General features: G+C 73.6%; 46 protein-coding genes (1 of these 46 running past the window's edge). 23 read left to right on the forward strand and 23 right to left on the reverse strand.

The features are described from left to right. The first annotated feature begins 412 nt into the window (after positions 1–412). Together ACFW01_RS24170 and ptsP are read left to right on the forward strand one after the other, a co-directional pair. The gene (locus tag ACFW01_RS24170) at positions 413–862 is read left to right on the forward strand and encodes a PTS glucose transporter subunit IIA (RefSeq protein WP_125495409.1); all 450 of its coding nucleotides are present in this window, start codon (positions 413–415) and stop codon (positions 860–862) included. Between the two features lie 77 nt (positions 863–939). Next, on the forward strand, positions 940–2,610 hold the full coding sequence (ptsP, locus tag ACFW01_RS24175) for a phosphoenolpyruvate--protein phosphotransferase (protein WP_384506489.1): 1,671 nt from the start codon (positions 940–942) through the stop codon (positions 2,608–2,610). Positions 2,611–2,679: 69 nt separating this feature from the next. On the opposite strand, the gene ACFW01_RS24180 is transcribed toward ptsP, so the two are convergent. Together ACFW01_RS24180 and ACFW01_RS24185 are read right to left on the reverse strand one after the other, a co-directional pair. Then, positions 2,680–3,570, reverse strand: coding sequence for a hypothetical protein (locus ACFW01_RS24180; protein WP_234958197.1), 891 nt, complete (start codon positions 3,568–3,570; stop codon positions 2,680–2,682). A gap of 122 nt (positions 3,571–3,692) precedes the next feature. Beyond that, positions 3,693–5,669 (reverse strand): acetoacetate--CoA ligase, encoded by a 1,977-nt coding sequence (locus tag ACFW01_RS24185; RefSeq protein ID WP_234958198.1) that lies wholly within the window; start codon positions 5,667–5,669, stop codon positions 3,693–3,695. Between the two features lie 212 nt (positions 5,670–5,881). On the opposite strand from ACFW01_RS24185, the gene ACFW01_RS24190 reads away from it, so the two are divergent. Next, the gene (locus tag ACFW01_RS24190) at positions 5,882–8,260 is read left to right on the forward strand and encodes a glycoside hydrolase family 31 protein (RefSeq protein ID WP_384506493.1); all 2,379 of its coding nucleotides are present in this window, start codon (positions 5,882–5,884) and stop codon (positions 8,258–8,260) included. Here ACFW01_RS24190 and ACFW01_RS24195 read toward each other — a convergent pair. Continuing rightward, a complete protein-coding gene (locus ACFW01_RS24195) occupies positions 8,251–8,787 on the reverse strand; it encodes an NUDIX domain-containing protein (RefSeq protein WP_234958200.1) in 537 nt (178 codons plus the stop codon). The genes ACFW01_RS24190 and ACFW01_RS24195 overlap by 10 nt on opposite strands. Before the next feature lie 47 nt (positions 8,788–8,834). Then, positions 8,835–9,644, reverse strand: coding sequence for a M15 family metallopeptidase (locus ACFW01_RS24200; RefSeq protein WP_234958201.1), 810 nt, complete (start codon positions 9,642–9,644; stop codon positions 8,835–8,837). 149 nt (positions 9,645–9,793) lie between these two features. Here ACFW01_RS24200 and ACFW01_RS24205 point away from each other — a divergent pair, with 149 nt between their 5' ends. The 3 genes from ACFW01_RS24205 (at position 9,794) to glpK (ending at position 14,090) form a co-directional block, all read left to right on the forward strand. Continuing rightward, entirely contained in the window at positions 9,794–11,419 is a 1,626-nt protein-coding gene (locus tag ACFW01_RS24205; RefSeq protein WP_384506498.1) for an EAL domain-containing protein, read from the forward strand. A gap of 328 nt (positions 11,420–11,747) precedes the next feature. Next, positions 11,748–12,503, forward strand: coding sequence for an MIP/aquaporin family protein (locus ACFW01_RS24210; RefSeq protein WP_384506501.1), 756 nt, complete (start codon positions 11,748–11,750; stop codon positions 12,501–12,503). 51 nt (positions 12,504–12,554) lie between these two features. After that, entirely contained in the window at positions 12,555–14,090 is a 1,536-nt protein-coding gene (gene glpK, locus ACFW01_RS24215) for a glycerol kinase GlpK (RefSeq protein ID WP_384506504.1), read from the forward strand. Between the two features lie 16 nt (positions 14,091–14,106). Here the strand turns inward: glpK and ACFW01_RS24220 are convergent, their stop codons facing one another. Genes ACFW01_RS24220 through ACFW01_RS24235 form a run of 4 tightly spaced genes read right to left on the reverse strand, consistent with a single transcriptional unit; the run spans position 14,107 to position 18,328 of the window. Further along, on the reverse strand, positions 14,107–14,712 hold the full coding sequence (locus ACFW01_RS24220; protein WP_234958205.1) for an ATP/GTP-binding protein: 606 nt from the start codon (positions 14,710–14,712) through the stop codon (positions 14,107–14,109). Positions 14,713–14,758: 46 nt separating this feature from the next. Next, positions 14,759–15,154, reverse strand: coding sequence for a DUF742 domain-containing protein (locus ACFW01_RS24225; RefSeq protein WP_234958206.1), 396 nt, complete (start codon positions 15,152–15,154; stop codon positions 14,759–14,761). 10 nt (positions 15,155–15,164) lie between these two features. Continuing rightward, on the reverse strand, positions 15,165–15,599 hold the full coding sequence (locus ACFW01_RS24230; RefSeq protein WP_384506509.1) for a roadblock/LC7 domain-containing protein: 435 nt from the start codon (positions 15,597–15,599) through the stop codon (positions 15,165–15,167). Further along, positions 15,596–18,328: a nitrate- and nitrite sensing domain-containing protein gene (locus ACFW01_RS24235; RefSeq protein ID WP_384506512.1), complete on the reverse strand. Its 2,733-nt coding sequence runs from the start codon at positions 18,326–18,328 to the stop codon at positions 15,596–15,598. Before ACFW01_RS24235 ends, ACFW01_RS24230 begins: the two co-directional genes overlap by 4 nt. 427 nt (positions 18,329–18,755) lie before the next feature. On the opposite strand from ACFW01_RS24235, the gene ACFW01_RS24240 reads away from it, so the two are divergent. Continuing rightward, entirely contained in the window at positions 18,756–19,322 is a 567-nt protein-coding gene (locus ACFW01_RS24240) for a hypothetical protein (protein WP_384506626.1), read from the forward strand. A gap of 123 nt (positions 19,323–19,445) precedes the next feature. On the opposite strand, the gene ACFW01_RS24245 is transcribed toward ACFW01_RS24240, so the two are convergent. Beyond that, positions 19,446–20,651 (reverse strand): NAD(P)/FAD-dependent oxidoreductase, encoded by a 1,206-nt coding sequence (locus tag ACFW01_RS24245; protein ID WP_384506515.1) that lies wholly within the window; start codon positions 20,649–20,651, stop codon positions 19,446–19,448. After that, positions 20,648–20,971, reverse strand: a complete 324-nt coding sequence (locus ACFW01_RS24250) for a bifunctional 3-phenylpropionate/cinnamic acid dioxygenase ferredoxin subunit (protein ID WP_384506518.1) — start codon at positions 20,969–20,971, stop codon at positions 20,648–20,650. The genes ACFW01_RS24245 and ACFW01_RS24250 overlap by 4 nt, the downstream gene beginning before the upstream one ends. A gap of 275 nt (positions 20,972–21,246) precedes the next feature. On the opposite strand from ACFW01_RS24250, the gene ACFW01_RS24255 reads away from it, so the two are divergent. From ACFW01_RS24255 to ACFW01_RS24275, 5 genes are all read left to right on the forward strand, one after another. Beyond that, the gene (locus tag ACFW01_RS24255) at positions 21,247–21,990 is read left to right on the forward strand and encodes an IclR family transcriptional regulator (RefSeq protein ID WP_384506629.1); all 744 of its coding nucleotides are present in this window, start codon (positions 21,247–21,249) and stop codon (positions 21,988–21,990) included. Positions 21,991–22,265: 275 nt separating this feature from the next. Next, positions 22,266–23,351 (forward strand): S-(hydroxymethyl)mycothiol dehydrogenase, encoded by a 1,086-nt coding sequence (locus tag ACFW01_RS24260; protein WP_384506521.1) that lies wholly within the window; start codon positions 22,266–22,268, stop codon positions 23,349–23,351. Further along, positions 23,348–25,804, forward strand: coding sequence for an FAD-dependent oxidoreductase (locus ACFW01_RS24265; protein WP_384506524.1), 2,457 nt, complete (start codon positions 23,348–23,350; stop codon positions 25,802–25,804). Before ACFW01_RS24260 ends, ACFW01_RS24265 begins: the two co-directional genes overlap by 4 nt. Before the next feature lie 18 nt (positions 25,805–25,822). Continuing rightward, on the forward strand, positions 25,823–26,992 hold the full coding sequence (gene solA / locus ACFW01_RS24270) for an N-methyl-L-tryptophan oxidase (protein WP_384506527.1): 1,170 nt from the start codon (positions 25,823–25,825) through the stop codon (positions 26,990–26,992). Next, on the forward strand, positions 26,989–28,110 hold the full coding sequence (locus tag ACFW01_RS24275; RefSeq protein WP_384506530.1) for an aromatic ring-hydroxylating dioxygenase subunit alpha: 1,122 nt from the start codon (positions 26,989–26,991) through the stop codon (positions 28,108–28,110). Before solA ends, ACFW01_RS24275 begins: the two co-directional genes overlap by 4 nt. On the opposite strand, the gene ACFW01_RS24280 is transcribed toward ACFW01_RS24275, so the two are convergent. From ACFW01_RS24280 to ACFW01_RS24295, 4 genes are all read right to left on the reverse strand, one after another. After that, entirely contained in the window at positions 28,099–32,763 is a 4,665-nt protein-coding gene (locus ACFW01_RS24280; RefSeq protein WP_384506533.1) for a hypothetical protein, read from the reverse strand. The two genes, ACFW01_RS24275 and ACFW01_RS24280, sit on opposite strands and share 12 nt — an antisense overlap. A gap of 78 nt (positions 32,764–32,841) precedes the next feature. Continuing rightward, positions 32,842–33,723, reverse strand: a complete 882-nt coding sequence (locus tag ACFW01_RS24285; protein WP_384506536.1) for a hypothetical protein — start codon at positions 33,721–33,723, stop codon at positions 32,842–32,844. A 103-nt stretch (positions 33,724–33,826) separates the two neighbouring features. Then, positions 33,827–35,353, reverse strand: a complete 1,527-nt coding sequence (locus ACFW01_RS24290; protein WP_234958217.1) for a hypothetical protein — start codon at positions 35,351–35,353, stop codon at positions 33,827–33,829. Between the two features lie 230 nt (positions 35,354–35,583). Further along, positions 35,584–36,282, reverse strand: a complete 699-nt coding sequence (locus ACFW01_RS24295; protein WP_234958218.1) for a GntR family transcriptional regulator — start codon at positions 36,280–36,282, stop codon at positions 35,584–35,586. A gap of 119 nt (positions 36,283–36,401) precedes the next feature. Here ACFW01_RS24295 and ACFW01_RS24300 point away from each other — a divergent pair, with 119 nt between their 5' ends. The 5 genes from ACFW01_RS24300 to ACFW01_RS24320 are packed head-to-tail and all read left to right on the forward strand — an operon-like array spanning position 36,402 to position 40,862. Further along, complete coding sequence (locus ACFW01_RS24300; protein WP_234958219.1) at positions 36,402–37,721, forward strand: MFS transporter; 1,320 nt, start codon at positions 36,402–36,404, stop codon at positions 37,719–37,721. Then, a complete protein-coding gene (locus tag ACFW01_RS24305; RefSeq protein ID WP_384506540.1) occupies positions 37,718–38,551 on the forward strand; it encodes a putative hydro-lyase in 834 nt (277 codons plus the stop codon). The genes ACFW01_RS24300 and ACFW01_RS24305 overlap by 4 nt, the downstream gene beginning before the upstream one ends. A 45-nt stretch (positions 38,552–38,596) precedes the next feature. Continuing rightward, a complete protein-coding gene (locus ACFW01_RS24310; RefSeq protein ID WP_234958221.1) occupies positions 38,597–39,355 on the forward strand; it encodes a 5-oxoprolinase subunit PxpA in 759 nt (252 codons plus the stop codon). Beyond that, positions 39,352–39,996: an allophanate hydrolase subunit 1 gene (locus tag ACFW01_RS24315; RefSeq protein ID WP_234958222.1), complete on the forward strand. Its 645-nt coding sequence runs from the start codon at positions 39,352–39,354 to the stop codon at positions 39,994–39,996. The genes ACFW01_RS24310 and ACFW01_RS24315 overlap by 4 nt, the downstream gene beginning before the upstream one ends. After that, positions 39,993–40,862, forward strand: a complete 870-nt coding sequence (locus tag ACFW01_RS24320; protein ID WP_384506544.1) for a biotin-dependent carboxyltransferase family protein — start codon at positions 39,993–39,995, stop codon at positions 40,860–40,862. The genes ACFW01_RS24315 and ACFW01_RS24320 overlap by 4 nt, the downstream gene beginning before the upstream one ends. Before the next feature lie 64 nt (positions 40,863–40,926). Here ACFW01_RS24320 and ACFW01_RS24325 read toward each other — a convergent pair whose 3' ends face one another. From ACFW01_RS24325 to ACFW01_RS24345, 5 genes are all read right to left on the reverse strand, one after another. After that, positions 40,927–41,781 carry an SGNH/GDSL hydrolase family protein gene (locus tag ACFW01_RS24325; protein WP_384506547.1) on the reverse strand — a complete coding sequence of 285 codons (855 nt, stop codon included), beginning with the start codon at positions 41,779–41,781 and terminating at the stop codon, positions 40,927–40,929. After that, positions 41,778–42,935, reverse strand: a complete 1,158-nt coding sequence (locus tag ACFW01_RS24330; RefSeq protein WP_384506550.1) for a glycosyltransferase — start codon at positions 42,933–42,935, stop codon at positions 41,778–41,780. The genes ACFW01_RS24325 and ACFW01_RS24330 overlap by 4 nt, the downstream gene beginning before the upstream one ends. After that, the gene (locus ACFW01_RS24335) at positions 42,932–44,059 is read right to left on the reverse strand and encodes a glycosyltransferase family 1 protein (RefSeq protein WP_234958226.1); all 1,128 of its coding nucleotides are present in this window, start codon (positions 44,057–44,059) and stop codon (positions 42,932–42,934) included. The genes ACFW01_RS24330 and ACFW01_RS24335 overlap by 4 nt, the downstream gene beginning before the upstream one ends. 198 nt (positions 44,060–44,257) lie before the next feature. Beyond that, entirely contained in the window at positions 44,258–45,676 is a 1,419-nt protein-coding gene (locus ACFW01_RS24340; RefSeq protein ID WP_234958227.1) for a HEAT repeat domain-containing protein, read from the reverse strand. Positions 45,677–46,008: 332 nt separating this feature from the next. Further along, positions 46,009–46,401, reverse strand: a complete 393-nt coding sequence (locus tag ACFW01_RS24345) for an ankyrin repeat domain-containing protein (RefSeq protein ID WP_234958228.1) — start codon at positions 46,399–46,401, stop codon at positions 46,009–46,011. A 271-nt stretch (positions 46,402–46,672) separates the two neighbouring features. On the opposite strand from ACFW01_RS24345, the gene ACFW01_RS24350 reads away from it, so the two are divergent. Further along, positions 46,673–46,867 (forward strand): hypothetical protein, encoded by a 195-nt coding sequence (locus ACFW01_RS24350; protein WP_003977410.1) that lies wholly within the window; start codon positions 46,673–46,675, stop codon positions 46,865–46,867. A 53-nt stretch (positions 46,868–46,920) separates the two neighbouring features. Next, a complete protein-coding gene (locus ACFW01_RS24355; protein WP_234958229.1) occupies positions 46,921–48,744 on the forward strand; it encodes a hypothetical protein in 1,824 nt (607 codons plus the stop codon). 86 nt (positions 48,745–48,830) lie between these two features. Here the strand turns inward: ACFW01_RS24355 and ACFW01_RS24360 are convergent, their stop codons facing one another. Then, positions 48,831–50,333, reverse strand: a complete 1,503-nt coding sequence (locus tag ACFW01_RS24360) for a PLP-dependent aminotransferase family protein (RefSeq protein WP_125490457.1) — start codon at positions 50,331–50,333, stop codon at positions 48,831–48,833. Positions 50,334–50,434: 101 nt separating this feature from the next. On the opposite strand from ACFW01_RS24360, the gene ACFW01_RS24365 reads away from it, so the two are divergent. The 4 genes from ACFW01_RS24365 (at position 50,435) to ACFW01_RS24380 (ending at position 53,920) form a co-directional block, all read left to right on the forward strand. Next, positions 50,435–51,103, forward strand: a complete 669-nt coding sequence (locus tag ACFW01_RS24365; RefSeq protein WP_234958230.1) for a YitT family protein — start codon at positions 50,435–50,437, stop codon at positions 51,101–51,103. After that, positions 51,100–51,867, forward strand: a complete 768-nt coding sequence (locus tag ACFW01_RS24370; protein WP_234958231.1) for a glycerophosphodiester phosphodiesterase — start codon at positions 51,100–51,102, stop codon at positions 51,865–51,867. Before ACFW01_RS24365 ends, ACFW01_RS24370 begins: the two co-directional genes overlap by 4 nt. Positions 51,868–51,921: 54 nt before the next feature. Further along, positions 51,922–53,268, forward strand: a complete 1,347-nt coding sequence (locus ACFW01_RS24375; protein ID WP_384506558.1) for an MFS transporter — start codon at positions 51,922–51,924, stop codon at positions 53,266–53,268. Positions 53,269–53,545: 277 nt separating this feature from the next. After that, positions 53,546–53,920, forward strand: coding sequence for an RNA polymerase-binding protein RbpA (locus ACFW01_RS24380; protein WP_003977404.1), 375 nt, complete (start codon positions 53,546–53,548; stop codon positions 53,918–53,920). A 121-nt stretch (positions 53,921–54,041) separates the two neighbouring features. On the opposite strand, the gene fxsA is transcribed toward ACFW01_RS24380, so the two are convergent. From fxsA to ACFW01_RS24395, 3 genes are all read right to left on the reverse strand, one after another. Then, entirely contained in the window at positions 54,042–54,617 is a 576-nt protein-coding gene (fxsA, locus tag ACFW01_RS24385) for an FxsA family membrane protein (RefSeq protein ID WP_234958233.1), read from the reverse strand. A gap of 46 nt (positions 54,618–54,663) precedes the next feature. Further along, entirely contained in the window at positions 54,664–55,512 is an 849-nt protein-coding gene (locus ACFW01_RS24390) for a polyprenol monophosphomannose synthase (protein ID WP_384506561.1), read from the reverse strand. Positions 55,513–56,038: 526 nt separating this feature from the next. Further along, a protein-coding gene (locus tag ACFW01_RS24395) for an amidohydrolase (RefSeq protein WP_384506564.1) crosses the window boundary here: on the reverse strand, positions 56,039–57,017 show its 3' portion. The gene runs 626 nt beyond the window's last position; 979 of the gene's 1,605 nt are visible here — the last part of the coding sequence; its start codon lies off the right edge, out of view — the gene reads right to left on this strand; it ends in the stop codon at positions 56,039–56,041.

Genomic DNA, 57,017 nt, shown 5'->3' on the forward strand with positions numbered 1-57,017 from the left:
TTTGGCACGCTGTTGAGTTCTCAAGGAACGGACGCTTCCTTTGTACTCACCCGAGACACTGTCTCGCGGCTTTCCTCCGGGCGCTTCCCTTCGGTGTTTCCAACACTATCAGGCTTTCCCGGTGCTTTTGACCACCGTCCTGCGAGCACGCAGAAGGCGATCCAGCGATAGGATCTGATGAGTTGGTTGCTGCCGGGCGAGGACGTGTTGCTTGGCATCGCTCAGCCGCAGGCAGAGTCACAACTGTACACGGGGCCGCGGAGGGGGTGCAAATCCCTGACGAGTGTGGTCTAGACCTCTATTCGGAACACTCGTGCGGAACCGGTACTTCCTATGACATACGCTGCTGCACAGTGTGCCGTCCGGGACAGGCAGTGACGGCTCGTACAGACCCCGCCCTGGGAGGCTTCCCATGACCACCGTCTCGTCCCCGCTCGCAGGACGCGCCATCGGCCTGGCCGCTGTGCCCGATCCCGTCTTCTCCGGGGCCATGGTCGGCCCGGGTACCGCCATCGACCCCGTGCGCGAACCCTCCGAGGCGGTCGCCCCCGTCGACGGCGTCATCGTTTCCCTGCACCCGCACGCCTTCGTCGTCGTCGACGACAGCGGGCACGGAGTGCTGACCCACCTCGGCATCGACACGGTGCAGCTCAACGGCGAGGGGTTCGAGCTCCTGGTGAACAAGGGCGACACCGTGGTCCGCGGCCAGGGTGTGGTGCGCTGGGACCCGGCCGGTGTCGAGGCCGCGGGCAAGTCGCCGATCTGCCCGATCGTGGCCCTGGAGGCCACGGCCGAGGCGCTCGCCGAGCTGCGTGAGGACGGCGACGTGAAGGCGGGCGAGAGTCTCTTCCTCTGGAAGTGACGTCGACGCCGTCGTCAGACGGCCGCCAGGACAACCACCGCGGCGGCGGGACCCGCCGCATGATCGGGACGGGTGAGATGGAGACAACGCTGCGAGGCGTCGGGGTGAGCCACGGTGTGGCGATCGGCGAGGTTCGGCACATGGGAACGGCGGTACTGGAACCGCCGGCCAAGCAGATTCCGGCCGAGGACGCGGAGCGCGAGCAGGGTCGTGCCCGCAAGGCCGTGGAAGCTGTGGCCGCCGATCTCATGGCGCGCGGCAACCTGGCCGGGGGCGAGGCCCAGGCGGTCCTCGAGGCGCAGGCCATGATGGCCCAGGACCCCGAGCTGATGGCGGACGTGGAGCGGCGGATCACCGTCGGCAGCACGGCCGAGCGGGCGGTCTACGACGCCTTCGCCGCGTACCGCGCCCTGCTGGCCGGTGCCGGGGAGTACCTGGCCGGTCGTGTGGCCGACCTCGACGACGTGCGGAATCGTATTGTCGCGCGGCTGCTCGGGGTGCCGATGCCGGGTGTCCCGGACAGCGACGAGCCGTACGTCCTCATCGCGCGGGATCTCGCGCCGGCGGACACCGCGCTGCTGGACCCGACGCTGGTCCTCGGCTTCGTCACCGAGGAGGGCGGGCCCACCAGTCACAGCGCGATCCTCGCGCGGGCGCTCGGTGTGCCGGCCGTGGTCGCGCTTCCCTGTGCGGGCGAGATTCCCGAGGGCACGGTCGTGGCCGTTGACGGGAGCACCGGTGAGATCTTCGTGAACCCCGCCGCCGAGAAGAAGGAGCGGCTGGCGGCGGAGGCGGCCGAGCGCAAGGCGGCGCTGGCCGCCGCGACCGGCCCGGGTGCGACGTCGGACGGGCACAAGGTGCCGCTGCTCGCGAACATCGGTGGTCCCGCCGACGTACCGGCGGCGGTGGAGGCCGGGGCCGAGGGCGTCGGTCTCTTCCGTACCGAGTTCCTCTTCCTCGACGACAGCAAGAACGCGCCGACGGAGGAGAAGCAGGTCTCCGCCTACCGGCAGGTGCTGGAGGCGTTCCCCGAGGGCCGGGTCGTCGTGCGGGTGCTGGACGCCGGCGCGGACAAGCCGCTGGACTTCCTGACTCCGGGCGACGAACCGAACCCGGCGCTGGGTGTGCGGGGACTGCGGACGCTGCTGGACCACCCGGACGTGCTGCGGACGCAGCTGACGGCGCTGGCGAAGGCCGCGGAGGGTCTGCCGGTCTACCTCGAGGTCATGGCGCCGATGGTGGCGGACCGGGCCGACGCCAAGGCGTTCGCGGACGCCTGCCGCGAGGCCGGGCTGCGGGCGAAGTTCGGCGCGATGGTGGAGATTCCGTCGGCCGCGCTGCGTGCGCGCTCGGTCCTCCAGGAGGTCGAGTTCCTGTCGCTGGGGACGAACGACCTCGCGCAGTACACCTTCGCCGCCGACCGTCAGGTGGGTGCGGTGTCCCGGCTGCAGGATCCGTGGCAGCCCGCGCTGCTCGACCTGGTCGCGCTGTCCGCCGAGGCGGCGAAGGCCGAGGGCAAGAGCTGCGGCGTGTGTGGTGAGGCCGCGTCGGATCCGCTGCTGGCGTGTGTGCTGACGGGTCTGGGTGTCACCTCCCTCTCCATGGGTGCGGCGTCGCTGCCCTATGTGCGGGCGACGCTGGCGAAGTTCACGCTGGCGCAGTGCGAGCGGGCCGCCGCGGCCGCCCGGGCGGCGGAGAGCGCCGAGGAGGCGCGCAACGCGGCTCAGGCGGTGCTGTCCGGCGAGTAGGGCCGGGCGGGGCCGCGGCTGTCGCTGTGTGCGGGGCGTTCCACCTCCGGGTGGGGCGCCCCGCGGTCGTCAGTGGTGGTGTCCCGGGGGCAGGGCGTCGTCTCCGAGGTCGGGCGGGGCGCAGTAGTCGACGTTGGACTCCGGGGAGATGAGGTCGCCGTTCTCGACGTCGGTGCAGTACGCGTCGAAGACCTCGCCGGCGGTGAGGGGTTCGAGGCCGTATCCGCGCAGTCGCCAGCCGTGGATGCGGTCGGGGCCGCTCGCAGGGCTGATGCGCATGACGAGTCCGCCGGGGCTGTGGGTGGCCAGGCCGAGGGCGAGGACGCTGGTGAATTCGAGGGCCTCGGCCTCGTCGACGTGCGGGGTGCCGTCGATCTCCTCGTCGGCGTGCAGGACGGAGACGAGGCCTTCCGGGGATCCCGAGACGCTGCACACCAGGTGCCCGTTGCCCGGTGGGGCCGTCCGCAGGACCTGGAGCAGGAGGCGCGAGGCTCGGGTGAAGGCGGCTCGGCCGAGATCTTCGCCGCAGGTGGAGCAGGTGCCCAGGCGGGCGAGCAGGGTGGCCGCGTACTCCCAGGTGGCCTGGCGGACGGCTTCGTCGACCAGGGCCGGCAGCAGGTCGGTGAGGGGCTGGCCCTCGTACGGGACGGTGGGTCCGTTGGTGGCGAGTTCGGCGGTGAACCGGGTCCGGCTGGCGGGGGCGTCGGGGTCGATGCCCGCCGTGGTGCAGTAGTCGGCGTACTCCTCCGGGTCGAAGAGGGCGATCGTGGTGTGGGTGCCCTCTGCGGCGCGTGCCCTCAGGAGGGCTTCGACCTGGCGGAGATAGGCGGCGTGGTCGTGGAAGGTGAAGCTGCGGTAGCGCCGCATGGCGCGAAAGTCGTGTTCGTCGGTGAGCAGTCCGATGGTGCCCGCGATTTCGCGGCGCAGGACGCGTCGCATGGTCTGGTCGGTGTGCGCCATGTTTCCCCCTGTGCACGGTCGATCAATGCTCACTCACAGTAATCGGCGGCACTGACAGTGGTGTCGGGCGGGCGCGGGCCGGCCGGCCGCCATCGAGGGCTGCCGGCCGGTCGAGGGCCTGGTCAGGAGCGTTTGCGGGCCAGGTTCTCGTAGAAGTCGAGCAGGTCGAGGTTGTCGATGGAGCCGGGGTTGACGGCCTTGTCCAGGGGGGTGCCCTGGAGGAGGCGCTTGACCGGTACCTCGATGCGTTTGCCGGTCAGCGTGTGCGGGATGCCGGGTACCTCGATGACCTCGTCGGGGACGTGGCGCGGGGAGAGCTGTTCGCGGATGGTCCGTTTGATGCGGTCGAGCAGGGGCTGGTCGAGGGCGGCTCCTGGGGCGAGGTGCACGAACAGGGGCATCCAGTAGCCGCCGTCCGGTTGTTCGATGCCGACGACGAGGGATTCCCTGATCTCGGGGAGTCGTTCGACGGCTTCGTAGATGTCGGCGGAGCCCATGCGGACGCCCTGCCGGTTGAGGGTCGAGTCGGAGCGGCCGTGGATGACGACGGAGCCGCGTGAGGTGAGGGTGATCCAGTCCCCGTGGCGCCAGACGCCGGGGTAGGTGTCGAAGTAGCTGTCGTGGTAGCGGCTGCCGTCGGGGTCGTTCCAGAAGCGGATCGGCATCGACGGCATGGGGTTGGTGACGACCAGCTCGCCGACCTCGTCGGTGAGGGGGTTGCCCTGGGGGTCCCAGGCCTGGAGGTCGGTGCCCAGGCCCGGGGCCTGGAGTTCGCCGATGTACACGGGAAGGGTGGGGACCGCGCCCGCGAAGCAGGAGCACACGTCGGTGCCGCCGCTGACGGAGGCGATCCACAGGTCCGCGCCGTTCTCGGCGAACTCGTCGTGCAGCCAGCGGAAGCCGTCGGGCGGGAGCGGGGAGCCGGTGGTGGCGACGCACTGGATGCGGGAGAGGTCCAGGTCGCGGGCCGGGTGGACGTCGGCCTTGCGGCAGGCCATGACGTAGGCGGCGGAGGTGCCGAAGAGGGTGGCGCCGGTGCGTTCGGCGATGCGCCATTGGGCGTCCGTCGCCGGGAACCCGGGGCTGCCGTCGTAGAGGACGACCGTCGTCCCGGTGAGCAGGCCGGAGACGAGAAAGTTCCACATCATCCAGCCGGTCGACGTGTACCAGAAGAAGCGGTCCTCGGGGCCGAGGTCGCAGTGCAGCCCGAGCTGTTTGAGGTGTTCGACCAGGATGCCGCCCTGGGACTGGACGATGGCCTTGGGCAGGCCGGTGGTGCCGGAGGAGTACAGCACCCACAGGGGGTGGTCGAAGGGCACCTGTTCGTAGACGGGTTCCGTGTCCGCGCCCGTCAGGGTGGTCCAGTCGAGCGCTCCCTCGGGGGCCTCGGTGCCGAGGAGTGGGATGTGGACCACGGCGCGCAGGGTGGGCAGCTCGCGGCGGAGTTCGGCGACGGTGTCGCGGCGGTCGTGGTCCTTGCCGCCGTAGCGGTAGCCGTCGACGGTGAACAGGACAACGGGTTCGACCTGCTGGAAGCGGTCCAGGACGCTGCGGGCGCCGAAGTCGGGGGCGCAGGAGGTCCAGACGCCGCCGACGGCCGCGGTGGCGAGGAGGGCGACCACGGCCTGCGGGACGTTCGGGAGGTAGCCGCTGACGCGGTCCCCGGGGCGGACGCCGAGGGCCCGCAGTTCGGCGGCGAGCGAGCCGACCTGGCGGCGCAGCTCGCCCCAGGTGACCGGGACGGTCTCGTGGGTCTCGTCGACGTGGAGGAGGGCCGGTTCGTCCGCGCGGGTGGCCGCGGCGCGCAGGGCGTGCTCGGCGTAGTTGAGGGTGGCGCCGGGGAACCACTGGGCTCCGGGCATCGCGCGGTCGCCCAGTACGCGCGCGTAGGGGGTCGAGAAGCGTACGTCGAACCATTCCGTGACGGCCTTCCAGAAGGTTTCCGGCTCGTTCACGGACCAGCGGTGCAGTGCGGGGTAGCCGCCGTCGGCGGGGGCGTCGTATCGGTCGGACGCCCAGGTCTGGAACCTGGTGATCCGCGCCTGGGCGACGCGCTGGGGGTCTGGCTGCCAGAGCGGCTGGGGGGTGACGGTCGACATGGGCTGCTCCCGGACTGTGCGCGTCGTGTGCGTCCTCCGCGCACGGGCTGGGGTGTGCGCGTGACGCGGCTGACACGGACGATGCCATGTGATCGACTTCCGCACCAGGGCGCGCCCCACATAGTCGGTGTCGTGAAGATGTGGTCCCGTCACGGGTGAACGGCAGTTGAACGACGCCCCTGGGCGCGCTCTCCGATGGCAGGGTGAGCAGCATGGACGGTCGTGACCTGGTGCGTTCGATGAAGACGTTCGGTTCGGCGGGGGCGGCGCAGGGGTTGCGTGGCGTGCGGGCGGCGTGGCGCCGGAGGCTGGCCGATGCCGCGGGACTGCCGCCGCGGGGTGCGGAGCGGGCGAGGGTGCCGGGGCCGATGCGGGAGGTGCAGCCCGGACCGGGGGGTGGGGTCATCCGGTTCGCCCGCTCGGAGCTGCGCATCCTGGTCGCCGTGAACGGGGCGGTCTTCTGGGGCTGGGACGGGGCCGGGCCGGAGCCGTCGTACGCGTTGGCGGGCCGTTGTCCTGAGCCGGATCCGCGGGCGGTGCTGGAGCCGGACAAGGACGGCGGCCGGCGGGTGGTCGCGGAGCGGGCCACGGTGGCCGTGTCCCGGCACGGAGCCGTCGAGGTGCGGACCCCGGGGGGCGTGGTGCTGCGGCGTGAGCTGCCGCCGCGCTGGTGGGAGCCGGCCGAAGGCGGTCCGGCGCGCTGGACGCAGCGGTCGGAGGTGGCGGCGGACGCGCGGTTCTTCGGGCTCGGCGGGCGGTCCGCGGGGCCCCGGCTGCGGGAGGGCACGTACCGGCTGTGGAACACCGACTCGGGCCTGCCCTCCGGACCGGGCCCGGAACCGTTGTCCGTCACCATGCCGGTGCAGTTGGTGGTGGCCGACGCCGGGACGCATCTGGTCTTCCACGACAGCGCGTGGGACGGCACGGTCGACCTGCGGGAGGGCGAGGAGGGGGCGGGCTCCGGGCACGACCGGCCGGGTCGGAGTGTGCTGCGGATGGACGGTGGTCCGCTGCGGTGCTGGGTGATGGTGGGTACGCCCGCGCGGGTGCTGCTCGCCTGGGCCTCGCTGACCGGGGCGCCCGCGTTGCCGCCGTCATGGGCGCTGGGTCACCATCACGCGCTGTGGGGATCCGGTGACGAGGAGGAGGTCCGGCGGGTCGTCACCGGCTACCAGGAGCGTGGTCTGCCGCTGGACGCGGTGCACCTGGGCATCGGTCATGCGGACGCCCACCAGGTGTTCACCGTGGACGAGGAGCGGTTTCCCAAGCTGCCGGTTCTCGCCGATGAGCTGCGGCGGGACGGGATCCGACTGGTGTCGGTCGTCGAGCCGGCCGTGCCCGCCGTGCCCGGCAATCCGGTGTACGACGGCGGGACGCGCGAGGACGTGTTCGTCCGGGCGGCCTCCGGGCCGGTCGTCCGGGGTGTGGCACGGGCCGGGGACGTGGTCTTTCCGGATTTCACCCACGCGCGTGCGCGCGAGTGGTGGGGCGAGCGCTACGAGGAGCGGCTGGGGCAGGGGTTCGCCGGTGTGTGGCACGACCTGAACGCGCCCACGTCGTTCGCCGCCTTCGGGGAGCCGACGCTGCCGCGCTCGGCCCGCCACCGGCTGGAGGGCAGGGGCGGTGACCACCGGGAGGCGCACAACGTCTACGGCCTGTGCATGGCCCGCGCCGCGTACGAGGGGCTGCGGGCCCTGGTGCCCGGAGAGCGGCCGTTCGTCGTCTCGCGCGCCGGGTGGGCCGGGCTTCAGCGGTACGGCGGCACGTGGTCGGGGGACGTGGCCACGGGTTGGCCGGGCCTGCGGGCGTCGCTGGCGTCGGTGCTGGGTCTCGGGCTGTGCGGGGTGCCGTACGCGGGGCCGGACGTGGGCGGGACCGACGGGAGTCCGTCGCCTGAGCTGTATCTGCGGTGGTTCCAGCTGGCGGCCCACCTGCCGTTGTTCCGCACCCACGGAGGGCCTCGGGCGGGGCGCAGGGAGCCGTGGGAGTTCGGGGCCGAGGTCCTGGAGCACGCGCGCGTGGCGCTCATCGAGCGGCGTCGGCTGCTGCCGTACTTCGTGACGCTGGCGCATCTGGCCCGGCGGACGGGTGCGCCGTACGTGCGTCCGCTGTGGTGGTCGTCGCCGGAGGAGCGGGCGTTGCGGGACTGCGAGGACGCGTTCCTGCTGGGTGACTGTCTGCTGGTGGCGCCGGTGCTCGATCCGGGTGCGGACCGGCGTGCGGTGCTGTTGCCGCGGGGGCGGTGGTACGACGTGGTGACGGAGCGGGCGTACGAGGGGCCGGCGCAGGTGCTCGTGGAGGCCCCGTTGGCGCGGATCCCGGTGTTCGCGCGCGCGGGAGCGGTGGTTCCGGTGCGCGGGGAGGACGGGGCGCCGGAGTTGGAGGTGTGGGCGCCCGCGCGGGGGCGGACCGGCGGTGGGCTGGTCGTGCGGGACGCGGGCGACGGGTGGGTGGAGCCGGAGATCGAGCGCTACGTGTCGCGCTGGGAGGGTGAGCGGGTGGTCGTGCGGCGCGAGGGCGGGGACGGGGCCGGGGAGACCTTCTGTCCGGTGCGTGTGCGGGGGCTGGCCGAGCGCCCGGCTCAGAGGTAGCGGCCCTCGAACCAGGACCGTACGGCCCTGGTGTGGAGCGGGAAGGCGAGCTCCTCCGACCGGCGCAGGAGGTGCCAGCCCTCAGTCTCGTCGGTGGCGTGGGAGGCGGGGAGGCTCTCGACCGGACGCTCGGGGAGGGAACCGAAGAGCAGGAGATGGCCGTCGGGCGAGCTCATGGCGTCGGCGAGCCGTACGTCGTGGCTCGCCGCGTCGATGCCGGTCTCCTCCTTGAGTTCGCGGACGACGGCCTGCCGCCAGTCCTCCCGGTCGTCGATGTAGCCGCCGGGCAGGGCGACACCCCCGCGCGCGGGGGCCACGGTGCGGGTGATGACCACCAGGGCGGTGCCCTGCGTGTCGTACACGGGCTGGAGGGCCACCGCGACCGGCAGTGGGTTGCGGTAGGCCACGGTGCCGCACGCGGGGCAGGTGCGGGGCCAGCCGGAGACGCCCTCTCCGTGGGGCGTACCGCAGCGCGAACAGTGCGAATTCGGCGCGGAGTTGGGAACGGAGGTTTGAGTTTCGGACACGCGGCGGACTGTATCCGATCGCGGAGCGGGCGGCTCCGGCCGCCCGTTCAGCGGCGGCCGGTGAGGGACCTGGTGGAGACCGGGAAGTCGAAGTAGGTGTCCGGGTAGGGCTCGGGCTTGTACGTGAAGTGCCACCACTCCTCGGGGAGGTTTACCAGGCCGACGTCCTCCAAGGTGTCCTTGAGCAGGAGGCGGTTGGCGCGCTGGGTGCCCTGGATGCGGGGGTCGAGGGTGTGGGAGCGGGTGTCGAAGCAGTCGTATCCGGTGCCCATGTCGACGGAGTTGTCGGGGAAGCGTTCGTCCTGCGGAGCGAAGCACGGCACCAGGGGCTGTCCGGGCCGGTACGGCGGGGTGGGCTTCGCCGGGAGCCGTACGATCGTCAGGTCCATGGTCGAGCCCCGGCTGTGGCCGGACTTCTCCGCGATGTAGCCGTCGTCGAAGAGGCGGGTCTTGTCGACCTCCGGGTAGAACTCGGCCTTCATGGCCTGGTCGTCGAGGTCCTCGGCCCAGCGGACGAAGTGGTCGACGGCGCGCTGCGGCCGGTAGCAGTCGTACACCTTCAGGGAGTAGCCCTGGCGCAGCAGCCGGGTCTGCGCCTTGTGCAGGGCCTTGGCGGCGGGGCGGGTGAGGATGCACAGCGGCTGCCGGTAGCCGTCGATCGGTTCACCGACGAAGTTGTGCGGGGTGACGTAGCGGATCTCCTGGATGATCGTCGGATCGACGCTTCTCAGGGCCACGAAGTTCTCCGGGGCCCTCGGTCCGGGCCTGGCCTGCGCGGTGGCGGGTACGGCCGTGACGGCGAGCAGGGCGGCGAAGGCGGTGGCCAGAGCGCGCAGCGCGGTCGAGAGTCGTGTCATGTTCCCTGCATCTATCAGGATCGACTCCCGTGAGGGAAGGGGGTGGCCCGACGACTCGCCGCGCGTGTGCGGTGCCGGTGAGCCGGAATCCCGCGTGAACGTCTCATGAACTGGGCCCGCGTGGGTGCCGGCGACGCGATCCTGCTCCCGTGCGCTCCTGGACGGATCCTCTCCGCTTCGCCTTCCAACCGGTGGTCAATCTGATGACCGGCGGGGTCGCGGCGCTGGAGATACTCGCCCGCCCGGAGAGCGGCGACATCCTCGCCGAGGCGCGCCGCGACCCCGAACTCGACGGCCGCCTGGCGGTGTCGGCGCTGCGTGCGGCGGTGCGCAAGGAGACTCTGCTGCCGCTGCACGTCAACGTGTTCGCGGGCACCCTCGCCGACCTGGGTGGGCTGCAGCCCCTGCACGACGCCGTGCGGGAGGCCGGCCGGATGCCGTGGGAGGTGACGCTCGACGTCTGTCCGCCGTACACCCACGTGCCGCGGCAGGCCCTGCTGGAGGCGTTGACCGTGCTGCGGGGCCAGGGGTTCCGGATCTCCGCGGACGGGGTCGGCGACGGGGACGCGCCGCTGCGGCTGCTGACGGACCTGGCGCCGGATCTGGTCAAGCTCGACGCGTCGCTGCTGGCCAGGCCGGCGGCCGTGCGGGCGATGCGGGTGCTGTGCGACGAGATGGGGGCGCTGCTGTCCGTCGAGGGGGTGGAGACGGAGACGCAGTACGCCGTCGCGCGGGCGGCCGGGGCGCAGTGGGCCCAGGGCGAGCTGTTCGCGCCGCCGGCCCGGCTGCCCGCGGCGGACGTGTACGTTCCGTCCGGCCCGCCCGGCGTCGTACCGGTGCCGCGGTCGGGGCCGTCGGTACGGCAGTTCGTGCGGCCGGCCGCGCTGCTGCCCGTGACGGCCTCGGCGGGTCAGGTGCGGGCCCTGCTGACCGGGTCGCCCGACGTGTCCGGGGTGCTGCTCGTGGACCGCGACGGCGTGCCGGTGCGGTCGGTGCACCGCTCCCGCTTCCTGCTGTCCATGTCGGCACGCTACGGGCACGCGCTCTACGCCGACCGGCCGGCCGCGAAGCTGGGCGACGCGCCGCGGACGGTGGGCGTGGACGCGACGGCCTGGGAGGTGCTGGACGTGGTGGCGGTCGGCGGCCGGGGCCGTACGTCGGACGACGTGGCCGTGGTGGACGCGTACGGGCGGTGCGTGGGCGTCGTACGGCTCGCGGACCTGGTGCGGGCGCTGGCCGAGAGCCGGGTGGAGGAGGCGGCCGGGCTCAACCCGCTGACCCGGCTGCCCGGTTCGGACGCCATCACGGACGAGGTGGACCGGCGGATCGCGGACGGGCGGGCATTCGCGCTGAGCTGGCTCGACGTGGACCACTTCAAGCAGGTGAACGACGGGGCCGGGTTCGCCGCCGGGGACGAGTTGATCCGGTCGGTCGGGCAGGCGCTGCTCCGGTCGGCGAGGGGGACCACGCGCGTGGGGCACATCGGCGGGGACGACTTCCTGGTGCTCACCGAACCGGACGGGCTGGATCCGCTGGTCGCCTCCGTGCTGGACGTCCCGTGGTCGGCCGGCGGGCGGCCCGTGACGCTCTCCCTCGCCACGGTCCTGTGCGCCCCGGGCAGCGTGCCGGACCACCGGCAGGCCGCGGCGGGCCTGGCACCGCTCAAGAAGGCCGCCAAGGCGTTGCGCGGCGCGAGTTGGGTGCTGGGCCGGGCGGGTGCGCCGGGGCACGAGGTCCGGCGCGGCTCGGACCGGTCGGCGGCGCCCGCGGGCTGAGCGGACGCCCGCCGCGCCAGGGGGCGGGGCAAGCCGTCGGCCACGCGCGCGTGGCGGCATGTCGCCGCAACCGTTGCCGTCGGCCACCTTGACGCTCCCCGGACGCCGGTGAACACTTCCGGTGTCAGTCGACATCGCCGTACATCTCGGCGCATTCCGGCACTGCGTCGCGCGGACTCCCCGGTGCTCGGGGCCCGCTGACCCACGGGCGGTTCGGCTGCTACGGCACGCTCGTCACCCACGCCCCCGCGGCGGAACTCGCCGGGGGAACGCACCCCGCACGTGAGGTCCGGGGCCGACCGTCCCGGGCCAGGGCCCAGGAGCCGCCATGAGCAACGGAGACATCTTCGTCGGCGAGATCATCGGCACGGCGATCCTCATCCTCTTCGGCGCGGGTGTCTGCGCCGCCGTGACCCTCCGGTACAGCAAGGCGCGGGCGTCGGGGTGGGTGGTGATCGCGTTCGGCTGGGGGTTCGGCGTGCTGGCGGGCGCGTACACCGCGGCGCCGCTGTCCGGCGGGCATCTCAACCCCGCCGTCACCCTCGGGATCGCCGTCGACACCGGCGAGTGGGGCAAGGTCTGGGTCTACCTGCTCGGACAGTTGGTGGGGGCGATGCTCGGCGCCGTCCTCTGCTACCTCACCTACTTCGCCCAGTTCCAGGCCAACGTCCGCCAGGACCGGACCGGTACCACCGAGGGCGACGCGGACGAGCCGGTGCCGACGCTCGGCATCTTCTCCACGATCCCGGAGATCCGGAACCCGGTCGCCAACCTGGTCACGGAGATCATCGCGACCGTGGGGCTCGTGCTGCCGATCCTGGCCTTCGGACTCACCGAGGGGCTCGGCGAGTCCGGGACGCTGGTGCTGATCGTCGCCCTGCTCGTGGTCGGTATCGGCCTCTCCCTCGGCGGGCCGACCGGCTACGCCATCAACCCCACGCGCGACCTCGGTCCGCGCATCGTGCACACCTTCCTGCCGATCCCCAACAAGGGCACCTCCGACTGGGGTTACGCCTGGGTTCCGGTGGCCGGGCCGCTGATCGGCGGGGTGCTCGCCGGGTTCATCTACAACCTGGCCTTCTGAACGGCTCTCCGTACGGCCCTCCGTCCTCCGAATCCAGCCCAAGGGGCAGCCATGACGGACCACTCCGCGAAGTACGTCGCCGCGATCGACCAGGGCACCACCTCCAGCCGCTGCATCGTCTTCGACCAGGGCGGCGCGATCGTCGCCGTCGACCAGCGCGAACACCGCCAGATCTTCCCCAAGCCGGGCTGGGTGGAGCACGACGCCACCGAGATCTGGTCCAAGGTGCGGGCGGTGGTCGCCGGGGCGATCGCCAAGGCCGGGCTGCGGGCCGACCAGCTCAGCGCACTGGGCATCACCAACCAGCGCGAGACGACCGTGCTGTGGGACCGGGTGACCGGCAAGCCGGTGCACAACGCCATCGTGTGGCAGGACACCCGTACCTCGGCGCTGTGCCGCCAGTTGGGCGGCACCGACGGGCAGGACCGTTTCCGCGAGTCGACCGGACTGCCGCTGGCCAGCTACTTCTCCGGGCCGAAGGCGGCCTGGCTGCTCGACAACGTGCCCGGCCTCAGGGCCCGCGCCGAGCGCGGCGAGATCGCCTTCGGCACCATCGACTCCTGGCTGATCTGGAACCTCACCGGGGGCACCGAGGGCGGGCGGCACGTCACCGACGTGACCAACGCCGGGCGCACCATGCTGATGGACCTCCGCACCCTCCAGTGGGACCCGGCCATCCTTGCGGCGATGAACATCCCCGAGGCCGTGCTTCCCGAGATCAGGTCGTCCGCCGAGGTGTACGGCACCGCCGTCGGCCCGCTCGCCGGCGTGCCCGTGGCCTCCGCGCTCGGCGACCAGCAGGCGGCCGTGTTCGGACAGGCCTGCTACGACGTGGGCTCGGCGAAGAACACCTACGGCACGGGCAGCTTCCTGCTGCTCAACACCGGTGACCGGCCGGTGCCGTCGAAGAGCGGGCTGCTCACGACCATGGGCTACAAGATCGGCGACGAGGCGCCCGTCTACTGCCTGGAGGGTTCGATCGCCGTCACCGGCGCCCTGGTGCAGTGGTTCCGCGACCAGCTCGGCATCATCCGCGACGCGGACGAGATCGAGCCACTGGCGGCGAGCGTGGCGGACAACGGGGGCGCCTACATCGTGCCCGCGTTCTCCGGACTGTTCGCGCCGTACTGGCGTTCCGACGCGCGCGGGGTCGTCACCGGCCTCACCCGGTACGTCACCAAGGCGCATCTCGCGCGGGCGGTGCTGGAGGCGACGAGCTGGCAGACGCGTGAGGTCGTGGACGCGATGTACCAGGACTCGGGGGTGCGCATCACGGCTCTGAAGGTCGACGGGGGCATGACGAAGAACGGGCTGCTGATGCAGCACCAGGCGGACGTGCTGGGGGTGCCGGTGATCCGGCCCCGGGTCTCCGAGACGACCTGCCTCGGCGCCGCGTACGCGGCCGGGCTGGCCACCGGGGTGTGGAACAGCCTCGACGCCCTCCGGGCGCACTGGCAGCGGGACGCCGAGTGGGCACCCGCGATGGAGTCCTCGGTGCGCGACCGCGAGTACCGCAACTGGCGCAGGGCGGTCGAGAAGAGCTTCGGCTGGCTGGAGGAGGAGAGTGGTCCGGGCCCGGCCGGCTGAAGGTCGGGCCCCGGAGTCAGGTCGTGACGACCCGGCGGCGGTCGGCCGCCTGGGCCATCGCGTGCTGGACCACGCCGACGAGGACCTCCTTGACCGACTCCCGGTCACGCGCGTCGCACATCACCACGGGCACATCGGTGTCCAGGTCGAGGGCCTGGCGGACGGTCTCGGAGGGATAGCGGGCCGAGCCCTCGAAGCAGTTGACGCCGACCAGGAACGGGATGGAACGCCGTTCGAAGTAGTCGACGGCGGCGAAGCAGTCCTCCAGGCGGCGGGTGTCGGCCAGGACGACCGCCCCCAGCGCCCCTTCGGACAGCTCGTCCCACATGAACCAGAACCGCTCCTGGCCGGGCGTGCCGAACAGATAGAGCACCAGGTCCTCGCGCAGCGTGATGCGTCCGAAGTCCATGGCCACCGTGGTGGTGTGCTTCTCCTCCACCCCGCTCAGATCGTCGACGGGCCGCCCGGCCTCGGTGAGGAGTTCCTCGGTGCGCAGCGGCCGGATCTCGCTGACCGCGCCGACGAGGGTGGTCTTGCCCACGCCGAAGCCGCCGGCCACGAGGATCTTGAGGGTGACGGGCTCGACCGGCGGCTTGCCGCGCTGGGAACGCCCGAAGATCATCGGTCTCTACTCCTTAACGTGCCGCTCGACGAGCCGACGGGAGGGTTCACAGTGCCCTCAGTCCATTGATCACGTCGCGCAGAATGTTCTCGTCCGGCAGTTCGGCCGGGGGTACGGGCCGGTTGACGTGGACGAGGTCGACGTCCACGAGGTCGCCGACCAGGACCCGTACGACCCCGATCGGCAGGTCGAGTTCGGCGGCGAGTTCGGCGACCGACTGCGGGGCCTCCCGGCACAGTCCGACGATGTCCACGTGCTCCGGCGAGAGGGTGACGTCCGCCTCGGGGTCGTCCGCGTGGGGTTCCGTGACGACCACCGCGATCAGGTCGAGGCGGTGCTGGGCCGCGCTGGTGGTGCGACCGCGCGTCATGGCGTACGGACGGACGACGGGGCCGGCCTCGTCGTCGAACCAGTGGTTTCTTCCCTGACCGTCTGCGCTCATGTCATCCCACTTACCCGCCCGAGGGCACATCGGTGCGTGGAGCGGTGGCCAGGTGTCCGCCGACCCGCTTGACGAGGAGGGTCATCTCGTAGGCGACCTGGCCGACGTCCGAGTCGGCGTCCGAGAGGACGGCGAGGCAGCTGCCGTCGCCGGCGGCGGTGACGAACAGGAAGGCGTCGTCGAGTTCGACGACCGTCTGCCGGACTCTGCCCGCCTCGAAGTGGCGGCCCACGCCCTTGGCGAGGCTGTGGAAGCCCGACGCCACGGCGGCCAGGTGCTCGCTGTCCTCCCTGGTCAGGTCCTTGGACGCACCCGTCGCCAGGCCGTCGCCGGACAGGACGACTGCCTTGCGGATGCTCGCGACCCGGTCGACCAGGTCGTCGAGGAGCCAGTTCAGCTCCCCGGACTTGGTCGCGCTGTGGCCGGTCGCCTTCGGTGCGGTCATCGACCGTCCCCCTCCGTCGTTCCTCGTGGTGCTGTTGGTGCCGTGCCGCCGGGGACGTCGTCACCCGCGGCGTTCTCCTCGCGCCCGCGCCGCCAGCCGCGCTGGAGTGAGGCCATCCGGCTGCGGACCTCGTCGGCGTCACGGTCGGCGGGGTCGGAGCGGTCCTCGGCAGGTGGTTCGGGACTCTGCCGGAGCTGGGGCGCGAGGTTGGCCTGCCGTACGCGCCGGGGCAGCGCACCGGCCTCCGCGGCGTCGGCGTCCCGGCCTTCGGGGCGGCCGCCTGAGGAGGCTCCACCGCCGTCACGGCCCGCGGGCTGTCCGCGTTTCCGGCGGGAGGGCAGCGCGGGCGGTTCGTCCGCTCCTGCCCGCGGTGCGGCCGGGATGCGTGTGCCGTTGGCGTCCGCGTCCGCCGGGGTCTGGTGGTCGTCCGCCCTGTCCCCGGTGTCCCGTGAGGGGACCGGGCGGCCGTGCGAACTGACCAGCTTGGGGGTGCGGCGGCGGGGCAGCGGGAGGGGTGCGTCCGCGTCGGCCGGGTCGTCGTCCTGGCCCGGCCGGCCCGCCGAGCCGTGGTCGTCGTCGGCCGCGGCGAGCGAGCGGCGCGGGCGGAACAGGCCGCCGCGTTCGCCGTCCTCGTCGTCGAGCCCGCCCGGCAGGCCGTCGAGGGCGTCCAGGTCGACGGGCGCCTCCAGTTCCACCGGTCCGTCCAGCAGCGCGGCCGGGCGCTCCGGCAGCCGCGCCGGCACGTGGGACAGGGCCGACCGACGGCTCTCCTCCCGCCCCTTCTCCTTGACGTGCTGGGGACGGTCGAGGCGGAAGCCGATGCCGTTGGTGTCGGGGGCGTCGTCCGAGAGCAGCGCGTCGGGGACGAAGACGACCGCGGTGGTGCCGCCGTACGGGGAGGGCTGGAGGGAGACCCGGACGTTCTGTCGCTGGGCGAGCCGGCTGACGACGAACAGGCCGAGCCGGTCGGTGTCGGACAGCTCGAACTCGGGGGTCTCGGCGAGCCGGAGGTTGGCGTCCAGGAGGGCGTCGGCCGCCATACCGAGGCCGCGGTCGTGGATCTCCAGGGTGAAGCCGTTGGCGACGCGCTCGCCCAGGACCTGGACGGCGGTGTGCGGGGGCGAGAACACCGTGGCGTTCTCCAGGAGTTCGGCCACCAGGTGGGTCAGGTCGGCGACCGCCGGTCCGGTGACGGCCACCCGCGGCAGCCTGCGGACCTCGATGCGCTCGTAGTCCTCGACCTCGGCGACGGCGGCCCGCACCACGTCCATGAGCTGGACGGGCTTGCGCCACTGCCGGGACGGGGCGGCGCCGGAGAGGATGACGAGGCCCTCGGCGTGCCGGCGCATCCGCGTGGTCAGGTGGTCGAGGCGGAACAGGTCGGCGAGTTCCTCGGTGTCCTCGGTCCTGCGCTCCATGGTGTCCAGCAGCGTGAGCTGCTTGTGCAGCAGCACCTGGCTGCGGCGCGCGAGGTTGACGAAGACCTCGGAGACACCGGCGCGCAGTTCGGCCTGCTTGACCGCGGCCTCCACGGCGGCCCGCTGCAGCGTGTTGAGGGCCTGGCCGACCTCGCCGATCTCGTTCCTGTCGTACTCAAGGCGCGGCACCTCGGTCTCCACGTCGACCTCCTCGCCCGCGGAGAGGCGGCGCATGACGCTGGGCAGCCGGACGCCGGACGCCTCGTGGGCCTCCAGTCTCAGCTGCTTGAGGTCACGGATCAGGGAGCGGCCGACGCGTACCGAGAGGAAGAGGGAGTAGAGCAGGGCGATCAGGCCGAGCGCGCCGGCGATGACCACCTTGGCGATGACGTTCGTCGCGACCGGGTCGACCCGGTCCTGGTAGCGGTCGGCCGCGTCGTCGTCGAGGGCGCCGAGCTCCTCCAGGACGCTGCCCGCGGCGGTGTCCCAGCTCTTTGCGGTGACGCCGCGGGGCGTTCCGGCCCCGGCGGAGAGGGCGGCCTCCTCGGCGGTGCGCAGCGGGGCGGAGGAGGCGTTCTTCCAGAAGCGCTCGTAGCGGCCGCGTTCGGCGGACGGCAGCAGCGGCAGGTTGATGCCGTACATCAGGGTGCGCTGCGCCACGAGGTCGGAGACGTCCCGGATCTCGGCGCGGGTGAGCCGGCCGGTGACGAGGGCGGAGCCGAGGAGGGCGTCCTCGCGGGAGAGGAGTTCGCGGGCGCGGGAGAGGTTGACGAGCGCACGGTACTGCTTGTCCAGACCGACGTTGTCGACGACGTTCAGACTGGCGAGCAGGTCGTGGCAGGGGTCGACCAGGCGGTTGTAGAGGCCGAGCGCCTGCGCGCGGTCGACGGTGCCGTCCTCGACGCTGCGGCGCAGCGAGCCGATGCCGTCGAAGGCGTCCAGTACGGCGGTGAGCCGCTCCTCCTCGGCCTGTCCCAGGTCGTCGCGCACGCCGGCGTCGGCGGCGTTGCGGCGGATCTCGGCGACGGCGTCGTCCGTGGCGGTGCGGCTGCGCTGGAGGGCGGCGAACCCGTCGGAAGCGCGCGGGTCGGCGAGGTGGACGAGGGTCTGGCGGCGTTCCTGCTGGAGGACGCGGACGGTGTCCTCGATCGGATAGCCGATCTCCTCGACGACGGTGGAGACGCTGAACAACCGTTCCGCCTCGCGCCCCGTGAGTACCGTGGCGAACGCCCAGATCGCGGTCAGGGACACCAGCGGCACGAGAAGCAGCGCCACGATCTTCCGGCGGATCGACTTCCCGCGAAAGCGCATGGCCTCCCCCAGCTCGATCCCCCTCCGGCAGGGGGTACACATGTGCGTCAACAAACGGCGCGAGCCTACTACTGACGCATCCGTAACTCGAAGGCCCGTCCGGCGGACGGGCCTCCTCGCCACGGGACGGTGATGGTCAGTTGTCCGGTCATTGCGGGAGATTGCCTCCCGGGATCGGGGTGTGCGGGGAGGGTTCGGCTCCGGCTCGGCCGGGCGGATTGGCCGAAATTCTTCGACTGCGCGGGCCTTTCGGGAATCTTGGGAGCCCGTCGCTCGTCATTCACTACGGGAAATGGAGGCGGAATCGGCCACAGGAGCCGCATCCCGCCTCTGGGCGGCGTAAAGCAGCGCAAGCCGGGCAGCCAGAGGGGAGCCGTGTCGTGGGACACGGTCGAGCTGTCTGCTGGCGGTGGGGAGTGACATGGCGATGGGCACGGCGGAGCGGCGCGGTGCGCCCGAGGACGGCGGTGCGGCCCGGGTGACCGCCCGACCGGTCCCCGAGGCACCGGATCGCGAAGTTCGGGCAGCCGGTACGGGCAGACCCGCGCGTGACCGGCCGGAGGGGCCGGGGAGGCGGGTGGCGCGCGAGCAGCCGTCCGGCTACCGGCCGTTGTGGAGGGAGGAGCCCGCGCGGCGGCGCCGGCTGCCGGATCCGGTGCGCACGGCGGCCGTCCGTGCGGTGATCGTCGTCGCGGTGACGCTGATCATGGCGATGGTGGCCTTCCTGTGCACGATGGCGGAGTCGTGGCTGGCGTTTCCCATGGTGATCGGCAGTGTGGCGGGCACGGTGGTGGCCACGTGGGGGGTGCTGGACGTGTGGGTGACGCGACAGGTCTGGAATCAGCGGCACGGCGTGGTGTCGGAGCCGAGCAGCACCGCGCGGGCCATGCGGCGCGAGCGGCGCCGGGCCCGGCGCCAGGCGCGGTCCGCCGAGCGGAGCCAGGAGCGGATACGCCGGCGGGGCGGTGGCGCGAGCCGGCTGTCACACCCTTGAGCACGCCCTTGAGCGACTGCGCGGCCCGCTGGGCCGGAGGCCCACCCCGGGCGCCGCCAGCGGGCCGCGACGCACGGCACGCCGACCGGGTGGTTCCGCCGACGTCCCCCGCCGGGTCGCGCCTCACCGCGCGCCCGGGCCCGCCCCGCCGACGGTCACCGGTATCCCGGCCTCCTCGGCGGCGAGTTCGCGTCGGACCCGCATGAAGGGGCGGGGCCGGTCCACGGCGAGCACGGCGGTCGTACGCCCGTCCCGTTCGTAGCGGGCCAGGAAGCCCTCCGCGTCAGGCGCGCCGTCGGCGATCCCGCCCTCGGCGACGCGCACAATGTCGCCGTCCCGGCGCCGCCCGGCGAACTGGAGGCGGGAGCCGTACTGGTCGGACCAGAAGTACGGCACCGACCTCGCGCTCTCCAGCGTGCGTCCGGCGAGGAGGTTGCGCACCGCGGCCCGGGGCTGCTGGGTGGCGGAGGTCCAGTGCTCCGCGCGGGTGCCGCCGACGCGGGCCACGTCGCCGACGGCGACCACCTGCGGCAGGGCGGTCACGCAGCCGTCGTCGCACAGGACGCCGTCGTTCAGGAGCAGCGGCGAGCCGGCCAGCCAGGCGGTGTTGGGGGTGGCACCGATGCCGACGATCACCACGTCCGCGGGCAGCGCGCGTCCGTCGGTGAGGTCGACCCCGGTGACGGCCGCCGTGCCGCGCAGCGCGGCCACGGACGCGCCGGTGACCAGCCCCACCCCGGCACGGCCGTGCAGGGTGGCGCAGACGGCGGCCAGTTCCGCGCCGAGGTGCGGCACGAGTGGCATCGCGGCGGCCTCGACGACGGTGACGGCGTGACCGAGGGCGGCGCACGAGGACGCGGTCTCGGCGCCGACGAAACCGCCGCCGACCACCACCACCCGGCACGGACCGCGGGTGAGGCACGCGCGCAGGGCGCGGGCGTCGTCCAGGGTGCGCAGGGTGTGGACCCCGGTGAGGCCGCCGCCGTTCAGGCCCCGTGCCGATGCCCCGGTGGCGACGACGACGCCGTCCGTGGACACGGTGCGGCCGTCGTCGAGCAGTACGGTCCGCCCGCGGGCGTCCAGGCCACGGGCGCGGACACCGAGCAGCCAGTCGGCGTCCAGTTCGGCGGTCTCCTCGGCGTCGGTGAGCGCCAGGTCCTCCTCGGCGGCCCGGCCGGTGAGGAACTCCTTGGACAGGGGCGGCCGGTCGTAGGGCGGGTGGGGTTCGTCCCCGACCACCACGAGGCGTCCGTCGAACCCCTGGGCCCGCAGTTCCCGGGCGGCGTACAGGCCGGACAGGGAGGCACCGACCACGGTCACGGTCCTCATGCGGCGCTGCCCTCCTCCGCGGCGAGGTGGACGTGGACGAAGCCGTCCTCGACGCTCACCCGGTGGGTGCGCACCGCCCGACGGGCCGGGAGGCAGGTCGGCAGGCCCGTGCGCAGGTCGAACGAGGCGGCGTGCAGCGGGCATTCGACCAGGCACCCCTCCAGCCAGCCCTCGGAGAGAGAGGCGTCCTGGTGGCTGCAGGTGTCGTCGATGGCGTAGAGATCGCCGTCGTCGGTGTGGAAGACGGCGATCGGCGGACTGGTCCCGACGCGGGTGGACCCGCCCTTGGGGAGGTCTTCGAGACGGCAGACGGGAATCATGGGCTCCCCTCTCGGTCCGGAACGCGGGGTGCGGAGCGCGTACCCTTCCGGGATCCGGACGCTTCGGTAACATGATGTTTCACATGGCGCACTGGAGAGCGCTATGCGCAACAGAATCCGGGCGGGCGCCCGTGGCGTCAAGGGCTTCCCGCAGATGCGGCCCGATCGGGCCGCCAGGTGGTGAGAGTTGAGCCATGACCCGCACACAGCAGCAGCCCGACCCTGGTGAGGACCGTGTGGAGAACAAGCAGTCAGGCAGGGGCGCGGTGGGCGGCGTGCAGTCGGTGGACCGCGCCGTGACCGTGCTGGAGATCCTCGCCCGGCTCGGGGAGGCGGGTGTCACCGAGATCGCCGACGAACTGGACGTGCACAAGTCCACGGCGTTCCGGCTGCTCGGCGTGTTGGAGAACCGCGGTCTGGTGGCGCAGGAGAAGGAGCGCGGCAAGTACTACCTGGGCGCCGGTGTGCTGCGGCTGGCGGGGGCGGCGGCCGTACGGCTGGACATCTCGCAGGAGGGGGTGCCCGTCTGCCGCGAGCTGGCCGACGAACTGGGCGAGACGTCGAACATCGCGGTGCTGGACGACGACGCGGCGGTCAACGTCATGCAGGCCCGCGGCACCGCCTCGGTCACCGCGCAGAACTGGCTCGGCCGGCGCACCCCGCTGCACGCCACCGCCAGCGGGAAGGTGCTGCTCGCCCATCTGCCGGCCACCCTGCGCGAGGGGCTGCTGGCCCGCCCGCTGCACCGGTTCACCGAGCACACCGTCACCGGCGCGGCGGTGCTGCGCGGCGAGTTGGAGACGGTGACCGCGCAGGGTTGCGCGATCACGCAGGAGGAGCTGGAGATCGGGCTCGCGGCCGTGGCGGCGCCGGTGCGCTCCCACGACGGCAAGGTGATCGCCTCGATCAGTGTCTCCGGCCCGGTGTACCGGCTGACGCCGGAGCGCTTGCCGGACCTGGCCGAGCGAGTGCTGGCGGCGGGGGCCGAGCTGTCCCGCCGCATGGGCTACGGCGGCTGAGCACGCACCCACCCGGCGAGGCGGCCGGGCTGAGCGCACCCACCCGGCGGGACGGTCCCGCCGGCGTCCCGTCCGACGGCGCGGGACCCGAACTCCCTTCCGGGGGCCCGGGTCCCGCGCCGTCCCGTGTCAGGCGTGTTTCGCAGCCCGCGCCCGCCGCCGGCTCGTTTTGCCAAGGGTTAACCCGTACCTCTTGACGGCCCCTCGACGGCGTTCCCACTATGTTTCTCATCGCGCAACCCATCGTGCAATGCGCAACAGCAGAGGAGCTTCTCGTGTCACACGAGGTCCGTGCCGTAGTCGCTGTGAAGAGGGGCGCACCCGTCGAGGTGCAGACGATCGTCGTGCCGGATCCCGGGCCCGGCGAGGTTCTGGTCGCGGTGCAGGCCTGCGGGGTCTGTCACACGGATCTGCACTACCGCGAGGGCGCGATCACCGATGACTTCCCGTTCCTGCTGGGCCATGAGGCGGCCGGCACCGTCGAGGCGGTCGGCGAGGGCGTCACCGGCCTCGCGCCGGGCGACTACGTGGTGCTGGCGTGGCGGGCGCCCTGCGGTGGCTGCCGGTCCTGCCGCCGCGGCCGCCCCTGGTACTGCTTCGACTCCCGCAACGCCGCCCGTCCGATGACCCTGGTGGACGGCACCCCGCTGACCCCGGCCCTCGGCATCGGCGCCTTCGCCGAGAAGACGCTGGTCGCCGCGGGCCAGGCCGTGAAGGTCGACCCGGCCGCCCGGCCCGAGGCGGCCGGCCTCGTCGGCTGCGGGGTGATGGCCGGTTATGGCGCCGCCGTCAACACCGGCGGCGTCGGCCGCGGCGACTCGGTCGCGGTGATCGGCTGCGGTGGCGTGGGCGACGCGGCGATCGCCGGTGCCGCCCTGAACGGCGCCATGAAGATCATCGCGGTCGACGTGGACGGCCGGAAGCTGGACCGGGCGGAACGGTTCGGCGCGACGCACACCGTCGACTCCCGCGGCACGGACCCGGTCGAGGCGGTCCGCGCCCTCACCGACGGCCACGGCGTGGACATCGCGATCGACGCCGTGGGCCACCCGGAGACGTTCCGCCAGGCCTTCTACATGCGCGACCACGCCGGAGTGCTGGTCCAGGTCGGCGTGCCCACACCGGAGACGACGGTCGAACTGCCCCTCATCGACGTGTTCTCACGCGGCGGTGCGATCAAGTCGTCCTGGTACGGCGACTGTCTGCCGAGCCGCGACTTCCCGTTCCTGATCGACCAATACCTGTACGGGCTGCTCGACCTGGGTGCCTTCGTGTCGGAGACGACGACGCTGGACCGGGTGGAGGACGCGTTCGGCCGGATGCGCCGCGGCGAGGTACTGCGCTCGGTGGTGGTCCTGTGAGCACCCACGGCCTGCGGCCCCCGCCCCGCGTGGTGGTCATCGGCGCGGGCGTCGTCGGCTGCTCCCTCGCGGACGAACTGACCGCGCGCGGCTGGACGGACGTCACCGTCCTCGAACAGGGCCCACTGCCCGCGCCCGGCGGCTCCACCTCGCACGCGCCCGGCCTCGTCTTCCGGACCAGTCCGTCGCGCACCCTGACGGCGTTCGCCCGGTACACCGTCGAGAAGTTCACGTCCCTCACGTGGGACGGCGCCCCGTGCTTCCAGCGGGTCGGCGGCCTGGAGCTGGCGACCACACCGGAGCGCCTCGCCGACCTGCACCGCAGGGCCGGATACGCCGCCTCCTGGGGCGTGGCCGGCGAGATCGTCGACGCCGCCCGCTGCAAGGAACTCTGGCCGCTCCTCGACGAGTCGGTGGTCCTCGGCGGCTTCCACACCCCGGGGGACGGGCTGGCCCGCGCCGTGCCCGCCTGCCGCGCCCAGCTGGACCGCGCCACCGCGCGGGGCGCACGTTTCCTGGACCGGCACACGGTCACCGGCATCGAGCGGCAGGACGGCCGGGTCACGGGCGTCGTCACCGACCGCGGCACCTTCCCCGCCGACCACGTCGTCTCCGCCGCCGGATTCTGGGGACCGGTCGTCGGCCGCATGGCCGGCGTCGACGTACCCCTGCAACCGCTGGCCCACCAGTACGCGAGGACGGCTCCGCTGCCCGAGCTGAGCGGCGCCACCGAGGAGGCGTCTAAGCCGGTCCTGCGCTTCCAGGACCGCGACCTGTACTTCCGTGAGCACGGCGACCGCCTCGGCATCGGCTCCTACGCCCACCGGCCGCTGCCCGTCGACCCGTTCGCCGTGCCCGGCTACGACGAGTCACGCGCCCGGCACATGGACATGCCGTCGTCGTACCCCTTCACCGCGGAGGACTGGGCGCCGAGCTGGGAGGACTGCCGCCGGCTGATGCCCGCCCTGCGCGACTCGGACGTCGAGTCGGGCTTCAACGGTGTCTTCTCCTTCACCCCGGACGGCATGCCGGTCCTCGGCGAGTCCCGTGACCTGCGGGGCTTCTGGCTCGCGGAGGCGGTGTGGGTCACCCACTCGGCCGGTGTCGCCAGGGCCGTCGCCGAGTGGATGGTGGACGGACGGCCGTCGCTCGACGTCCACGAGTGCGACCTCACACGCTTCGAGGACGCGCAACGGTCACCGGCGTACGTCCGCGAACGCGGCGCGCAGCAGTTCACCGAGGTGTACGACGTGATCCACCCGCTCCAGCCGATGGAGCGGCCGCGCCCGCTCAGGGTCAGCCCGTTCCACGCACGGCAGCGGGAACTCGGCGCGTACTTCCTGGAGGGCGGCGGCTGGGAACGCCCGCACTGGTACGAGGCCAATGCCGGGCTCGTCCCGGACCCGCGCCTTCCCGGCCGCGACGCCTGGTCGGCCCGGCACTGGTCGCCGATCGCGGCGGCGGAGGCGCGGGTCACCCGCGAGCGCGTCGCCCTGTACGACATGACGCCGTTGCGCCGCCTGGAGGTCACCGGGCCGGGCGCCCTCGCCTTCCTGGACCGCATGACCAGCAACAACCTGCGCAAGAGGCCCGGCGCGGTCACCTACACCCTCCTCCTCGACGAGACCGGGGGCATCCGCTCCGACCTCACCGTCGCCCGCCTCGCCCCCGACCGCTTCCAGGTCGGCGCCAACTCCCCCGCCGATCTCGACCACCTGCTGCGCCACGCGCCCGGTGGGGAGGTGCACATCAGGGACATCACCTCCGGCACCTGCTGCGTCGGCGTCTGGGGCCCGCTCGCCCGCGACCTCGTCCAGCCGCTGACGCCGGACGACTTCTCGCACGAGGCGTTCGGCTACTTCCGCGCCCGGGAGACGTACATCGGCCACGTCCCGGTGACCGCGATGCGCCTGAGCTACGTCGGTGAACTGGGCTGGGAGCTGTACACCACCGCCGACCTGGGCCTTCGGCTCTGGGACACGCTGTGGGAGGCCGGCCAGGACCTCGGCGTGATCGCCGCCGGACGCTCGGCCTTCAACTCCCTGCGCCTGGAGAAGGGATACCGGGCCTGGGGCACGGACATGACCGACGAGGACAACCCGTACGAGGCCGGTGTCGGCTTCGCGGTCCGGATGGACAAGGCGGACTTCGTCGGCCGGGCCGCGCTGGCCCGCGCGGGCGAGCCCGGCCGACGCCTGACACCGCTGCTCCTCGACGACCCGGCGGCCGTGGTGCTCGGCAAGGAGCCGGTCCACGTGGACGGCGCGCCCGCCGGATACGTGACCAGCGCCTCGTACGGCTACACGCTCGGCCGCTGCGTCGCGTACGCCTGGCTCCCCGCCGGCCTGGCCGCCGGCACCGGTGTGCACGTGGAGTACTTCGGTGAGAAGGTGCCCGCCACCGTCGCCGAGGAGCCGCTGTTCGACCCGAGGATGACCCGTATCCGCCGTTAGGACGCCAGGAGGCCCTTCTTGTCCCCCACCTACGACGTGATCGTCATCGGCCTCGGCGGCATGGGCAGTGCCGCCGCCCACCACCTGTCCGCGCGGGGAGCCCGCGTGCTGGGCCTGGAGCGGTTCGGCCCCGTGCACAACCGGGGCTCCAGCCACGGCGGTTCCCGGATCACCCGGCAGTCGTACTTCGAGGACCCGGCGTACGTTCCCCTGCTGCTGCGCGCCTACGAGCTCTACGCCGACCTGGAGCGGGCCACCGGCCGGGACATCGCCCTCCTGTGCGGGGGCCTGATGGTGGGCCGGCCCGACTCCTGGACCGTGACCGGCTCCCTGCGGTCGGCCCGCGAGTGGGACCTGCCGCACGAGATGCTGGACGCGCGGGAGATCCGCCGCCGGTTTCCGACGCTCGCCCCGCGGGACGACGAGGTCGCCCTGTACGAGGCCAAGGCCGGTCTGCTGCGCCCCGAGAACACGGTCGCCGCCCATCTCCAGCTGGCCACCCGGCAGGGCGCCGACCTGCACTTCGAGGAACCCGTGACGCGCTGGGAACCGTACCGGGACGGCGTCCGCGTGCACACCGGCGAGAACACCTACACCGCCGGCCAGTTGGTGATCTGCCCGGGCGCCTGGGCGCCGCGGCTGCTCGCCGGCCTCGGGGTGCCGTTCACGGTGGAGCGGCAGGTCATGTACTGGTTCCAGCCCCGCAACGGCATCGGCCGCTTCCTCCCGGCCAACCAGCCGATCTACGTCTGGGAGGACGCGGCCGGCGTGCAGGTGTACGGCTTCCCCGCCATCGACGGGCCGGACCACGGCGCCAAGGTCGCCTTCTTCCGCAAGGGGCAGGCGACCACCCCGGAGGCCATCGACCGGACCGTGCACGGCCACGAGGTCCGGGCCATGGCGGACCACATGTCCGGCCGTCTCCCCGATCTGCCCGGCACCTTCCTCAAGGCCGCCACCTGCATGTACACCACCACGGCGGACGAACACTTCGTCATCGCCCGCCATCCCGCGCATCCCGGTTCGGTCACCGTGGCCTGCGGATTCTCCGGGCACGGCTTCAAGTTCGTGCCCGTCGTCGGCGAGATCCTCGCCGACCTGGCCCTGACCGGCGACACCGCGCACCCGATCGGTCTCTTCGACCCCGCTCGCCTCACCGCCGCGCCCGCCCGAGGAGCCAGCACGTGACGACGACTCCCCTGTCCTCCAGCCTCATCGCGACCCTGCCGGGCCGCTACTACACCGACCCGGAGATCTTCCGTCAGGAACAGCGGCAGGTCTTCGAGTCGCTCTGGTTCTGCGCCGTCCGCGGCGCCGACCTGGAACGGCCCGGCGCCTTCCGCACCGTGCGGATCGGGTCCGAGAGCGTCATCGTCACCCGCACCCGTACGGGCGCGCTGCGCGCCTTCCTCAACATCTGCCGCCACCGGGGGGCCCGGCTGTGCCTGGAGGAGTCGGGCGAGGTGCGGCGCAACCTCCAGTGCCCGTACCACGCCTGGACGTACGACCTCGACGGACGGCTGATCGCCGCGCCCGGCCTCACGAAGATGCCGGACGTCGACCGCGCCGCGTACGGCCTGGCCGAGGTCGCCCTGCGCGAATGGCTCGGATATGCCTGGGTGTGCCTGGCCGACGAGCCACCCTCCTTCGAGGAGACCGTGCGCGGTGCCGTCGTCGAACGGCTCGGCGACCCGGCGGCGATCGAGCGCTACGGGACGGAGCGGCTGGCCCTCGGCCGACGCGTCCGGTACGACGTTGCGGCCAACTGGAAGCTGATCGTCGAGAACTTCATGGAGTGCTACCACTGCGCCACCATCCACCCCGAACTCACCGATGTGCTGCCCGAGTTCGCCGACGGCTACGCGGCCCAGTACTACGTGGGCCACGGCGCCGAGTTCGGCGAGGAGGTCAAGGGCTTCACGGTCGACGGCGGCGAGGGCTTCGGCCGGCTGCCCGAGGTGGCGGAGAGCCAGGACCGCCGCTACTACGCCGTCACCGTCAGGCCGACGGTCTTCGTCAACCTCGTGCCGGACCACGTGATCCTGCACCGCATGTTCCCGCTCGCCGAGGACCGCACGGTCGTCGAGTGCGACTGGCTGTACGCCCCCGACGTGGTGGCGTCGGGGGCGGACCTGTCACGGTCGGTGGAACTGTTCCACCGGGTCAACACGCAGGACTTCGCGGCGTGCGAGCGGACCCAGCCCGCGATGTCGTCCCGCGCCTACCGCGAGGGCGGCGTGCTGGTGCCGACCGAGCACCACATCGGGCTCTTCCACGAGTGGCTGCTGGAGCGGCTAGGAGGGTGACTGGGCGGGGCGTTTGAACATCCGGGTGGCCGTGATCTCGCTGTGCACCGGCTCGCCCTCCCCCTCGGCGGCGGGGGCCGGCTGGGGCAGACCGGGCCGCAGGTGCTCCTCGACGCTGATGTACTTCAGTCCTGCCCTGAGGTCGGCGTCGTTGCGCAGCCGGATGACCAGCGGGAACTCGGCGAGCGCGGTCGTGTCGAACAGGCCGGTGGTGTAGAGCAGCTGGACGCCGAGCGCGTCGGACACGGCCCGCTGCAGCTCCAGCAGGTAGGTGGCGTTGGCGCGCCCGATGGGGTTGTCGAGGAACAGGGTCCCGGCGTGGCGGTGCCGGTCGCGGCCCCGGTCGTTGCTGCGGAGCGCGGCCATCGTGCAGTACAGGGCGATGGCCGCGGTGAGCAGCTGGCCGCCGGAGAAGACGTCGCCCATCTGTCCGACGGGGACGCGCTCGGCGCGCAGCACGGCGTCGGGCTTGAGGATCTCGACGGCGACGCCCTTGGGCGCCAGTGCGGCGGCGACGCCCCGCAGCAGCAGGGACATGCCGTCGCGGCGCAGGTCGGAGTTCTTCTTCACGGCGGCGCGGGTGGCGTCGTCGACCACCTCGCCGAGCCGCTCGGTGAGGGTGGCCTGGTCGGGTTCCTCGAAGCGGATGCGCAGGAACTCCTGACCCGACCACTCCCCCAGCCCTTCCGGCAGCCGGGAGAGGCGCTGGGCGGAGCGGAGCGTGGCGAGGGCCGACTCGACCAGGCCGCGCAGCCGGTCCACGATCGAGTCGCGGTTGCGCTCCAGCTGCGCGAGTTCGTCGGTGAGGACGCGGAGCCGGGGCGCGAAGGCGTCCGCCCACTTGGCCGCGTGCTCGGGCAGCGTGGCGGCGGGCAGCTCGCGGATCTGCTGCCGCGCGGGGGTGCGGACCTGCTCGTAACGGGTGGAGTTGGCGTGCCGGACCAGGACGTCGCTCGCCTCGCGGACCCCGGCCTCGGCGGCGGACAGGTCGGCGGCGCAGCCGCGCAGCGACCGGCGGGCCTCACCGGCCGACTGGCGGGCCTCCTCCAGACCGCCCGGATACGGCTCGGGCTCTTCCTGCTCCTCGTCGGCCGCGTGCTCGCGCAGCAGGTCGCGGAGCATGGCGGCGATCTCGTCGAAGCCGCCGGCGGCGTCCTCGGCGGCGCGGTGCGTGTCGAGCAGTCCGGCGTGGGTGTCGCGGGCCCGGGTGAGCGCCTCGGTGTGGGAGGCGAGTTCTGCGGTGGCCGTGCGCAGCAGGGTCTGGGCGTGGTCGGCGTCGCGCGGGAGGAGTTCCCCGGGCAGCTCGGTGTGGGCCTCGCCCTCCTCGGGCGCGTGCCGTTCGGCCTCGCCGCGCAGGCGGCCGAGCTGCTCGCTGGCGCTCGACATGCGGGTCTCCAGGAGCTGCACCAGCTCCTCGGCGCGGGCGGCGGCGGCCTGCCGGGACGGTCCGTCGGAGCCGTCGGGCGACTCCAGGAGCTGCCCGGCGCGGGTGCGGACCTTGTTGCTGAGCCGGTCCAGGTCCCCGCGCGCGGCGCTCTCGTCGCTCTCCGCGCGGGCCTGTTCGGCGCGGAGGTCGGCGCCGACGCCGACCTTCTCGTACACCTGGGACGCGGCACGGTAGGCCTCGCGCAGGTCCGGCAGGGACGCCTTCGGCGCGTCCGTGCCGGTCCCGGGCGTGTCCGCTCCGTCCTCCGGTACGTCGTCGGGGGCGCCGGCGATCTCGGAGCGCTCGGCGCGCAGCGCGCGGGCGGTGCGGCGGGCGTCGTCGGCGGCGCGCTGGGCGGCGCGGCGGTCCTCGTCGGCCGCGCGGGCCCGGTCCAGGCAGGCCTGGGCGCGGGCCTCGGCCTCGGCGCCCTCGTCGGCCAGTTCCCGCAGGCGCACCTGCCAGCCCGCCCGTTCGCGCAGCCGGAAGGCGAGCCCGGCGAGGGCGTCGGCGGCGCGGCGGGCCTTCTGCGCGGCCTCCTGCCGTTCGTCCCGCAGGTGCACGGCCTCGGCGGCGGCCTCGTCCGCCTCGGTCCGCGCGGTGCGCGCCTCGGTCAGTTCGGCCTCGGCCTCGTCGGCGAAAGTGCGCGCCTCCTCGGCGGTCCGGGCGAGTTCGGTGAGGCGTCCGGCGGGGCAGCCGGTGCGCCAGGAGGCGAGCCGGGCGGCCAGCTCGCGGTCCTTGCCGAGCCGGGCGGCGAGGGTGCGGATCTCCTCGTCCCGCCGGGTCGCCCGCGCGCGCAGCGCGTGCCGCTCCTCGTCGGCCGCGTGCTCGTCGTGCATCGCGGGGTTCGGCGGTACGAGGAAGACGTCCCCGGCGTCGGAGTCCGGGGCCGGGGTGGGGGCGAGCAGGGCGGCGGCGGTGCCGACGGCGACGGCCGAGCGCGGGAGCAGGGCCGCGTCGCCGAGGACGTCGCGCGCGCGGGTGTGCGAGTCGGGGTCGGTGATGATGACGCCGTCGACCAGCTCGGGCCGGGCGGCCAGCACGCGCGCGTGGTCGGCGGGGTCGACGGCCTGCGCGAGGTAGCGCCAGCCGGGCAGGGCGGGGATGCCGTGCTCGCCCAGGAACTCCACGGTGGCCAGCACGTCGGGGCCGGGCGGCAGCAGTCCGCCGTCGCCGAGCGCGCCGAGGATGCGGGAGTCGTCGGCGGCGGCGGTGCGCAGGTCGAACAGCTGGCGTTCGGCGGAGGAGACGGTGTCGTCGAGCAGTTCGCGCAGTTCGTCGGCGAAGCGGTCGAGTTCCTGGGGCGTGAGGGCGCCGTCGGCCCGCGCGGGCGCGGGGTCGTGGTCCGCGTCGTGGCGGGGCTGCGGGATGCCGGGGCGGGTGCCGGCGGCGAGGCCGAGCAGTTCCGCGAGGCGTTCCTCGACGGCCAGGGCCTCGGCCGTGCGGCGCTCGGCCTCGTGGGCGCGTTCGGCCGCGGTGGCGGCGTCGGCCGCGCGGGCGGCCGTCAGTTCGGCGCGGCTCTCGGCGGACGCCGTCTCGCGCGCGTGCTCCGTGGCCCGGCGTGCCGACTCACGGGCGGTGTCCCAGGCCGCGACGGTGCTCTTCTCGGCGTCGCTGGCGGCGAGGGCCGCGCGGGCGGGGTCGGCGTCGGGCGCGCTGTCGTCCAGCCAGCCGGCCCGGACCGCTTCGGTGGTCTCCTGCTCGACCTCGGTGAGGCGCTGGCGCAGGTGCCCGGCCTCGCTGCGGGCGCGCTGCGCCTCGGTGGCGGCGGTGGTGGAGTCGCGGTGCGCCGCGTCGCTGACCTCCTGGAGGGCGGCGGACCGCTCCTCCTCCTCGTTGGCGTGGCCCTCGGCCCGGCCGGCCGCCGCGTGCAGGGCGCGGACGAGGTCGACGGCGGCCTTGGCGCGTGCGGCGAGCGCGGGGGCGGCGTCCCGCTCGGCCTCCTGGATGGCGGCGGACACGCGGGCGACGCGGTCGGCGGCGGCGCGGTGGCGCAGTACGGCCTCGGCGGCCTGCCAGGCGGAGTGCAGGGTGCGCGCGTCGGCGAGTTCGCGCTTCTGGGCGGCGGCGGCCTTCTCTGCGCCGGTCAGGGCGAGCGAGGCGTGCCGGTAGGCGAGTTCGGCGGCGATGAGGGCGCTGCGGTCGCGGGCCGACTCGGCGTGGGTGACGGCGCGGGCGGCGGCGGTGACCCGCTGGGCGAGGTCCGAGGCCCTGACCCGCTCCTGGGCGCCGCGCGCGGTGAGCCGCCGGGCGAGGTTCCTGGTCCGGCGTTCGGCCGCGGTGTGGATGTCGCGCGCGCGGGTGCGGACCTCGGCGGCCTCGACGATCCGGCCGAGCAGCTCGACGGACCCGGCGGTGAAGTCGCGTTCGGCGATCAGCTCGGCCCGTCGGCCCAGCTTGTTGCCGAAGCCGCTCACCAGGTCGGCGAGTCCGTCGGTGTCACGGGTGTCGGTGACCGCGCGCAGCAGCAGGTCGGTGAAGTCGGCGTCCTTCTTGACGGCGAAGAGGCCGGCGGCCTCGCCCTCGTCGGCGTTCATCTCGCGCTGGTAGCGGAAGAGTTCGGGGTCGAGGCCGAGGTCGCCGAGGTGCTCGATCCAGCGGTCGTGGATCTCCTCCCAGTGCACCTCCAGGTGCGGGTAGGCCTTGGCGGCCTCGGTGAGGGCGTCGCGGAAGCCCTTCATGGTGCGCCGCCTGCCCTGGGCGCCGGAGACGCCCTCCAGGGGCGGGCGTACGGCGGTGGCCTCGGCGACGGGCAGGTTGTCCAGGGTCAGTCCGGGCCCGGGCCGGAAGGAGTACCAGGCCTCGGCGAACTTGCGGGGGTCGTTGGAGACCTGGCGGCCGCGCCACTCGCTGGCCTTGCCGACCACGACGCACTCGCCGCTCTGCACGTGCTGCCACTCCAGCGCGACGTGTCCGCAGTCGTCGGCGAGCAGGAACTTGCGCAGGACGCCCGAGCTGGCGCCGCCCAGGGTGTTGCGGTGGCCCGGCAGCATCACCGAGAAGATCAGCTTGAGCAGGACGGACTTGCCGCCGCCGTTCTCCAGGAACAGCACCCCCGCGGGGGCGGGGCGGCGCGGCGGGCCGACCGGCTCCTCCTCGAAGAACTCCGCCTGCGTGGGCGCGGGGTCGGGCACGGGCTCGCCCACACCGCGCAGGTCAAGCACGGTGTCGGCGTAGCGCGCACCGGCGGGTCCGATGGAGTAGAGGCGGACCCGGGACAGCTCGTACATGGCGGACTCTCGTAAGTCTTCGGGAAGTCGGGGAGGTGGGGGCGGGTGTGGGCCCGGTGGCGGGCGCGGCGCGCGGGGTCAGGGCGAGTGGAACGGCAGCCCGGCGTCGGCCACCAGCTCCAGGTCTTCCGTCTCCTCGGCGGGCAGCAGCGTCGCCGTGCCGTCGGTGACCGGGACGACGCCCAGGTCCAGCAGCTCGGCCATGGCGGCGCTGCCCGCCATGTCGCGCACCTGGAGCTGGTAGCGCGCGGTCGTGCGGTAGGTGCCGCCGCTGTCGTCGCCGGTGCGCTGGAGGAAGCCGGACTCGGTGAGGAACGCGGCGGCCTTGCCGACGATGCCGGTGGTGGAGCCGGGGAGTCTGCGGGCGTCCTTGGTGGCGCCGGTGGAGCTGCGTCTGGCCCAGATCCGCCAGGCGGCCTCCAGGCCGGGGGCGTCGGTGGCTGGGTCGGTGTTCTCGCCCTGTTCGTCGGCGCGCTCCTCCAGCCGGCGGCAGGCCTGGCGGACGAAGGCGTCCACGCCGTTGACCGTGACGCGGCCGATGTAGCCGTCGTCGGCGAGGTCCTCGGGGCGCGGGTAGGCCATGGCGGCGAGCGCGAGGTGGGCGAGGCCGTGCAGGAAGCGGTCGCCGGAGTCGGTGGCGGCGCGGCGCGCGTAGTCGCCCATGCGGACGGCGAACACCGAGTCCTCGGCGGCGGTGACGGCCATTCCCGCGCGCCGGGAGACTTCCAGCACGATCAGTCCGAGGCCGGCCGCGACGGCGTCGGCGAGACGCGCGAAGGGCGGGTCCTCGCGGTACCGGCGCAGCAGGTCGGCGTACTCCTGGTCGCGGGCGGGCAGCAGCTTGGGCTGGAGGCCGAAGGAGACGAGCCGCGCCGCGTCGGCGGCGTCGGCGGGCGTGACGGCCGCGGTGGCCGGCGCGGCACCCGCCTCCGGTTCGCTCCGGTCGACGTGCTCGGTCACGGTCGGTTCTCCTCGCTGTGCAGGCGCTCGATGCCGTGCCGGCACTCGTGTCGTTCGGATCGTCGGGGCGTATGGCAGTGGCGGGTGTGGCGGTGGGAGACGGTCATGCCGCCTCCGTGCGGGCGGCGGCCATGCCCGCCGCGTCCAGCAGCGCGGTGCCGACGATGAGGTCGGCACCGCCGAACTCGTGGTCGTCGAGCTCGGTGCCGTCGTCCACGGCGAACAGCAGCTTCGGCTCGCCCTGCCGGTAGGCGGTGCCGACCGGCGGGCTGGCCGCGTGCACGGCCAGCAGGGCGACGAGGTAGGGCAGTTCGGGATCCTGGGCGCGGGCGTCGGCCAGGAGTCCCGACAGCCGGCGCGGGGCGTCGTGCGGGAGGTCGAGCAGTTCCATGGCGGCCGCGAGCTGTTCCTCGCTGAAACGGCTGTCGTCCGGGGTGGCGATCAGGTCGGGTTCCGGCATCTCGGCGCCCAGGTGCTCCCGCTCCACCGGCGGGGTCAGGAGTATGTCGACGAGGTCGCCGACCCGGACGGAGACGGGCGTGCGCAGTCCGGTGCCGCGGGCGAAGAAGGCGTCGGTGACGCGCAGCGCGCGCTCCAGGGGCAACGGCAGGACGGGGGCGACCAGATGGCCGTAGAGATCGAGGCCGGAGGTGGTCAGGGGCGTGGCGAAGGCCTGCCGGTCCTGTTCGGCGCGGAAGAGCGGGCCGGCCTCCAGGAGGCGGGACTGGAGCTGGGTGTGGCGGCGGATGCAGTCCTTGACGATGTCGACCAGCTCGGCCGCGCGGCGCTTGTGCTCCTGGTCCTCGGACTCGTCGCGGGCCTTGCGGATGTTGGTGAGGATCGCGTTCTCGTGGCGGTACCGGTCGGCGACGTGGTCCAGGGCCTCGGCGATCATGTCGGGGACGGCGCTCAGCCAGTCCACCGCCCGGACGTTGCGCCGGGTGGCGTCCAGGGCGCGGCGCAGGGTCTCGGAGTACTGCACGGTCCGGTACCGGGCCTGCTCGGCGGCGAGCTGGGCGTCGGCGAGGCGGCCCCGGCTGATCAGCACCTCCAGCTTGACCTCGGCGGCGATCTGGGCGCTGGTGACGTCGGTGTCCAGGGCGCCGACCAGGACGTTGACCGCCTCGTCCGTGGTGCGCAGGTAGACGGTGCCGCCGGGACCGGGGACCTCTTCCAGGAGCTTGAAGTCGTAGTCCCGGCGGACGTAGGTACCGTCCGGTCCGAAGGTGCCGTAGACCGCGCGGAAGCCTCGGTCGACGCTGCCGACGTTGATCAGGTTCTCCAGGACCCAGCGGGCCACCCGCTCGTGCTCGGCGGCGGGACGGCGGGGGGCCTGGGCGGCGACGCGCGGGATCAGCCTGGCCACTATCTGGTCGTGGTCGGCGCCGGTGTCGAAGTCCATGTTCAGCGTGACGAGGTCGATGGCGGCGAGGGCGACCTCGGCCATGCCGTACACCGAGTACTCGCCCGCGAGGTTGGCCTTGCGGGCGTCCAGGTCGTGCAGTGGCGCCGTGCAGGCGAGCGCGCGCAGCCGCCGCGCCAGTCCCTCGTCGGCGGCCGGGCCCGGAGCAGGGCGCGGCCCCGCGCTGAGCTGGGGCGGAACGCTGTCCGTCGGTGCAGGCGAAGTCACGGTGCACAGACTAGGTCCTCGGTCTGACATCGACCCAAACGACGCAGATGCGCCCCGGCCGGCAGGCCGCCGGCCGCGGGGACCCGGGGCGTGGCCGGAGCGGCGAGACCGGGGGCGTGGCCGGTGTGACGGGACGGGGCCGCGGCCGTGGCGGCGGGCACCGAACCCAGAAGGCCCTCACCCGTTCAAGCACCCGGCACGCGTGTCACCAACGTCCCGGAACAGCACACCTAGGGGGTGTCGTCCCCGACCCGCCGCAGGTAGACCTCCACGACGCGCTTGAGGGAGTTGTCGAGGTAGACCGCGAGCAGGCGCTCCGCCGTCTCCCGCTCGCCGTTCTCCAGGGCCGTCAGGAGCTCCGCGTTCCGTGCGATGTACGGCTCGTGCAGGCGCCGGGGGTCGTCCACGACGTGGAAGGCGAGGCGGAGTTCGGCGAAGACGCTGCGCATCAGCTCGTCGGTGCGTTCGCTGCCGGCGAGGGCGACCAGCTCCCGGTGGAAGTGGATGTTGGCCGTACCGACGGCTTTCCAGTCACCTTCGCGGGCCGACCGGCGCCCGTCCTCGACGGCCCCGGCGAGTCCTTCGAGGGCGTAGGGGGGCTTGCCGAGGCCGCGTACGACGGCGCACTCGACGAGGGAGCGGGTGCGGTAGATGTCCTCGACGTCCTCGACGGTCAGGACCCGGACGAAGACGCCGCGGTTCAGCTCGTGGACGAGCAGGCGTTCGTGGGTGAGCAGCCGGAACGACTCGCGCAGGGTGTTGCGGGAGACGCCGAGCGCGCCGCCGATGCTGTCCTCGGACAGGCGGGTGCCGGGCGGGAAGTAGCCCTCGGCGATCCGGCTCCTGAGGATGTCCGAGACCCGCTCGGCGGTGCTGGTCCGGCCCAGGAGGGCACGGTCGTCGGCCAGTCCCGTCAACTGCTCTGCCATGCCCGGAATTCAATCGCAGATACCAGAACGAAACAACAGGGGTATTGAGGGATCGTTGAACAATCCTCTACGGTGCCAGGAAGTGCACGCACCCTCCGTCCTCCCCCTGCGAGGTGCCCATGAGCACAACCCCTCCCCCACGGGCCCTGTCCACCGAGGCGCGTCCCGGCACGGATGAACACACCACGGACGACGGCCCGTTCGGCTGGCTGCGCGCCCTCGGCCCGCGGGGCCGCCGCGCCTTCGGCGGCGCGTTCGGCGGGTACGCCCTCGACTCCTACGACTACTTCACCCTGCCGCTCACCATGGTGGCGCTGGCCGCGTACTTCGGCCTGGACAGCGGCCAGACCGGCCTGCTCACGACGGTCACCCTGGTCGTCTCGGCGGTCGGCGGCGCCCTCGCGGGCGTGCTGGCGGACCGCGTGGGCCGGGTCAAGGCGCTGCTGCTCACCGTGATCACCTACGCCGTGTTCACGGTGGCGTGCGGTTTCGCCCCCAACTACGAGACGCTGCTGGTCTTCCGCGCCCTCCAGGGGCTCGGCTTCGGCGGCGAGTGGGCGGTCGGCGCGATCCTGGTGGCCGAGTACGCGAGTGCCAGGCACCGGGGCCGCACGCTCGGCGCGATCCAGAGCTCCTGGGCCGTGGGCTGGGCGCTCGCGGTGGTCGTGTACACGCTGGTGTTCTCGCTGGTCGGCGACGATCTGGCCTGGCGTGTCATGTTCTGGACGGGTGCGCTGCCGGCGCTGCTCGTGGTCTGGATCAGGCGCAGCGTCCACGACGCGCCGAAGGCCACCGAGATCCGGGAGCAGGGCGCGAGCAAGGGGTCCTTCGCGGCGATCTTCAAGCCCGGTACGGCCGGCGCCCCCGGCCTGCTGCGCGTCACGCTCTTCGCCAGCCTGCTCTCCACCGGCGTCCAGGGCGGCTACTACACCCTTGCCACCTGGGTGCCGACCTACCTGAAGGACGAACGGGACCTGTCGGTCGTCGGCACCGGCGGCTATCTGACCTTCCTCATCTCGGGCGCCTTCATCGGCTACCTCACCGGCGGCTGGCTCACCGACGTGCTGGGCCGCAAACGCAACATCTGGCTGTTCGCCCTGCTGTCGGCGGTCTGCATCCTGGCGTACGCCAACATCCCCGACGGCGCCAACACCCTGCTCCTGGTGCTCGGTTTCCCGCTCGGCTTCTGCATGTCGGCCATCTTCAGCGGCTTCGGCTCGTACCTGAGCGAGCTGTACCCGACGGCGGCACGCGGCGCGGGCCAGGGCTTCACGTACAACACCGGACGCGCCGTGGGCGCCGTCTTCCCGACCACGGTCGGCTTCCTGGCCGACAGCTGGGGCGTGGGCGGCGCGCTGGTCTTTGGTGCCATCGGCTACGGCATCGCGGCGCTGGCCCTGCTGTGGCTGCCGGAGACGCGCGGAAGGGAACTGGCGTGAAGCACCCACCGCACGTGGCCGAGGACCGGCCGCTCGCACGCGTCGAACGGCACGCGCACGCGTGGAGCCCGAAAACCGCCCGCTCCCTCTTCCGGGAGGGGCTGGCCGGCCCCACGGCGGGGGTCGCGGCGGGCCACACCCAGGCCAACCTGATCTCGGTGCCCGCCGACTGGGCGTACGACATGCTGCTGTTCTGCACCCGCAACCCGCAGCCCTGCCCGGTGCTCGACGTCACCGACGCCGGGTCCTGGACCACCGTGCTCGCCGACGGCGCGGACCTGCGCACCGATCTGCCCCGCTACCGGGTGTGGCGGGACGGCGAGCTGGTGGAGGAGCCGACGGACGTGCGGGCGCACTGGCGGGACGATCTGGTGACGTTCCTGATCGGGTGCAGCTTCACCTTCGAGTGGGCGCTGGCCTCGGCCGGCGTCCCGATCCGGCACGTCGAGCAGGGCCGCAACGTCCCGATGTACGTCACCACGCGTCAGTGCCGTCCGGCGGGGCGGCTGCACGGCCCGATGGTGGTCTCGATGCGCCCCGTGCCGCCCGCGCACCTGTCGGCGGCGATCCACGAGACCAGCCTGCTCCCGGCGGTGCACGGCAGCCCGGTGCACTGCGGTGACCCGTCGGCGCTCGGCATCGAGGACCTGGGCCGGCCCGACTTCGGCGACGCGGTGGACGCCGAACCGGACGACATCCCGGTGTTCTGGGCCTGCGGGGTGACGCCTCAGGCGGCGGTCATGGCCTCGCGGCCGCCCTTCGCGGTGACCCACGCGCCGGGGCAGACGTTCCTCACCGACGCGCGCGACGAGCAGTACCGCGTCGCCTGACCCCGGGCGCCCCCGCGGGCGCCCGAGAGCGGAGACACTGGAGACATGACCTCGATCGACCTCAACGCCGACCTCGGCGAGGGCTTCGGCCGCTGGCGGCTCACCGACGACGAGGGCCTGCTCTCCGTCGTCACCAGCGCCAACGTCGCGTGCGGGTTCCACGCCGGCGACCCGGCCACCATGCGGCGGGTGTGCGAGCTGGCGGCCGAGCGGGGCGTGACGGTCGGCGCCCAGGTCTCCTACCGGGACCTGGCCGGTTTCGGACGGCGCGCCATGGACGTGCCGTCCGCCGAGCTGGCGGCGGAGGTGGCCTACCAGATCGGCGCCCTGGAGGTCTTCGCCCGCGCGGCGGGCACGCGCGTGGCGTACGTCAAACCGCACGGCGCCCTCTACAACCGAGTGGTCCGGGACGAGGAGCAGGCCGCGGCGGTCGTCGACGGCGTACTCCTGGCGGGCGGCGCGCTGCCCGTCCTCGGGCTGCCCGGCTCGCGTGTCCTGGAGCGAGCCGCGGAGGCGGGGCTTCCCGCCGTGCCGGAGGCCTTCGCGGACCGGGCGTACACCGACCAGGCCACCCTGGTGCCGCGCGGGCAGGAGGGCGCGGTGGTCACCGAACCCGACTCCGTCGTGGCACGCTCCGTGGAGCTGGCCCGCTCCGGCACGGTCACCGCCCGGTCGGGAGCGGTGGTCGCGGTCCGCGCGCGCTCCCTGTGCGTGCACGGCGACACGCCCGGCGCGGTGGACCTGGCCCGCCGGGTACGGGAGCGGCTGGAGGCGTCGGGCGTCCGGGTGGAGGCCTTCGCATGAACGTCCTGCCGGTCGGCGACGACGCCCTGCTGGTCGAGGTCTCCTCGGGCGAGGAGGCGGAGGCGCTCCGCGCGGAGCTGCTGCGGCGCCGCGCGGAGGGCACGCTGGCCGCGCGGGAGATCGTCCCGGCGGCCCGCACCGTCCTGCTCGACGGTGTCGCCGACCGGGCCCGGCTCGCGGCCGAACTGACCGCCGCCGAGGTTCCGCCCGCTCCCCCGCGCGCGGGGCACGTGGTCGAGATCCCGGTCCGCTACGACGGGCCGGACCTGGCCGACGTGGGCGCGCACTGGGGAGTGGCGCCGCGGGAGGTGGCGCGCATCCACGCGGACACCGAGTTCCGGGTCGCCTTCTGCGGGTTCGCGCCCGGCTTCGGCTATCTGACCGGCCTTCCCGCGCGGTACGACGTGCCGCGCCGGGACACCCCGCGCACGGCCGTCCCGGCCGGTTCGGTGGCGCTGGCCGGTCCCTACACGGGCGTGTACCCGCGCTCGTCGCCGGGCGGCTGGCAGTTGATCGGCACCACGGACGCCGTGCTGTGGGACCACACGCGCGTGCCGGCGGCGCTGCTGTCGCCGGGCACACGCGTCCGGTTCGTACCCGAAGGACCCCGAGAACCCCGCGAACGGCAGGGCGGCTCATGACGGACCGTGCGCTCGCCGTCGTCCGGGCCGGGTCCCTGACCACCGTGCAGGACCGGGGCCGCCCCGGTCACGCACACCTCGGCGTCCCCCGTTCCGGAGCACTCGACGCGCCCGCGGCCGCGCTGGTCAACCGCCTGGTCGGCAACCCGCCCGAGGCGGCCGTCCTGGAGACCACCCTCACCGGCTGCGCCCTGCGCCCCCGGTGCGCGGTGACCGTGGCGGTCGGTGGCGCGCCCTGCCCGGTGACGGTGGACGGGAGGCCGGTCTCCTGGGGCGCGCCGGTCGGTGTGCCGGCGGGCGCGCTGCTCGACGTGGGGCCGGCCGGCTCCGGCGTCCGCTCCTATGTGGCCGTCTCGGGCGGTGTCCTGGTCGAGCAGGTGCTCGGCAGCCGCTCCACCGACCTGCTGTCCGGCCTGGGACCGCCGCCCCTCTCCGACGGCATGGTGCTCGCCCTGGGGCGGCCGCGCGGGCGGCACGCGTGGGTGGAGGTCGCCCCGCAGCCGGCGCCGCCGGCGGAGCTGGTCCTGCGGGTGACGCCGGGCCCGCGCGCGGACTGGTTCACGCCCGAGGCGGTACGGACCTTCACCTCACGCGCGTACCGGGTGTCCGCCGCGAGCAACCGCATCGGACTGCGCGTCGAGGGACCCCCGCTGGAGCGTGCCCGCACGGGCGAACTGCCCAGCGAGGGCATGGTGCTGGGCGCGGTCCAGGTGCCGCCGGACGGCCGGCCCGTGGTGTTCCTGGCCGACCATCCGACGACCGGTGGCTATCCGGTGATCGGCGTCGTCCGCGTCCGCGACCTCCCGGCGGCGGCCCAGGCGGCGCCGGGGACGCCGGTCCGGTTCGTGGCGGTACGCGAGCGCTGACGCGCGGGGGCCGAGGTGCGCCCGGCACCGGACGTCCCTCCCCGTCGTCTTCCGGTGGCGGTGCTCAGGCCGCCTCCGCCTCCCGTCCGCCGTTCGACGAGAGCGCCGCGAGGGCGGCGGTGACCGCGGCGGACGTGCGCAGGTCGAGCCGGGCGCTCGTCCCGCGCGCGTGGTGGCGCAGTTCGCCTGCGGCCAGCGTCAGCAGTTGGGGCAGCAGGTCGGTGCAGCGCCGGGCCACCCAGCCGGTGCCCGCGGTGGCCAGCCACCACAGGCCCGCCGCCCGGGTGGGGGCGTCGAACTCGTTGTCGGGCGAGGGTGCGGGACCGGTGGCGACGCCGCGCTCGGCGAGCAGCGCGTGGAAGCGCAGGGCCAGCTGTCGGTGGCCCCGCTCGCCGGGATGCAGCCGGTCCACGCTCCACATCGAGCGGTCCGTGGTCCAGCCGCCCTCGCACGCGTGCAGGTGCACGGCCCCGTACCGGTCGGACAGGGCGTGCACCACGGCGTTGACCGCCCGTTGCCGCCGGGCCAGTGGACGGGCGAGCGCGTCCGGCAGCCCGAGCATCGTCCCGGGGTCCGGCAGACACGCCGTGAGCAGCAGCGCGCCGCGCCCGGTGCAGGCGGCGTACACCGCGTCGAGGCGGGCGGCGACCGCCCCGAGGTCGAAGGTGCGGCGCAGGGTGTCGTTGACGCCGACGACGACGGACACGAGGTCGGGGTGCAGGGCGAGGCCGGCCGGCAGCTGCCGCTCGGCCACGTCGACGGTCTGCGCGCCGCTGCGGGCGAGGTTGGTGAAGAGGACGGGCTGTTCGGCGAGGCCGGTGGCGAGCAGCGCGGCCCAGCCCCGCCACCCGTGCTCCACCGGGTCGCCCACCCCCTCGGTCAGCGAGTCGCCGAGGGCGACGAAGCGCAGGCGTCTCATGACACGGTCTCCGGCAGCGCGGGGCGCGTGGGGACGGCCGCGTCGTGCGCTGCGAGGAACGCCTCGACCGCCGTGGCCCAGCCGAAGCACTCGGCCCGCGCACGTGCCGTCCCGCGGCGGTCCGCCTCCCGGCGGCCGAGCAGTGACTCCACGGCGTCGGCGAAGGCCTCCCCGTGGTCGGCGGCGACGGCCCCGGCGGAGCCGATCACCTCGGGCAGCGCCGACGACGCGCTGGCGACCACGGGCGTGCCGCAGGCCATCGCCTCCAGCGCGGCGAGCCCGAAGGTCTCGGCCGGTCCGGGAGCCAGGCACACGTCGGCGGACGCCTGGAGCGCGCCCAGCAGTGCGGGGTCGGCGACGTGACCGAGGAAGGTCACCGGCAGCCCGCGCTCCCGTGCCCGCTGTTCGAGCCGCGCCCTGAGCGGTCCGTCACCGGCCACCACCAGCACCGCTCGGACGCCGCGCCGCCGGAGCGCGTCGAGGGCGTCGAGAGCCGTGCCGGGCCGCTTCTCGACGGACAGCCGGGAGCACGTCGCCAGCAGGGCCTCGTCCCCGCGCGCGAAACGGGTCCGCAGACCCGGGTCGCGCAGCGAGGGGTGCCGCCCGGCCAGGTCGACGCCGAGTGGGGCCCGTACGACGTTGCGGGCGCCGACCCGGACGAACTCCCGCTCGGCGAACTCGGTGGTGCACACCACGCGGGCGTAGGTGTGCGCCGTGCGGATGTTGAGCGCGTCGGCGGCGCGCCGGGCGGCCGGCTCGGGCAGGCCCCAGGTGCGCAGCACGCCGTCGGTGGTCTCGTGGGAGACCATCACGGCGGGGACCCTGGCGCGCCGGGCCCACCGGCCGGTCCAGCGCAGGGTGGTGCGGTCGGACACCTCCAGGCGGTCGGGTGCCAGGTCCGCCAGGAGCGCGCTCACGCGCCGCCTGTCGGTCAGGACGCGGTAGCCGCCGGTGCCGGGCAGGAGCGGCCCGGGGAGGGTGATCACCCGGCCCTGCTCGGTCTCCCGGTCGTCGGCCTGCTCGCCCGGGACCACGAGGACGGGGTCGTGTCCGGCCGCCCGGTATCCCCGGCCCAGTTCGCGCAGCGCGGTGCGCAGGCCGCCCGAGGTGGGTGCGACGAAGTTGGCGAGCCGGACGATCCGCAGCGCGTTCATGCCGCCAGCACCGCCTTTCGCGAGGCCAGCACGTCCCGGTAGTGCCCGATCAGGCGGTCGCCGACGGCCGCCCACGTGCGCCCCTCGACCTTCGCCCGGCCGGCCGCGCCGTACGCGGCCCGCAGTGCGGGGTCCGCGGACAGCGACCACACCGCGTCCCGTACGGCGGCGGCGTCCCGCGGCGGCACCAGCAGGCCGGTGCTGCCGTGGTCCACCAGATCGAGCGGGCCGCCGGCCGCCGGGGCGACGACGGGCACGCCGCTGGCCATGGCCTCCTGGACGGTCTGGCAGAACGTCTCGAAGGGGCCGGTGTGCACGAAGACGTCCAGGGAGGCGAAGACCCGGGCCAGCTCATCGCCGGTGCGTCGGCCGAGGAGGACGGCGCCGGGCAGCGCCTGTTCCAGGCCCGGCCGGCTGGGCCCGTCGCCGACGACCACCACGCGCACGCCCTCCAGGGCGCAGACGCCGGACAGCAGCTCCACCTGCTTCTCGGGGGCGAGACGGCCCACGTAGCCGACGATCAGCTCCCCGTTCGGGGCGAGCCCGCGGCGCAGCTCCGCGTCGCGCCGGTCGGGCCGGAAGCGGACGGTGTCCACTCCGCGCGGCCACAGGCCGACCCGGGGCACGCCGTGCGCCCTCAGGTCGCGCAGGGCCGCGCTGGACGGGGCGAGGGTGAGGTCGGCGGCAGCGTGCACGGAGCGGATGCGGCGCCAGGCGGCCGCCTCGCCCGCCCCCATGTAGGTGCGGGCGTAGCCGGCGAGGTCGGTCTGGTAGACGGCCACGGCGGGCACGCCGAGGCGGGCGGCGGCGGCCATGCCCCGGACGCCGAGGACGAAGGGGCTGGCCAGGTGGACGACGTCCGCGCGGTGTTCGGCGATGGCGGCGGCCACGCGGCGGCTGGGCAGGGCGACGCGGACCTGGGGGTAGCCGGGGAGCGGGAGGGAGGGGACGCGGACGAGCGGGCACGGAGCGGAGGCGTCCGCCGCGTGGCCGGCGGCGGTGGCCGGTGCGACGACGACGCAGTCGTGACCGCGGTCGACGAGGTGCCGGGCGGTCTGCAGCGCGCAGTGGGCGACGCCGTTCACATCGGGGGGAAAGGATTCGGTCACGATGACGACACGCATAGGGGTGTTGTCGCCGGACTGGACGTGCTCGCGTCAACGTCGATCTTTCCGGCCGGGAAACGTCCCATGAGCGTTGCCCGTGCGCCCGGGCGGGTCGGCCGACGGCCATGTCCGGCGGGCCCGCGCGCCATCCGTCGTTCACACGGGGACGGTGGCACCGGGCCGGGCACGGTCCGGTGCCACCGTCCCCGGGTCGTCTCACACGGCGGGCGCGTCCGGTCCGAAGCGGCTGCGTACGGCCGTCTGGACCTCGTCCTCCTCGGCCGGATCGGCGGCCAGCCTGCGCAGCCGCTCGACGACCCGGTTGTCGCCGGTCTCGGCGTGCCGGGCGGCGACCTCGCGGGTGGTCTCCTCGCAGTCCCACAGGCACTCGATGGCGAAGCCCGCGGCGAACGACGGGTCGGTGGCGGCCAGCGCACGGGCGGCCCGGCCACGCAGGTGGGAGGAGGCGGTCTCGCGGTAGATGTGGCGCAGCACGGGGGCGGCACAGGCGATGCCGAGGCGCCCGGTGCCGTCGACGAGGGTCCACAGGGTCGGCGCGTCGGGGCCTTCGCCGCGTACGGCCTCGCGCAGGGCGGCGAGGACCAGGTCGCGGTCCTGCGCCGCGCCCCGGCAGGCGAGCACCCGTCCGGCGGCGGCGCCGAGGGCGTCGGGGCGGTGCACCCAGCCGCGGGCCCGGTCGACGGCGGCGAGGCTGCGCATGCGCTCGTAGGCGCAGACGGCGGCCTCCACGACCGGGGCCGGCCCTGTGGTCGCGGCCCCCTCGATCAGGTCGAGCACGTCGGGATCGTTGGCGTCGGCGAGGTAGTGCAGGGCGGTGCCGCGGGCGCCCTCGGTGCCGGACCGGGCGGCCTCGACGATCTCGGGCCGGTCCTCGGGTCCCGCGACGGCGGTGAGGCAGCGGGCGGCCGGCACGTGGAGCACGGCACCGCGCTCGATCCCCTGCTCGGCCCACTCGAACACGGCCCGCACACTCCAGCCCGGACGCGGGCCGGTGGGATTCATCTGCCGCTGCCAGCGGTCGAAGCTGCCCGTCTCGTGGGCGGCACGCACACGCGTGGCGATCGATTCGCGGGGATCGTCGGCCCACAGCCGCCAGGGCCGTGGTTCGAAGGCGTCCCGCACGACGACGGCCAGTTCGGCGTCGCCCTCGGGGTCGCGCGGGAAACGCGCCAGCACGGGCGCGGCGAGGTCGCGCAGCCCCGCGTCGTCGTCGCGCAGCGCCAGCTCGTCCAGGGCCCACGCCCAGTTGACGCCGTGGGCGGCGTACCGGCGCAGCAGTCCGAGCGCGTCCAGCCTGCCGTAGGACGCGAGGTGCCCGAGGACGGCGAGGGCCAGCCCGGTGCGCGACTCGTCGGCGTCCAGGACGTCCTCGGGGTCGAAGAGGTGGGCCTCGATCGCGTCCAGCTCGCCGTTGAGGTCGAGGTAGAGGCGGGCGTAGTAGAGGGAGCGGTTCTCGACCTGCCAGTCGTGGCGGGGGTCGTGGAGAACGCAGTGGTTCAGAGCCGCCAGCGCTTCGGGGCGCGGGGCGGTGAGCGCGTGCAGCGTGCCGTCGCCGCGACCCCGCTGAAGCAGGCCGAGCAGCGTACCGCTGGGCGCTATGACCGGATCGAACATGGGAAACAGCCTCACATCAAGCGTCGACGCAACCGGGAAACACGCGTTACCTGGCCGTGCGCCAACGCGTCGGAGCGCCCGCCGTCTCTTGCTTGCTGTAGACCATGTTCCTGCCTCTCGTCGGTGGCCCTTGCGAGCCGTGTCACGGCCCGCGCGGTGCGGCAACATCTGCCCAGCCATCACGTCCGTGAACCACGTCGTCATGATGGCCCGGCGGTCACATCTGCCGCGACCGAAATTTCGGCGGCCCTGTACCGCCTCCCCCGTTTTCAGTGTTTTGCCTGGTCAGAATGTGCGGATCGGATCCTCGGAGGATCCGGACCGACGTCCGGTCACTGGGCTCCGAACAGCTCCAGCAGGTCCGTCCGGGCGAACATCCGCGCCGTGTCCACGGCCGACGGGGTGCCCGCGGCCGGGTCCGCGCCGGCCTCGAGAAGCGCCTTCGTCACTTCCGTCTCCCCCTTGAAGGCGGCCCCGGCGAGCGGGGTCTGACCCCGGTCGTTGACGCGGTCGGCGTCGGCGCCGCGGCCCAGCAGCGCGCGTACCGCGTCGGCGTGGCCGTGATAGGCGGCGAGCATGACGAGGGAGTCGCCGCGGTCGTTGGTGAGGTCGGCCGGAACTCCGGCGTCCACATACGCCACCAGCTCTTCGGCCCGTCCCTGCCGGGCCAGATCGAAGATCTTGGTCGCCAGCTCCACGACCTCGGGGTCGGGGGCTTCACTCATCGGCCGGACCGCCTCTCACTGCGAACGTTGGGGACTGCGCACACTGCCGGGGTACTTCCCGGGTACTGCCGCGTACGGCGGCGAGCGGTGCTGCCGTACGAGTGAATCGCCAGGGTACTGGCTCGCGAAGCACTCGCCCGGCCCAACAAACACGCCGCCAATCAGGGTGTTTCTGCCGAATTTCCCCCATTTGCACCTTTTATCGTATGGATACATGCTGTGAGCCTGGAAGTACTCATGGTGACTGTCCCCGTGAACCAGGAGAACTCACATGATCCTCTCGATCTCAGGCGTCGTCCTGCTCGGCATCGTCGTCTTCATCTTCTTCCGCAAGGACGGCCTCAAGGCCTCGCACGCGCTGGTCGCGGTCCTGTTCGGGTTCTATCTCGCGAGTACCGCCATCGCGCCGAGCATCAAGGCGGGCGGCGAGAGCCTGGCGGGCCTCCTGGGCGGAATCAAGTTCTGACGCCCCTCTCCCCCACCCGACACCCCCAACGTACGCACATCCAGGAGGCATCAGTGGCCCGGCGGCCCCTCCCCCGCATTCTGAGCAACGGCGGCGCACAGCTCGCCCGGAGCCGGGTGCTGGCCCGGACGGCGGCCGACAGCGCCACCGACGTCCTCCAGCCGCTGATCACGATCGGCCGCGGTCTGCGCAGGCTGGCCGCCGCCGGACGGAGCAGATGGACCGAGACCCCCAAGGACCGGCGCGGTGCGCTGCTGTTCCTGGTGGCTTCGGTGGTCCTGGTCGTGGCACTCGTGCCGTACGGCCCGCTGCTCGCCGTCATCACCCTGATGGCGGCGGCAGCCTGGCAGGGCAGGGACCGCACCCCGGCGACGCCGGAAGGCCCCGACGACGCCCAGACCCAGCGCCTCCAGTCCCTCTACGAGGCCCTGGTCCCGTATTTCTCGCTCGCCGAGGACCCCGACCCCCTGTACGCCCACGGCGGCTCCTGGGAGAAAGCGTTCCCGGCCTACGAGTTCGACGACGGCGGCCGCTTCACCCACCTGGTGATCCGCTACCCCGCCTACTTCACCGACGGGGAGGCCGGCTCCCGGACCCGCATCGAGCACCTGCTCACCGCGAAGTCCGGCCGGGGCCGGGAGTACCACTTCGCGTGGGACGAGGAGGCCAACCACCTCACCGTCGACGTGCTCGCGGCGCTCCCCACCGACATCGCCGCCCAGCGTTTCGTCACCGCGCCCGGCGAGACCGTCCTCGGCTTCACCGACCCGACCCGGGTCCAGCGCACCCTCCCGCTCACCCACGGCGAGGAGCGGCGCGACGTCCCGCCGGTCGTCTGGCGCACCGGCATCCGCTCGACCGAACCCCACCTGCTGGTCCTGGGCCGGCCCGGCACCGGCACCTCCACCCTGCTGCGCTCGGTCGCCCTCCAGGCGCTGCACCACGGCGACATCCTGATCGTCGACGGCGGCGGCACCGGTGAGTACGCCTGCCTGGTCGGCCGGGACGGCGTCCTGGCCGTCGAGTCCGGCCTCACCGGCGCGCTCACCAGCCTGGAGTGGGCCGCCGCCGAGACCGAGCGCCGGCTGATCTCCGTCAACCGGGCCCGTCAGGACGGGCAGCCCGCGCCGGACGACACCCGGCGGCCCCTGTGGGTCTTCCTGGACCGTCCGAGCGCCTTCACGCACCTCGCCACGGCCGAGGGCCGCAGGGACCCGCAGTCCCTGCTCCAGGTGCCCCTGCGGCACGGCCGCGCCGCGCACGTGACGGTGGTCGTCGCCGACCAGCTGGACGCCCTGGAGGGCCTCGGCGACGCCGTACGGCAGCACACACGCGCGCGTGTGGTGCTCGGCCCGGCCACGGCGGACGAACTGACGGCCGCGCTGGGCGCTCCCCCGCACACCACGCCCGTCGACCAGGTTCCCCCCGGTCGCGGCTACGCCCGCCTCGGCACGGGAGCGGTGCACCGCCTCCAGGTCCCGGCCACCCCCGACCCCTACGACGACGCCACGAGCGACGCCCACCGGCAGGCGGTGCTCGATCTGCTCCCCCCGCGCACGACCCCGGCGGACGGGGAGCGGGCGCCGGTCCCCGCGGAGGCGGAGGCGGCGGAGGCGACGGCGGAGGCCAAGGCGGTGTCGATGGAGAAGAAGGCCCCGCCGGCACCCGACGGGACCGAGCCGGAGGAAGCCCTGACGGAGTCCGGACCCCCGCCGGCGGCGACGGAGACGCCGACGGAGGTGCCCGAGGCAGCAGGGGGGCCGGGAGCAACCACTGAGCCCGCGACGTCGGAGCCGGTCCCCGCGGAGCCGGTCCCCGTCACGGCCGGCGCGGCGGAGCCGGTCCCCGCCAAGGCCGTCGCGGCGGAGCCCTCCTGAGAAGGTGACCGCGGCCGGGGCGGAGCGACCCACCGCTCCGCCCCGGCCGTGTCTCCACCGACCGCCACGCCCCCGCCGGACCCGGGCTACGCCACGAACGTCCGGGGCGCCTCGCCGCCGCTCCCTGCTCCGCCGCTCTCCACCAGGCGGGCCGCCGCGGCCAGCCGCGACGCCGCCTCCTCGGCCACCGCGCCGCCCACGGTGAAGGGCAGCCGGACGTACCCCTCGAAGGCGCCGTCGACCCCGAAGCGCGGACCGGACGGGACCCGTACGCCCACCCGCTCCCCCGCCTCCGCGAGCCGGGAGCCGGAGAGACCGCCCGTCCGCACCCACAGGGTGAGCCCGCCCCTGGGCACCTCGAACTCCCAGTCGGGCAGTTCCCGCCGTACCGCCGCCACCAGCTCGTCCCGGTTCTGCCTGGCCTGCTCGCGGCGGACCGCCACGGCCTGTTCCCAGCCGCCGGTGCTGAACAGCCAGTTCACAGCCAGCTGCTCAAGTACGGGCGTGCCCAGGTCGGCGTACGCCCGCGCGGCGACCAGGCTGCGGATCACGTCCGGCGCGGCGCGGACCCAGCCGATGCGCATCCCGGCCCAGAAGGCCTTGCTCGCGGAACCGACGGTGACGACCGTGGACCCGGCCGGGTCGAAGGCGCACACGGGCCGCGGCATCTCGACGTCGTCGTCCAGCCACAGCTCGCTCATCGTCTCGTCGGCCACGAGCACCGTGCCCGCCGACCGGGCCGCGTCCACGAGGCGGCGTCGCTGGTCCTCCTCGGCGAGCGCGCCGGTGGGGTTGTGGAAGTCGGCGACGACATAGGCGACGCGCGGAGCGGCCTCGCGCAGCACCTGGCGCCAGCGGTCGACGTCCCAGCCGGTCAGCCCCTCGGCCATCGCCACGGGGACGAGCCGGGCGCCGGCCTCCCGCATCAGCTGGAGGATGTTCGCATAGGAGGGCGATTCCACGGCGATCCGCTCTCCGCGCCCGCCGAAGAGGTGACAGATGGCGTCGATCGCGCCCATCGCCCCCGTGGTCACCATGATCTGCTCGGGCATGGTCGGGATCCCGCGCGCGGTGTACCTCTCGGCGATCATCGCGCGCAGCGTCGGCAGTCCCGCCGGATAGTCGCCGTGGGTGTGGGCGTACGGCGGCAGCTCCTCCAGGGCGCCCTGCACGGCCCGGGTGAGCCAGGGCTCGGGAGCGGGGAGCGCCGCGCAGCCCAGGTCGATCATCGAACCGAGCGCTTCGGGCGGCAGCGGTTCCAGACCGCGCGCCGGCAGCGGGTTCCCGGCCGGTACGGCCGTCCAGCTGCCCGCGCCGCGCCGGGACTCCAGGAAGCCCTCCGCGCGCAGCGCCTCGTAGGCGGCGGCGACGGTGGTACGGCTGACCGTCAGGGCGAGGGCCAGTTCGCGTTCGGCGGGCAGCCGGGCGGCGACCGGAACGCGGCCTTCGAGGACGAGCAGCCGGATGCCGTCGGCGAGCGCGCGGTAGGCGGGCGGGCGGCGGGTGCCGGGCCCGGCGGGGCGGTCCTGCTGGGAGCCGAGCAGCCGGGCGAGCTGACCGGCCCCCACGGCCGAGGTCCACTGCGCCATGGAAATCAGTCCACCTTCCCCGAATTGGCCATGGTTGCGTCTCCTTCTCAAGCCACAGGGTGTCATGCAGCAGGCCACTACGACCACACAGGGGGCAGATCTTGTCCAGGCAGGCCGAGGTCCGGCACAGGCACCTCACACGGCGGCTGACCCAGCTCTACGGCGGACTCGCGCTGTACGGCGCGAGTTCGGCACTGCTGGTCCGCTCGGGACTCGGCCTGGAGCCGTGGAACGTGCTGCACCAGGGACTGGCGGAGCGCACCGGCCTGTCCATGGGCGTGGTGCTGACCGTCCTGGGCGCCGCCGTGCTGCTCCTGTGGATCCCGTTGCGCCAGCGGCCGGGCCTGGGCACGGTCTCCAACGTGCTGGTGATCGGTGCGGCGATGGACGCGACGCTGTCCGTCCTGCCGGACGCCCAGGGGCTGCCGCTGCGGATCGCCGCCATGGTGACGGGGATCGTCCTGAACGGGGCGGCGACCGGGCTCTACATCGCCGCGCGGTTCGGCCCCGGCCCGCGCGACGGCCTGATGACGGGCCTGAACCGGCGCACGGGCCTCTCGGTACGCCTGGTGCGCACGGCCGTCGAGATCACCGTCGTGGTCACGGGCTTCGCCCTCGGCGGCACGGTCGGTCTCGGCACCCTCCTGTACGCGGTGTCGATCGGCCCGCTCGCCCAGGTGTTCCTGCGCGCCTTCGCCGTGCTCCCGGCACCTTCCGGCAGCACGGTGGTTGCCGCCGGTGAACCCCGGCGCGCGATACTGCGTCGGTGACCACCCCGATAAGCCACCCCTACCTCGACCACCCCGGCCCGATCGCCTTCGCCCACCGGGGCGGTTCGGCGGACGGCCTGGAGAACACGCTGCGGCAGTTCCGCCGGGCGGTCGAGGCGGGCTACCGGTACATCGAGACCGACGTCCACGCCACGCGCGACGGAAGGCTCGTCGCCTTCCACGACGCGACCCTGGACCGGGTGACCGACGGGGCCGGGCGGATCGCCGGCCTTCCGTGGGAGCGGGTGCGTCACGCGCGCGTGGCGGGCGAGGAGCCGGTGCCGCTCTTCGAGGAACTCCTCGAGACGTTCCCCGAGGTGCGCTGGAACATCGACGTGAAGGCGGAGCCGGCACTGGTGCCCCTCCTGGAGCTGATCGGGCGGACGAACGCCTGGGACCGGGTCTGTGTCGGCTCGTTCTCGGAGGCACGCGTGGTGCGCGCCCAGCGCCTGGCAGGCCCCCGCCTGGCCACCTCGTACGGCGTCCGCGGCGTCCTGGGCCTCCGGCTGCGCTCGTGGGGCGTTCCGGTCGCCCCACGCCGTGCGCCGGTGGCCGCGCAGGTTCCCGAGGTCCAGTCGGGCATCCGGGTCGTGGACCGCCGCTTCCTGCGCGCCGCCCATGCGCGCGGGCTCCAGGTGCACGTCTGGACGGTGAACGATCCGGACCGCATGCACCGGCTCCTGGACCTGGGAGTGGATGGCATCATGACCGATCACATCGACACACTGCGCAAGGTCATGGAGGACCGCGGCGTCTGGGCCTGAGTCCCGGGCCGGTCGCCCGGGGCGGTGCGCGCGCACGGGGAAGCGAGGGCACGGGTGGGCACCGACACCCTGCGGACGGACGCGGCCGACGGGGCCGCCGACCGGCGGCGCGAACAGCGCGGCTGGTACTTCTACGACTGGGCGTGCTCGGTCTACTCGACGAGCGTGCTCACCGTGTTCCTGGGCCCCTATCTGACGTCGGTCGCCGAGTCGGCGGCGGACGGGGACGGGTACGTCCATCCGCTGGGGATACCGGTGCGCGCCGGATCCTTCTTCGCCTACTCGGTCTCCCTCTCGGTGATCGTGGCGGTCCTGGTGATGCCCCTGGTGGGCGCCGCGGCCGACCGCTCGGGCCGCAAGAAGCCGCTGCTGGCCGCGGCCGCGTACACCGGCGCCGCGGCCACGGCGGGGATGTTCTTCCTGGACGGCGACCGCTATCTGCTGGGCGGCGTGCTCCTGGTCGTCGCCAACGCCGCGCAGTCGGTGGCGATGATGCTCTACAACTCGTACCTGCCGCAGATCGCACCGCCCGGGGAACGCGACGCCGTCTCCTCGCGCGGCTGGGCCTTCGGATACGCGGCCGGGGCCCTGGTCCTGATCGCGAACCTGATCCTGTACACCGCCCACGACTCCTTCGGACTGAGCGAGAGCGCCGCGGTCCGCATCTGCCTGGCGTCCGCCGGACTGTGGTGGGGCGCCTTCGCGCTCATCCCGCTACGACGGCTGCGCGACCGCCGCACCCCCGCGCGGGAGGCCGCGGGGACCGGCCGGCAGCAGCTCGCGGCGACGATCCGGGACATGCGCCGCCATCCGCTGACACTGGCCTTCCTGCTGGCCTACCTCGTCTACAACGACGGCATCCAGACGGTGATCACCCAGGCGTCGGTCTACGGCTCCGAGGAGCTGGGTCTCGGGCAGTCCACCCTCATCGTGGCGGTCCTGCTGGTCCAGGTGCTCGCGGTGGTGGGCGCCCTGGCCCTGGGGCGGCTGGCCAGGACGTACGGGGCCAAGCGGACCATCCTCGGGTCACTGGTGGCCTGGACGGTGACCCTCGCCGCCGGGTACTTCCTGCCGGCCGGGGCGCCCGTGTGGTTCTTCGTGCTGGCCGCCGGGATCGGGCTGGTCCTGGGCGGCAGCCAGGCGCTGTCCCGCTCCCTCTTCTCCCAGCTGGTGCCACCCGGCAAGGAGGCCGAGTACTTCTCGGCGTACGAGCTGAGCGACCGCGGGATGAGCTGGCTCGGGCCGCTGCTCTTCGGGCTCACCTACCAGCTGACCGGGAGCTACCGGGACGCCATCATCTCGCTGGTGGCCTTCTTCGTGCTCGGTTTCGTGCTGCTCGCGCGGGTGCCGGTGCGGCGTGCGATCGGCGACGCGGGTAACCCGGTACCCGAAAGGATTTAGCACTCGGCGCGAAAGGGCTGTAGTGTACGCGTTTGGCCTGCCAGGCGGACCGTTACTGCGCGTCAATGGTGCCGAAACGCAATGTCACATCTGTTAGCAGAGGTGACAAACCGGACGTCGGCGGGTACTGCACTGGTTGCAAGGCTGCGGCTGCGACGGCGACGCAGGGCCCGGATCGGGAGTCGGGACGGGAATCTTTACCGCCGCCCGGACGTTGACCGGATGACGACGACAGCGACACCTGTCCTGTGGGCGACAAGCCCGGGAGGCACGATTCATGAGTGAGCGAGCTCTTCGCGGCACGCGCCTCGTGGTGACCAGCTACGAGACGGACCGCGGCATCGACCTGGCCCCGCGCCAGGCCGTGGAGTACGCATGCGAGAAGGGGCACCGCTTCGAGATGCCCTTCTCGGTCGAGGCGGAGATCCCGCCGGAGTGGGAGTGCAAGGTCTGCGGGGCCCAGGCACTCCTGGTGGACGGCGACGGCCCTGAGGAGAAGAAGGCCAAGCCCGCGCGTACGCACTGGGACATGCTGATGGAGCGGCGCACCCGCGAGGAGCTCGAAGAGGTCCTCGAGGAGCGGCTGGCCGTACTGCGCTCCGGCGCGATGAACATCGCGGTCCATCCGCGAGACAGCCGCAAGAGTGCGTAGCGGGAAACCGTAGGCGACACAACCGAACACCGCGGGTGCCGTACGTGAGCTTCACGTGCGGCACCCGCGGTTTTGGTGTGCCCGGGGGCCGCCGGCGGTCCGGCGGCCCCCGCAGGGCTCATCAGTGGGTCAGCGGCGGACGGGGTCCCTGCGGCGCGTCGTCCGGGTCGTCCCGGATGACCTCGCCCTGGACCACCTTGCCGTCCGGGCGGTGCATCCGGGCCTGACGGAAGGCGTCGCCCAGGGTGCCCGGGCCTGCCTCGCGGATCCTGCGCTCCACCGTGCGCTGCGCGGAGCGGCTGACCACCTTCTGCACCGGCGGCAGCAGCATGAGCAGGCCGAGCGCGTCCGAGATCAGGCCGGGCAGGATCAGGAGCAGCCCGCCCAGCATCATCAGGCCGTTGCCCTCGCTGTTCGGACGGGCCTCGGGCGGGACGCCGCCGGACTGCTGCTGCTGCAGCGTCTCGGTGAGGTTCCTGAAGGCCCGGCGGCCCGCCGCCTTGATGACCACGGAGCCGAGGACGATGCCCGCGACCAGCAGCAGGAAGACCACGAAGCCGCTGGACGCACCGGCCACCACGGTCAGCAGCCAGATCTCCAGGACGAGCCAGGCGGCGATGCCCAGCGGCAGGAAGGTGCGCAGCCGGGAGCGCGGAGGCCGGCCGGGGGACCTGGGGGTCTGAGCGCCAGTCGTCATACCCCCAGTGTGCCTGGCCCCGGCTCAGCGCGGCGTAAGGGGACGATCAGGCGTTCCTGTCGGACGCCTGTGTCGACTTGTCGCCCCGCACGGCGGGCCTGTCGGGCTGCTTGTCGCGCCCCAGGACCTTGCCGACCCGCTCCCCCACACCCCACGTGGTGACCCGCCAGAGTGCCTCCACGAGGATGTCCCGGCTCATCTTGGAGTCACCGAGCTCCCGCTCGACGAACGTGATCGGCACCTCGACGACGTGGTATCCCGCCTTGATCGCCCGGCGGGCCAGGTCGACCTGGAAGCAGTAGCCCTGGGAAGCGACCTCCTCCAGTCCGAGCCCCTCCAGGGTCTCGGAGCGGAAGGCACGGTAACCGCCGGTGATGTCGCGCAGCGGCAGGTCCAGCGCGACCCGCGAGTACATGCTGCCGCCGCGGGAGATGATCTCGCGCGACCTGGGCCAGTTCACCACCCGGCCGCCGGGCACCCAGCGGGAGCCGAGCACCAGGTCGGCTCCCTTGAGAGCGGTCAGCAGCCGGGGCAGTTCCTCGGGCTGGTGGGAGCCGTCGGCGTCCATCTCGACCAGCACGCCGTAGCCGTGCTCCAGTCCCCAGCGGAAGCCCGCGAGGTAGGCCGCGCCCAGGCCCTCCTTGCCCTTGCGGTGCAGGACCTGAACGTGATCGTCCTCCGCCGCCAGCTCGTCGGCGAGCTTGCCGGTGCCGTCGGGGCTGTTGTCGTCGGCCACGAGCACGTGGGCCTCGGGGACCGCCTCGCGCACGCGCGCGACGATCGCCTTGATGTTCTCCGCCTCGTTGTAGGTCGGGATGATCACCAGGACCGTGCCCAGGGGACCGAACCGCCTCCCCTGCCCCGCCGCCGCGGGCGTCCCGTCGCCGTCGTTCACCACAGCCCCTTCGTGTCCGTACGCAGAGCACCACCTTAATCGCCGCCGCCTGCGGTGACGTGACAGGACGTACGTACGGTGGTGTCGCTTTCCCAGGACCGGGGTAGGGATGCCCGTTCGGGACCGTTTGCGCGGCGGATGGGGGCCCGGCGCCCTTCGGGCCGACCTGGGGCCCGCTGGCTGCGGGTCGACCGAAAGCCGTTGTCTACTGAGCTCCCGGGCCCCACCCGGGGTCACACCTCCCGACCGGCCGGAAAGATCCCTCGTCGTGGCGCGAGCGCTGAGCCTGGCTGCCAGTGGCGGTGCCCCGGTTCGGCACACCGTCCCTGACTCAGCGGCGCCGCGACGGTGTGCGGAAGATTCCCCGGTCGGGCGTCCGGTGGTGGACCCGGCCGAACCTACCGGCCCCCGGCCGTCGCCTGTCAACAGTCGTTCCACCTGCGCCTTTTGCGTCAAAGCCCAGGTCAGCGCGGAGGACACGCACGTCGGACGCGCCCGAAGATCATCGCCCCGTCGGCCGTCGAGATCACTCGCCCGGCCGTACGAACACGGTCCGGCCGCCCACGACGGTGCGCAGGCAGACCGGCAGATCGCGGCCCGGGGTCAGATCCGGCAGGCCCGGAGTACCGGAGCGCGGGTCGGTGGACCAGCGGGCCACCCGGTCGTCCGGGGCCTGGACCACGAGTTCGCCGGTGCGCCACACGGCGTAGTCGGCGGGCACGCCCGGCACCAGCACTCCCGCGTCGTCACGCCCGACCGCCCGCCAGCCGCCGCGCGTGTGCGCCGTGAAAGCCGCGCGCACGGAGACCCGGTGTTCCGGCGTGTGGTGGAAGGCGGCGGCCCGGACGGTGCCCCACGGGTCGAGGGGGGTGACCGGGCTGTCGGAGCCGAAGGCGAGCGGGACCCCGGCGCGCAGCAGGGCCGCGAAGGGGTTGAGCGTACGGGCCCGCTCCGCTCCGAGCCGCCGGGCGTACATGCCGTCCTCGCCGCCCCAGAGGGCGTCGAAGGCGGGCTGGACGGAGGCGGTGAGGCCCAGTTCGGCGAAGGCGGCGACAGTCTCGGGGGTGAGCATCTCGGCGTGCTCGACGCGGTGGCGGGCGGCGCGCAGCCGGGCGAGGCCGACCTTGTCGGCGGCGGCTCGGACGCCTTCCACCACGGTGGCCACGGCGGCGTCGCCGATGGCGTGGAAGCCCGCCTGGAGGCCGGCCTCGGTGCAGGCGACGACGTGCGCGGCGACCGCGGCGGCGTCCAGGTGCGCGGTGCCGGTGTGGGCGGCGTCGGCGTACGGCTGGTGCAGGCACGCGGTGTGCGAGCCGAGGGAGCCGTCGACGAAGAGGTCACCGGCCGCCCCGACCGCGCCCAGCTCGCGCGCCTTGTCGACATCCTGTTCGGCCCAGTAACCGATGACCCGCGGGCCCGCCTCCTCGGCCGCCAGGCGCAGCAGACCGGTGAAGTCGTCCTCGGAGGAGATCTCCGGGCCTGCGCATTCGTGAACGGTTCCGATA

Source organism: Streptomyces sp. NPDC058985 (assembly GCF_042740985.1).
GTDB lineage: Bacteria > Actinomycetota > Actinomycetes > Streptomycetales > Streptomycetaceae > Streptomyces.

What these genes read in the sequence shown, in the direction of transcription:
- ACFW01_RS24170 (WP_125495409.1), top strand. Translation starts at nt 413, where the DNA reads ATGACCACCGTCTCGTCCCCGCTCGCAGGACGCGCCATCGGCCTGGCC.
- glpK (WP_384506504.1), top strand. Translation starts at nt 12,555, where the DNA reads ATGACGGACCACTCCGCGAAGTACGTCGCCGCGATCGACCAGGGCACC.
- ACFW01_RS24240 (WP_384506626.1), top strand. Translation starts at nt 18,756, where the DNA reads ATGGGCACGGCGGAGCGGCGCGGTGCGCCCGAGGACGGCGGTGCGGCC.
- ACFW01_RS24320 (WP_384506544.1), top strand. Translation starts at nt 39,993, where the DNA reads ATGACGGACCGTGCGCTCGCCGTCGTCCGGGCCGGGTCCCTGACCACC.
- ACFW01_RS24345 (WP_234958228.1), bottom strand. Translation starts at nt 46,401, where the DNA reads ATGAGTGAAGCCCCCGACCCCGAGGTCGTGGAGCTGGCGACCAAGATC.
- ACFW01_RS24210 (WP_384506501.1), top strand. Translation starts at nt 11,748, where the DNA reads ATGAGCAACGGAGACATCTTCGTCGGCGAGATCATCGGCACGGCGATC.
- ACFW01_RS24330 (WP_384506550.1), bottom strand. Translation starts at nt 42,935, where the DNA reads ATGAACGCGCTGCGGATCGTCCGGCTCGCCAACTTCGTCGCACCCACC.
- ACFW01_RS24350 (WP_003977410.1), top strand. Translation starts at nt 46,673, where the DNA reads ATGATCCTCTCGATCTCAGGCGTCGTCCTGCTCGGCATCGTCGTCTTC.
- ACFW01_RS24220 (WP_234958205.1), bottom strand. Translation starts at nt 14,712, where the DNA reads ATGATCTTCGGGCGTTCCCAGCGCGGCAAGCCGCCGGTCGAGCCCGTC.
- ACFW01_RS24300 (WP_234958219.1), top strand. Translation starts at nt 36,402, where the DNA reads ATGAGCACAACCCCTCCCCCACGGGCCCTGTCCACCGAGGCGCGTCCC.
- ACFW01_RS24250 (WP_384506518.1), bottom strand. Translation starts at nt 20,971, where the DNA reads ATGATTCCCGTCTGCCGTCTCGAAGACCTCCCCAAGGGCGGGTCCACC.
- ACFW01_RS24230 (WP_384506509.1), bottom strand. Translation starts at nt 15,599, where the DNA reads ATGACCGCACCGAAGGCGACCGGCCACAGCGCGACCAAGTCCGGGGAG.
- ACFW01_RS24280 (WP_384506533.1), bottom strand. Translation starts at nt 32,763, where the DNA reads ATGTACGAGCTGTCCCGGGTCCGCCTCTACTCCATCGGACCCGCCGGT.
- fxsA (WP_234958233.1), bottom strand. Translation starts at nt 54,617, where the DNA reads ATGACGACTGGCGCTCAGACCCCCAGGTCCCCCGGCCGGCCTCCGCGC.
- ACFW01_RS24340 (WP_234958227.1), bottom strand. Translation starts at nt 45,676, where the DNA reads ATGTTCGATCCGGTCATAGCGCCCAGCGGTACGCTGCTCGGCCTGCTT.
- ACFW01_RS24380 (WP_003977404.1), top strand. Translation starts at nt 53,546, where the DNA reads ATGAGTGAGCGAGCTCTTCGCGGCACGCGCCTCGTGGTGACCAGCTAC.
- ACFW01_RS24190 (WP_384506493.1), top strand. Translation starts at nt 5,882, where the DNA reads ATGGACGGTCGTGACCTGGTGCGTTCGATGAAGACGTTCGGTTCGGCG.
- ACFW01_RS24225 (WP_234958206.1), bottom strand. Translation starts at nt 15,154, where the DNA reads ATGAGCGCAGACGGTCAGGGAAGAAACCACTGGTTCGACGACGAGGCC.
- ACFW01_RS24180 (WP_234958197.1), bottom strand. Translation starts at nt 3,570, where the DNA reads ATGGCGCACACCGACCAGACCATGCGACGCGTCCTGCGCCGCGAAATC.
- ACFW01_RS24310 (WP_234958221.1), top strand. Translation starts at nt 38,597, where the DNA reads ATGACCTCGATCGACCTCAACGCCGACCTCGGCGAGGGCTTCGGCCGC.
- ACFW01_RS24200 (WP_234958201.1), bottom strand. Translation starts at nt 9,644, where the DNA reads ATGACACGACTCTCGACCGCGCTGCGCGCTCTGGCCACCGCCTTCGCC.
- ACFW01_RS24360 (WP_125490457.1), bottom strand. Translation starts at nt 50,333, where the DNA reads ATGGCGCAGTGGACCTCGGCCGTGGGGGCCGGTCAGCTCGCCCGGCTG.
- ACFW01_RS24315 (WP_234958222.1), top strand. Translation starts at nt 39,352, where the DNA reads ATGAACGTCCTGCCGGTCGGCGACGACGCCCTGCTGGTCGAGGTCTCC.
- ACFW01_RS24185 (WP_234958198.1), bottom strand. Translation starts at nt 5,669, where the DNA reads ATGTCGACCGTCACCCCCCAGCCGCTCTGGCAGCCAGACCCCCAGCGC.
- ACFW01_RS24335 (WP_234958226.1), bottom strand. Translation starts at nt 44,059, where the DNA reads ATGCGTGTCGTCATCGTGACCGAATCCTTTCCCCCCGATGTGAACGGC.
- ACFW01_RS24295 (WP_234958218.1), bottom strand. Translation starts at nt 36,282, where the DNA reads ATGGCAGAGCAGTTGACGGGACTGGCCGACGACCGTGCCCTCCTGGGC.
- ACFW01_RS24325 (WP_384506547.1), bottom strand. Translation starts at nt 41,781, where the DNA reads ATGAGACGCCTGCGCTTCGTCGCCCTCGGCGACTCGCTGACCGAGGGG.
- ACFW01_RS24245 (WP_384506515.1), bottom strand. Translation starts at nt 20,651, where the DNA reads ATGAGGACCGTGACCGTGGTCGGTGCCTCCCTGTCCGGCCTGTACGCC.
- ACFW01_RS24235 (WP_384506512.1), bottom strand. Translation starts at nt 18,328, where the DNA reads ATGCGCTTTCGCGGGAAGTCGATCCGCCGGAAGATCGTGGCGCTGCTT.
- ptsP (WP_384506489.1), top strand. Translation starts at nt 940, where the DNA reads ATGGAGACAACGCTGCGAGGCGTCGGGGTGAGCCACGGTGTGGCGATC.